The sequence below is a fragment of the Lonsdalea quercina subsp. quercina genome (assembly GCF_000688655.1).
Taxonomy (GTDB): Bacteria; Pseudomonadota; Gammaproteobacteria; order Enterobacterales; family Enterobacteriaceae; genus Lonsdalea; species Lonsdalea quercina.
In genome coordinates, this window is the sequence record NZ_JIBO01000007.1 from 1 (window position 1) to 57,671 (window position 57,671).

The following is a 57,671-nucleotide window of genomic DNA, read 5'->3' on the forward strand; positions in this document are numbered from 1 at the left end:
AAGAAAACCGTCGCGGCGGTTTTCTTTTTTTTATTCAGGCCTAGTGGAATTAACCGACCCAAGTGTCTCGCAAACCCGTCGTTCGGTTGAAGACCAGATGATCAGCGCTGGAGTACACGCGGTCCGCGCAGAAGTACCCTTCACGTTCGAATTGGTACGCCTTCTCCGCCACCGCATCCGCCATGCTGGCTTCAACATAACCGTGCGCAATCTTCAGCGACTCTGGGTTGAGGGTCGACAGGAAATCTTCCGCAGCGCCTGGGTTCGCCACGCTGAATAGGCGGTCATACAGACGGAATTCGGCCGGAATGCCGTGAGCCACGGAAACCCAATGGATGACACCTTTCACCTTGCGCCCATCGGCGGGATCTTTGCTTAGCGTATCCGGATCATAGCTGCAGTAAATTGTAGCGATCTCGCCCTGTTCATCTTTCTCAACGCGGTCGGCTTTAATCACGTAAGCGTTGCGGAGACGGACTTCTTTTCCCAGCACCAAACGCTTGTATTGCTTGTTGGCGGCTTCACGGAAGTCGGCGCGGTCGATGTACAGTTCACGGCTGAAACCTACCTGACGCGTTCCCATCTCCGGCTTGTTGGGATGGTTTGGCATCGTGACCCACTCTTCATGGCCTTCCGGCAGGTTTTCGATAATCACTTTCACCGGGTCCAGTACAGCCATGGCGCGCGGCGCATTTTCATTCAAATCATCGCGAATGCAAGATTCCAACGACGCCATTTCTACCGTGTTATCTTGCTTGGTCACGCCAATACGACGGCAAAATTCACGAATAGAAGCCGCAGTATAGCCACGACGACGCAGCCCGGAGATAGTCGGCATACGCGGATCGTCCCAGCCTTCCACGACGTTTTCCGTCACCAGCTGATTCAGCTTACGCTTGGACATCACGGTGTATTCCAGATTCAGACGAGAAAACTCGTACTGATGCGGATGCGCGGGGATAGAGATATTGTCCAGCACCCAGTCGTACAGGCGGCGGTTATCCTGGAACTCCAGCGTACACAAGGAGTGAGTCACCCCCTCCAGCGCATCGGAGATACAGTGGGTGAAGTCATACATCGGATAGATGCACCACTTGTTGCCAGTCTGGTGGTGGTCGGCGAATTTAATCCGATACAACACCGGATCGCGCATCACCATGAAAGGCGACGCCATATCGATTTTGGCACGCAGACACGCGGTGCCTTCGGCGAATCCGCCGCTGCGCATTTTTTCGAATAGCGCCAGGTTTTCCTGAACGTCGCGATCTCGGTAAGGGCTGTTCTTACCTGGGGAGGTCAACGTGCCGCGGTACTCGCGGATCTGCTCCGGCGTCAGTTCATCGACATACGCCAGTCCTTTATTGATCAATTCAATCGCATACTGATGCAGCTGATCAAAATAGTTGGACGAATAACGCACCTCGCCGCTCCAGGAGAAGCCCAGCCATTGAACGTCTTGTTTGATGGAGTCGACAAATTCAATGTCTTCTTTTACCGGGTTGGTATCGTCAAAGCGCAGATTGCACTGACCCTGATAATCTTCGGCAATACCGAAATTCAGGCAAATTGATTTTGCATGACCGATATGAAGATAGCCGTTAGGCTCCGGCGGGAAGCGCGTTTGAATATGATCATGCTTACCCGATGACAGATCTTCTTCGATGATCTGGCGAATAAAATTCGTTGGGCGGGCTTCTGCCTCACTCATGCTTGATTCCTTAAAAAACGAAAAACACCACATAACCGCTAATGATCCAACAAGCCACGCCGGGAAACAACCGTTTGTTTCACCTAAATTGCATGGAAGTGAACGGCATAAAAAACGGGGTGAAGTTTTATCTTCACCCCGTTACGAATCTTCCAATGACGGGATCAGCCCGGAGGGGTCACCCGTTTTGCACCAGACGAATAAAGTTTAGCCTGTTTTTTGCGAAGCCTGCCGCAAAGCGGACGCAATACTTTCAGCCTGCGTCCCCACCACAATCTGCACGCTTTGCGCGTTCAAACGAATGACGCCAGAAGCACCCAGCTGCTTGGCTAACGCTTCATCCACCCGCCCGGAGTCTTTCACATTTAAGCGCAGACGCGTGATGCAGGCGTCGATGCCAGTCAGGTTCTCTTTTCCCCCGACGGCGCGCAAATAACCCTCGGCCACCATTTCCAGCTTGTCTGGAGACGAAGCCGCCGTATATGGGGTTGCGGACGCTTCGCGTCCCGGCGTCAGGAGATTGAAACGCTGAATGGTAAAGCGGAACACAACGTAGTAGATGACGAAGAATGCCAGCCCCTGCGGGATCAACATATACCATTGCGTCGCCAGCGGGTTACGGGACGAGAGCACCATGTCCACCAGACCCGCGCTGAAACCGAAACCGGCAATCCAATGCATGCTGGCGGCGATGTAGACTGACAGCCCGGTCAGCAGCGCATGCAGAAAATACAGCACCGGCGCTACAAACATAAAGGAGAACTCCAGCGGCTCCGTGATCCCGGTAAAGAACGCGGCAAAAGCGCCGGCGATCATAATTCCGGCCACCCGACTGCGATTCTCAGGGCGGGCACAATGGTAAATCGCCAACGCCGCGCCCGGCACGCCAAACATCATGATAGGGAAGAAGCCCGCCTGATAACGACCGGTGATGCCGGGAATCGCTTTACCCGCATCAATCGCCTGCTGCCCGCTCAGGAAATTAGGAATATCGTTGATCCCCGCGACGTCGAACCAGAAGACGGAGTTCAACGCATGATGCAGACCAACGGGGATTAGCATACGGTTAAAGAAGGCGTAAATACCTGCGCCGACGGAGCCAAGCCGCTGGATGTGTTCGCCGAAGGAGACCAGCCCACCGTAGATCACCGGCCAAACGTACATGAGAATGGCGGCGACGACAATCATCAGCATAGAGGTGAGGATCGGCACCAAACGGCGGCCGCTGAAGAAAGAGAGAGCCCGCGGAAGCTCAACCCCGCTGAAACGGTTATAAAGTTCCGCCGAAATTACCCCGACCAGGATGCCGACGAACTGGTTTTCAATTTTACCGAACGCTGCCGGAACTTGGTCCAGCGGGATTTGCTGAATCATGGCGACCGCAGCTGGCGAGCACAGCGTGGTCAGAACGAGATAGCCCACGAACCCGTTCAACGCCGCGGAGCCATCTTTGTCCTTGGACATTCCATACGCAACGCCGATGGCAAACAGCACCGACATGTGTTCAATGATGGCAGCGCCAGATTTGAGCAACAGCGCGGCCAGCGCGTTCTGGCTGCCCCATCCCGTCGGGTCGATCCAATATCCTGCCCCCATCAAAATGGCGGCGGCAGGCAACGTGGCGACAGGCACCATCAGCGCCCGGCCTATATTCTGTAGATAACCGAGTATACTCACTTTCCTCTCTCCCCTTGCGAACAATGAAACAGCCAGTCGATGCATTCGTTTTAGTCCCATCCTGCGGATAGGTTTTGAGTGTAAGAAAAATAATTTTTATTGCGAAATAACATCACTGATTATGTGATAAACCTCACCTAAAAATCACATATAAAAAGTTTATGGGTAGAGCCATCACCACACTTATTTCAAGATAAAAAAAAACGCGCTAGACTACATTTCGTAGCACGATGGTGGAATATCGCCGTGTCATTCGACTATAGACCTAAATTTCAAGCGCTTGCTGACGCTTCAGGAGAACGCCAATGAGACTGATCCCGCTTAACACCGCCGAGGAAGTCGGCAAATGGGCCGCACGTTATATTGCAGAGCGCATTAACGACTTTCATCCTACGCCCGAAAAACCTTTCGTTCTGGGGCTTCCCACCGGCAGCACGCCGCTGGAAGCCTACAAGGCTTTGATTGCGCTACACAAGGCGGGCGAAGTCAGTTTCCAGCATGTCGTTACCTTTAATATGGACGAATACGTCGGGCTTCCGCCGGATCATCCGGAGAGCTATCGCACCTTCATGTTCCAGAATTTCTTTAATCACATTGATATCCCACATGAAAACATTAATCTGTTGAACGGAAACGCGAAGGATATCACCGCGGAGTGTCAGCGTTATGAGGACAAAATCCGCGCTTACGGCAAAATTCACCTGTTCATGGGCGGCGTAGGCAGCGATGGTCATATCGCTTTCAACGAACCGGCATCATCTCTGGTGTCGCGCACGCGCATCAAAACACTGACCGAAGAAACCCGCGTCGCCAACTCGCGCTTTTTCGGCGGCAACGTCAGCCTGGTTCCCAAATACGCGCTGACCGTAGGGGTCGGCACGCTGCTCGATGCGGAAGAAATCATGATTCTGGTCACCGGTCGGAACAAGGCGCAGGCGCTACAGGCCGCGGTTGAAGGCAACGTCAATCATCTGTGGACCATCAGCTGTCTACAGCTGCATGCCAAATCGATGATGGTCTGCGACGAACCTTCGACGATGGAACTGAAGGTGAAAACCGTTAAATACTTTCGCGAACTGGAAGCTGAGAACCTCACACATTTTTAATCGGTTAGCCGGGAGCTCACGATGTACGCTTTAACTCATGGCCGCATTTTTACCGGCCATCAAATTCTCGACGGTCACGCCGTTGTCATTGCCGACGGCCTGATAGACCGTGTTTGTCCGCTGAACGCATTACCGGCCGATATTGAAACACGCGACCTCAACGGCGCCCTGCTCGCTCCGGGATTTATCGACCTTCAGTTAAATGGCTGCGGCGGCGTGCAGTTTAACGACACGCTGGATAATATCTCGGTCAAAACGCTGGAAATCATGCAGCAGGCCAATGAAAAATCCGGCTGCACCAGTTTCCTGCCGACGCTGATTACCGCTTCTGACGACTTCATCCGGCGCGGAGTGGAAGTCATGCGCGCCTATCTGGCGCAGAACAATCATCAGGCGTTGGGGCTGCACATAGAAGGCCCATGGCTGAATCCCATCAAGAAAGGCACCCATGACATTACGCTGATCCGCCAGCCGGAAGAGGCGTTGGTCGAATTTTTGTGCGCCAATGCGGACGTCATCACCCAAATCACGCTGGCGCCCGAGCAGGTCTCCACCAACGTCATCCAGCGGTTGACCCGCGCCGGCATTATTGTTTCCGCCGGCCACTCCAATGCGACCTGGGAAGAGGCCAAACGCGGTTTCGCCGCCGGCATCCGCTGCGCCACGCACCTTTTTAACGCCATGCCGGTGGTGGCCGGGCGAGAACCGGGGCTGGTCGGCGCGATTTACGACGCGCCGGAAATCTATAGCGGCATTATCGCCGACGGCCATCACGTCAGCTGGGCCAACATCCGCAACAGTAAACGCATCAAGGGCGACCGACTGGTCTTGGTCACCGACGCCACGGCGCCCGCCGGCGCCGAAATTGACCAGTTCATTTTTGCCGGCAAACCCATATACTACCGCGACGGCATCTGTGTGGATGAGAACGGCACCCTCAGCGGGTCGGCGCTCACCATGATCGATGCGGTACGCAATTGCGTAGAACAGGCGGGGATCGCCCTGGATGAAGCGCTCCGAATGGCCACGCTCTACCCTGCCCGCGCCATCGGGGTCGACCACCGACTGGGCAGTATCGAGTGCGGCAAAGTCGCGAATCTGACGGCGTTCACCCGTGATTTCCATGTCATCAATACTTTTGTCAACGGCGAGGAAGTATTGAACTAAGTCGGGCAACTTTTCATGACCACAGGCGAGCAGGCGAAGATAGGCAATATCGATCTGGTAAAGCAGTTAAACAGCGCGGTAGTGTACCGGCTCATCGACCAGCAAGGTCCCATCTCCCGGATACAAGTCGCCGAACAGAGCCAGCTTGCGCCCGCCAGCGTCACGAAAATCACTCGCCAACTGCTGGAGCGTGGGCTGATTAAAGAAGTCGATCAGCAAGCCTCCACCGGGGGTCGCCGGGCAATCTCGATTGTGTCGGAGACCCGCCCTTTCCATACCATCGCTGTCCGCCTCGGACGCCACGACGCGACCATCGCGCTCTATAATCTGGAAGGGCGGCAGCTGGCGGAAATGCACTATACCCTGCCGGAGAAGACGCAGGAGACGGTGGAAACCGCACTCTTCAAGGCGATAGACCATTTCATCTGTCAGCATCAAAACCGCATTCGCGAACTGATCGCTATTTCCGTGGTGCTGCCGGGACTGGTTGACCCTACCGCCGGCCTCGTCCGCTACATGCCGCATATCAACGTCGACAACTGGCCGCTGGTGGAGCATTTGCAGGAGCGCTTCGAGGTCAACTGCTTTATCGGCCATGACATTCGCAGCCTGGCGCTGGCCGAACACTATTTCGGCGCAAGCCGCCAATGTCAGGACTCTATCTTGATTCGGGTGCATCGCGGCACCGGCGCGGGGATCATCGTCAATGGGCAGATTTTTCTCGGCAGCAACGGCAACGTCGGCGAAATCGGTCATATTCAGATCGATCCGCTGGGGGATCACTGTCATTGCGGCAATTTCGGCTGTCTGGAAACGGTGGTATCCAACTCCGCCATTGAGCAGCGCGTTCTGCATCTGCTGAAACAGGGTTACCCCAGCAAGCTCACGGAGGAAACCAGCCAAATCGCGCCGATCTGTCAGGCCGCCAACCGTGGCGATGCGCTCGCGCACGAAGTGATTGAACATGCAGGATTGTATCTGGGCAAGGCCATCGCTCTGACGGTCAACCTATTCAACCCGCAGCAGGTCGTGATCGCCGGGGAAGTGACCGCAGCGGCGAAAATTTTGCTGCCGGCCATCCAGCGCTGCATCAATACGCAGGTATTGAAGGACTTTCGCAATAACCTGCCCATCGTGGTTTCCGAACTGCATCATCTGTCCGCCATCGGCGCTTTCGCGCTGGTCAAACGGGCGATGCTTAACGGTACGTTGCTGATTCGTCTGCTGGAAAAAGAGTAAGCGCCTATTGAGGCCATAAGGCCGAATTATGGAATCACCAAAAAAAGGCGCATCCCGTAAATGCATTTTATTGAATGTTTATTATATTGCGCTAAATATTAAGCATTCCTCATCATGAATGCTTTTTTCATTGAAGGTTATTGAACTCAAGTGCCATTTTGATGCTAAATCTTCGTTACTGACACAGCAGCGGTACATACTCGCGGTCATTCGGCATAGAAACATCGCTCCATCCACTGCTGGCAACACTTCATTTATTTGACTCGCGACCCCTCGCGAGATCGGCGAATCAAGGAGCTTCATTTTATGTGTTCTATTTTTGGTGTGCTTGATCTGAAAACCGACCCGGTCGAACTGCGTAAAAGAGCGCTGGAGCTGTCCCGCCTGATGCGCCACCGCGGCCCGGATTGGTCCGGCATCTATGCCAGCGATAAAGCGATTCTGGCGCATGAGCGTCTTTCAATCGTTGATGTCAACACCGGCGCTCAGCCGCTGTACAACAAGTCACGCACCCACGTTCTGGCCGTCAACGGCGAAATTTACAACCATCAGGAACTGCGTGAGAAATACGCCGACCGTTACGAATTCCAGACCGGTTCCGACTGTGAAGTCATTCTGGCTCTCTATCAGGAAAAAGGACCGGAGTTCCTTGACGAGCTGTACGGCATGTTCGCCTTCGCGCTATACGACAGCGAAAAAGATGTTTACCTGATTGGTCGCGACCATCTGGGCATTATCCCGCTGTATATGGGTTACGACGAACATGGAAACTTCTATGTCGCGTCCGAAATGAAGTCGCTGGTGCCTGTATGCCGCACGATTAAAGAATTTCCGGCTGGCAGCTACCTGTGGAGCCAGGAAGGAGAAGTTCGCGAATACTACCGTCGCGATTGGTTTGACTACGAAAACGTTAAAGACAACGTGACGGATAAAGAACAACTGCGCGACGCGCTGGAAGAGTCTGTTAAAAGTCATTTAATGTCTGATGTTCCTTACGGCGTACTGCTGTCCGGCGGACTGGACTCCTCTATTATTTCCGCCATCACCAAAAAATACGCGGCTCGCCGTGTGGAAGATGATGCGCGCAGCGAAGCCTGGTGGCCGCAGTTGCACTCTTTCGCCGTCGGTCTTAAAGGCGCGCCGGATTTGAAGGCGGCCAAGCAGGTGGCTGACCATCTGGGCACCGTGCACCACGAGATTAACTTTACGGTGCAGGAAGGCCTGGACGCCATCCGCGATGTGATTTACCACATCGAAACTTACGACGTAACGACCATTCGCGCGTCCACGCCGATGTATCTGATGTCCCGTAAAATCAAAGCAATGGGAATCAAAATGGTGTTGTCCGGTGAAGGCGCCGACGAAGTGTTTGGCGGCTACCTTTACTTCCATAAAGCGCCTAACGCCAAAGAGTTCCACGAAGAAACCGTGCGCAAACTGCTGGCGCTGCATCAGTACGACTGCGCTCGCGCCAACAAAGCGATGTCCGCATGGGGGGTTGAAGCCCGCGTTCCTTTCCTGGATAAGGCGTTCCTCGACGTGGCGATGCGCGTTAACCCGAAAGACAAGATGTGCGGCAACGGCAAAATGGAAAAACACATTCTGCGCGAGTGCTTCGAGTCTTATCTGCCGCACGACGTGGCATGGCGCCAGAAAGAGCAGTTCTCCGACGGGGTCGGTTACAGCTGGATTGATTCGCTAAAAGAGATCGCTGCGGAACAAATTTCCGACCAGCAGATGGAAACCGCGCACTTCCGTTTCCCGTACAACACGCCGACGTCTAAAGAAGGCTACCTGTACCGTGAAATCTTTGAAGAGCTGTTCCCGGTTCCCAGCGCTGCGGAATGCGTTCCCGGGGGACCGTCCGTCGCCTGCTCTTCCGCCAAGGCGATTGAGTGGGACGAATCCTTCAAAAAGATGGACGACCCGTCTGGTCGCGCCGTAGGCGTGCACCAGTCAGCCTACTAACCGTCGATTTCACCGTTCTCACACTAAACGGGCCTCCAGAGGCCCGTTTTCCTTATCGATGATGGCAAAAAAAACGGCCTTTTGACGCTTTTCTGTTCATACTGTTCATAAGCCAGACAAACGGCCGCCGACAGGCCATTTTCGGGAAAAAATGTGTTGACGGTTCAAAGTCAACTACGCATAATGCGCCCCGCAACGCCGATGAAGGTGACGCGGAAAAGATGGCTACGTAGCTCAGCTGGTTAGAGCACAGCACTCATAATGCTGGGGTCACAGGTTCGATTCCCGTCGTAGCCACCATCTTTTTGCGGGAGTGGCGAAATTGGTAGACGCACCAGATTTAGGTTCTGGCGCCGCAAGGTGTGCGAGTTCAAGTCTCGCCTCCCGCACCATGTAATCTTCTAGGTCAAGCAACGTTTTATTGGGGTATCGCCAAGCGGTAAGGCACTGGGTTTTGATCCCAGCATTCCCAGGTTCGAATCCTGGTACCCCAGCCAATTTTAGTGAGACACTTCATCGGAAGTGCAACCCGTTGGGGTATCGCCAAGCGGTAAGGCACCGGATTCTGATTCCGGCATTCCCAGGTTCGAATCCTGGTACCCCAGCCAAACATTCGTCACGAAGAAACTTGTCTTCTGACAAATAGCAGTACCAAGGCTACGTAGCTCAGCTGGTTAGAGCACAGCACTCATAATGCTGGGGTCACAGGTTCGAATCCCGTCGTAGCCACCATATTATTGGGGTATCGCCAAGCGGTAAGGCACCGGATTCTGATTCCGGCATTCCCAGGTTCGAATCCTGGTACCCCAGCCACGAATACAAAAAAGCCTGCTTATGCAGGCTTTTTTGTTGCTGGCGAGCCATCCTAAATCGCGTGACTCATTCCAGTCTCAATGCGGTAATTCCCCACCAAACATTGTAACCACATGACCGGCACACCGACCGGCGTCTCGCCAACGCTTATCCTTTTTCATCTTTCGATATTAATGCGCGACGGATTTGGAAAAGACGTTAATCACGATCACGCCGGCAATAATCAGCCCCATGCCCAGCACGGCGGGTAAATCCAGACGCTGACCATAGATCGCCCAGCTAACGGCAGCAATTAATACAATCCCCGCACCGGACCAGATGGCATAGATGACGCCGGTCGGGAGCGTGCGCATCGTAATGGTCAGGCAGTAGAAGGCCACCGCATAAAACACCAGGGTAACAATGCTGGGCACCAAACGGGTAAAGCTATCCGATAGCTTAAGCGCCGTAGTGGCAATCACTTCAGCGACGATCGCTAGAACCAGATACAGATATGTCATCATTCTCTTCACACAGATTTTTGTTGGATAAACACGATGTTCAGCGCAGTACGGCGCACTGTAACGCGCCGTGGTTAAACGCGGCCTAGACCGGCCGCCTGAACTAAAGCCCCAGCGCGTACTTCAGCGCCTGCTGTTTCAGCTTCCCGGCGCGTTGCGCCGCCATCAGCGCCACATTCCTAGCGAACGTCAGTGGAGCGAGGCGGTTGCTGAAAGCCCCGTAGAATAAATCCATCCCGCTTTGCATCAGCAGATTGTCTGTCCTGCGTTGTTGCTGATAACGCTGGAGTACCGACACCTCATACCAGCGCTCACCGCGGTCCCGCGCCTGAGTGACCACCGTCAGCAAAGCTTCGACATCACGGTAGCCGAGATTCACGCCCTGCCCCGCCAGTGGGTTGATAGTGTGCGCCGCATCGCCTAGTAGTGCCAGTCCCGGCGCCACATAGCGCTGGGCATGGCGACGAATCAATGGAAATGCGCCTGCCGCCACGGCATTGACCCGCCCGGTACGCGCAGGAAAGGTCTCTGCGATGGCGTCGTCCAACTGAGTCATCGACAGGCTCTGCAATTGGCGGATGCGCTGCGGGCTGTCGTACCACACCAACGACCCCCACTGGTCGAACAAAGGCAAAAAGGCACGCGGACCATCCGGCGTAAACTGTTGCCAGGTCACATCCTGCTGCGGCCCTTCCGTGCGAACGCTAATTAACATACAGGACTGGCGATACTGCCAACCGCTGACGCCAATTCCGGCCCACTGGCGAACCCGCGACTGCGCACCATCCGCGCCCACCACCAACGTCGTTTCGATAACGGCGTCGTCATCCAGCGTCAATCGCCAGACCGGCGCATCATAGTCCAGCTGTTTAAGGTGCCGCGGGCAGAAAAACGTCACTCCCTGCGTATTTTCCAGCGACTGCCATAGCGCCAGTTGCAATACCCGGTTTTCGACCATGTAACCCAATTCCGGCAAGCTCAGCTCGCTGGCGTCGAACGCGACCCGGGCGCTGTCCCACTCCCAGGTTTCCAGCCGTCGATAGGGCGCGCTGCGCATTTTTTCTACGTTCGCCCATGCTCCTAGCTGGCGCAACAGCGCCACGGAAGCATAGCCGATGGCCGATAGGCGCAAATCCGGCGGGCTTTCGGCATCAAACGCGGGTGGCGCTTCCTGCTCCACCAGCGCCACCTGAAAACCATTTTGCGCCAATCCTAATGCGGCGGCGGCGCCCACCATGCCCCCGCCGACAATGACTGCGTCAAAGTGCATACGTGCCCCACTGTTATCTAAGAGAGTCCCGTGTATGACAGGAAGAGAATTAAGCACAGTTTACTGGATTTCAGCCGTTTTTATCAGAAAAGCGAAGATGGGCGCATGCTGGTCACAGCGGCGCCAAACGATTACAATACGCGCCCGCATCAAGGTAAAGCGTGTTCACCCGAACTGAGTAATGGCAAGTCGATGACAATGACAAAAAAACTGCATATAAAAACCTGGGGCTGTCAGATGAACGAATACGATTCATCCAAGATAGCCGGCTTACTGGAAAGTACTCACGGTTATGAGCTGACCGAAATCGCAGAAGAGGCGGACATTCTGCTGCTGAACACCTGTTCAATCCGTGAAAAGGCGCAGGAAAAAGTCTTTCATCAGCTCGGCCGCTGGAAAGCGCTGAAAGACCGCAATCCAAACCTGATCATTGGCGTCGGCGGCTGCGTCGCTTCCCAGGAAGGCGCGCACATTCGCGAACGCGCCCACTACGTGGACGTCATTTTCGGGCCGCAAACGCTGCACCGCCTGCCGGAAATGATTAATCATGTGANCGGCACGCACAGCCCGATCGTTGACGTGAGCTTCCCCGAAATCGAGAAATTCGACCGCCTGCCGGAACCGCGTGCCGAAGGCCCGACCGCCTTCGTCTCCATCATGGAAGGCTGCAATAAATACTGTACGTTCTGCGTGGTCCCCTATACCCGCGGCGAAGAAGTCAGCCGTCCCTGCGACGATGTGCTGTTTGAAGTCGCGCAGCTGGCCGAACAGGGCGTGCGCGAAGTTAACTTGCTGGGCCAGAACGTCAACGCCTATCGCGGCGAAACCTATGACGGTAACATCTGCACCTTCGCCGAACTGATTCGTTTGGNGGCCGCCATCGACGGCATCGACCGCATCCGATTCACCACCAGCCACCCGATCGAATTCACCGACGATATCATCAGCGTGTATGAAGATACGCCGGAGCTGGTCAGCTTCCTGCATCTGCCGGTGCAGAGCGGCTCCGACCGCGTGCTGACGATGATGAAGCGTCGTCATACCGCGCTGGAGTACAAGGCGATAATCCGCAAGTTGCATAAAGCGCGTCCGGGCATTCAAATCAGTTCCGACTTCATCGTCGGCTTCCCCGGCGAGACTAAAGACGATTTTGAGCAGACCATGAACCTGATTGCCGACGTCAATTTCGACATGAGCTTCAGCTTCATCTATTCACCGCGCCCCGGCACCCCGGCGGCCGATATGGTGGACGACGTCAGCGAAGACGAGAAAAAACAGCGTCTGTATCTCCTGCAGGAACGCATTACCCAGCAGGCAATGCGCTTCAGTCGACAGATGATGGGGACCGTACAGCGCGTGCTGGTCGAAGGGACTTCCCGCAAGAACGTCATGGAGCTTTCCGGCCGCACCGAAAACAACCGTGTCGTCAACTTCGAAGGGGCGCCTGAGATGATCGGCAAGTTTGTGGACGTGGAAATCGTTGACGTTTACCCGAACTCGCTACGCGGCATACTGGTCCGCACCGAAGATCAAATGGGGCTACGCGTGATTGAATCGCCGGCGGCGGTCATCGCCCGTACCCGCAAAGAAAATGAGATTGGCGTTGGCATTTATCAACCCTGATACTCTCGCGAGCAACGGGCAGCCTTCGCTGCCCGAGTTCCCATCCCGATAATCCTGCCTTGTTTTTATGAAACTGCCCCCAATATCGGTAGTGCGACTTGCGCCTTTTCGGGATAGCGATAAATAATCAGGGTTATTCATGCATAGCTGGCAGTCGCCAGTCGACGGGACTCCCGTCTCAATCCGTCCATTTTCCGGTTAAATACCAAGAGGAATAATTTGAACGTAACGACCAAAGAGATCACCCTCGAACCCGCGGACAATAAACGTTTACTCAGCCTGTGCGGCCCGTTTGACGACAATATCAAACAGTTGGAACGACGCCTGGGCATTGAAATCAACCGACGCGATAATCAATTCAAATTAGTCGGTACCGAACTTTGCGTTAAGGCTGCCGCCGATATTCTGCTGCATCTGTATGTTGATACGGCGCCGATGAAAGGCGCGAGCCAGGATATCGACCCAGAACAGATCCATCTGGCGATCAAAGAGTCCGGCGTTTTGGAGCAATCCGCCGACAGCGTGCCTGAATTCGGCAAAGCGGTGAACATTCGCACCAAACGTGGCGTCATCAAACCACGTACGCCCAATCAGGCGCAGTATATCGCCCATATTCTCGATCACGACATTTCATTCGGCGTCGGCCCAGCCGGTACCGGGAAAACCTATCTGGCGGTGGCCGCCGCCGTCGATGCGCTGGAGCGCCAGGAAATTCGCCGAATTCTGCTGACTCGTCCGGCGGTAGAAGCCGGGGAAAAACTGGGCTTCCTGCCGGGTGACTTGAGCCAGAAAGTCGACCCGTATCTGCGCCCGCTGTATGACGCGCTTTTCGAAATGCTGGGCTTCGAAAAAGTCGAGAAACTGATTGAACGTAATGTGATTGAAGTCGCNCCGCTCGCTTACATGCGCGGCCGCACGCTCAATGACGCCTTCATCATTCTGGATGAAAGCCAGAACACCACGATCGAACAGATGAAGATGTTCCTGACGCGCATCGGCTTCAATTCGAAAGCCGTCATCACCGGCGACGTGACGCAGATCGACCTGCCGCGCAACCAGAAATCCGGGCTGCGGCACGCAATTGAAGTGCTGTCAGATGTCGAAGAAATCAGTTTCAACTTTTTCCACAGTGAAGACGTGGTGCGCCACCCGGTGGTCGCTCGTATCGTTAACGCCTATGAAGCTTGGGAAACGGCGGAGCAAAAGCNAAAAGACGCGCTGGCCGAACAGCGTAAACGCGAAGCGCTGCAAGCGGCCGGGCAGGAGCCAAAATGACTCAGGTTATTCTCGATCTGCAGATTGCCTGTGAAAGCGGCGATGGCCTGCCCTCAGAGGCGCACTTTCAGCGCTGGCTGGAGGCGGTGCTGCCGCAGTTTCAGGCGGAGTCAGAAGTGACGATCCGCATCGTCGATGAGGCCGAAAGCCACGAGCTGAACCATACCTACCGCGGGAAGGACAAACCCACCAACGTACTGTCTTTCCCGTTCGAAGCCCCGCCGGAAGTCGAACTGCCGCTGCTGGGCGATCTCATCATTTGCCGTCAGGNGGTAGAGCAAGAAGCGGCCGAGCAGGAGAAAACGCAGGAAGAGCACTGGGCACACATGGTGGTGCACGGCTGCCTGCATCTGCTGGGCTACGACCACATTGAAGACAGCGAGGCCGAAGAGATGGAATCGCTGGAAACCGAGATCATGCAAGGGATGGGATACGCCGATCCTTATCTGGCAGAAAAATAAACGGTTACCGAGTTGCGTTAAATTCGGTATCTTACACAGCTATATGCCAGCGGCGGCTGAACACGACCGTTTCCCCGCTGGTTTTCTTACCCTAAACTGAGAGACGTAAACAGATACGCCATGAGCGACGACCATTCTTCCAACAGCGATAACCCCAGCCCCAAAAAGGGCTTCTTTTCTCTTATTCTCAACCAGCTTTTCCACGGTGAACCCAAAGATCGTAACGACCTGCTCACGCTGATTCGTGATTCGGAACAAAACGATCTGATCGATCCGGAAACCCGCGACATGCTGGAAGGGGTAATGGATATCGCTGAACAGCGAGTGCGGGACATTATGATCCCGCGTTCGCAGATGATTACCCTGAAGCACAACCAAACGCTTGAAGAGTGCCTGGACGTGATTATCGAGTCCGCCCACTCCCGCTTCCCGGTCATCAGCGAAGATAAAGACCACATCGAAGGGATTCTGATGGCCAAGGATTTGCTGCCGTTCATGCGCAGCGATTCCGAACCGTTCAGTATGGACAAAGTCCTGCGCCCTGCGGTCGTCGTACCGGAAAGTAAACGCGTCGACCGCATGCTGAATGAATTCCGCTCATTGCGCTATCACATGGCTATCGTCATCGACGAGTTCGGCGGTGTTTCCGGGCTGGTCACGATTGAAGACATTCTGGAACTCATCGTCGGCGAGATCGAAGACGAATACGATGATGAGGAAGATCGCGACATCCGCCACCTGACCCGCCAGACGTATACCGTCCGGGCGCTGACTCCGATTGAGGACTTCAACGAGTCCTTCTCCACCCAATTCAGCGACGAAGAGGTAGATACCATCGGCGGCCTGATTATGCAGGCATTCGGTCATCTGCCGGCTCGGGGGGAAACCATCGAGCTGGGCGGCTACCAGTTTAAAGTCGCCATGGCAGACAGCCGCCGGATCATTCAAGTCCACGTCAGAATCCCTGACCACGCTCCGCAACCCATATTGGAAAACTAGTCAGCTATGNCTGTTGCTTCCCTGTTACAACGCCAGCAGAGCCGGATTCTGCTGGCGCTTTTATTCGGCGCCAGCGGCACCCTGGCATTCTCCCCTTTTGATATCTGGCCCGCCGCGCTGGTCTCCCTGTTCGGTTTACAGGCGCTGACGCTGGGCCGCAACGTCCGTCAGTCTGCCGCCGTTGGCTTTGCTTGGGGCTTCGGGCTGTTCATCTGCGGCGTACAGTGGGTGTACGTCAGCATCGCCAACTTCGGTGGTATGCCCGGCCCCATCAACGTGGGTCTGGTCATTCTCCTGGCGCTTTATCTGGCGCTATATCCCATGGTGTTTGCCGGGATGCTGGCCCGTCTTTGGCCTAAAACGAGTCTGTTGCGTGTCGCCGTCGCTGCGCCCGCGCTATGGCAGTTGACCGAGTTTTTGCGCGGCTGGGTGCTGACCGGCTTTCCGTGGCTACAGTTCGGCTATAGCCAAATCGATGGCCCGCTCAAAGGTTTGGCGCCGATTCTCGGCGTAGACGCCATCACGTTTGTGCTGATGACCATCAGCGGTTTGCTGACATTCGCCATCGCTTCCCGCCGCTGGTTGCCAGCTGTCGCCGCGGCGGCCATCCTGTTACTGCTGTGGCCATTGCGAGGCATCGCTTGGTTCAAGCTGGAGCCTGAACGCGCGGTAACCGTCGCACTGGTGCAAGGTAATATACCGCAGTCCCTGAAATGGGACCCCGATGAGCTGCTGAACACGCTAAAAATCTATCTGGACAGCAGCCTGCCCGCGATGGGAAAAGCGCCGATCATCATTTGGCCGGAGNCGGCGATCCCCGACATAGAATCCCGCCAGCAGGCGTATTTGCATCTGGTCGATCGCGCACTGCTTGAGCGCCATAGCAGCCTGATCACCGGCATCGTCGACGTCCGTCCCAAAGACAACGACGCAGATTATTACAACAGCATCATCGTTCTGGGTGACCAGCAGCCTTATCGCTACCCCACCGGCAACCGCTACAACAAGCACCACTTGGTGCCTTTCGGCGAGTTTGTACCGCTGGAAACCCTGCTACGCCCGTTGGCGCCGCTGTTCGATCTGCCGATGTCGTCATTCAGCCGCGGTAGCTATGTGCAACCGCAGCTGGAAGTCAGCGGCTACCGGCTCNCCGCCACGATTTGCTACGAAATCATCCTGGGTCAGCAGGTGCGGGACAACTTCCGCGAAAACACCGACATGCTGCTCACCATTTCCAACGATGCGTGGTTCGGTCACTCGATCGGTCCGTGGCAGCACTTCCAGATGGCGAGAATGCGCGCGCTGGAGCTGGGGCGCCCCTTGCTGCGCAGCACGAACAACGGCATTACGGCCGTCGTCACGCCGAATGGCGACGTCAGCGCCTCGCTGCCGCAGTTCACGCGTGATGTGCTGGAAACCTCCGTCACCCCGGCGACCGGCATGACGCCTTACGCGCGTTGGGGATCATGGCCGTTATGGACGCTGACGCTGCTGTTCGGCTTCTGCGCCATTTTCTCTCCCCTTATCCGCCGCCGCTGATCCTCTCCCTCGTTATCGGACATCGTGAATAAGAAAGGGCATGCTTAGCATGCCCTTTTCAACTCCTGGCATATTAATTGCTAAAACCTATGCGACGTGGCCAACCTGGCGTCTTTTAAGCATGTCTGATCCCACGCAGCACGAATTCGGGGCGGCGATAGCACCAAAGTAGTGCCAAGCCGACCAGGCGCTGCAATTTAGTGCAGAACAACGCTCAAAAAAGACACATAACGGCCTCAGATTGTTAACAGTTGGCTTTTTTTAACGATGTAGCTGTTTATTTGCGCTTTCGCGGTGCACCCGCAAAGCGCCACTCATTGATTAGCGCCATCACAACAGCAAAGGAGTTAGCACATGCAATTGCGTAAACTGGCACTTTCACTACTTCTGGCAGGTACGGCGGCAGGCAGTCTGGCTCACGCGGAAGAGCTGACCGGCACATTGAAGAAAGTGAAAGACAACGGGGTCATCGTTATCGGACACCGCGAATCTTCCGTTCCTTTCTCTTATTACGACAACCAGCAGAAAGTCGTAGGCTATTCCGAAGCCTATTCAGACAAGATCGTCGAAGCGGTCAAAAAGAAAATTGGTGCGCCAAACCTTCAGGTCAAACTGCTTCCTATCACCGCGCAAAACCGCATCCCGCTACTGCAAAATGGCACCTACGATCTGGAGTGCGGCTCCACCACCAATAATCTGGAGCGTCAGAAACAGGCCGACTTCTCCAACACTATCTTCATCATCGGCACCCGTCTGATGACCAAAGTGGATTCCGGCATCAAGGATTTCCCGGACTTGGCCGGCAAAACCGTCGTGGTGACCTCAGGAACCACCTCTGAAGTGTTGCTGAACAAGATGAACGACGAGAAGCAAATGAAGATGCGCATCATCAGCGCGAAAGACCACGGCGACGCATTCCGAACTCTGGAAAGCGGCCGAGCGGTCGCCTTTATGATGGATGATGCTCTGCTGGCGGGCGAACGCGCCAAGTCAAAAAATCAAAATCAGTGGGTCATTCTTGGACAACCGCAGTCCAAAGAGGCCTATGGCTGCATGATGCGTAAAGACGATCCGCAATTCAAAGCGCTGGTCGACGAAACCATCGCCCAGATCCAGACGTCGGGTGAAGCCGAAAAATGGTTTGAGACTTGGTTCCAGCAGCCTATTCCGCCGCGCAATCTGAACCTGAACTTCGAACTGTCTGACGATATGAAAGCCTTGTTCAAAGCACCTAACGACAAAGCCTTTTAAGCTGCATGCATCACAAGATAATCGGTTCAGGCATTTCGATTGCTGATTTGCGAACATGCTGGCGGGCTTGGGTCAGTCGCTCCCTGTCCTGAGCTCCAGACCGTTCGCAAGTCTTCGGGTAGCCTAGACGGCTACCCTTTTTACCGGAGTTTTTTATGTCAACAGATTGGAATTGGGGTATTTTCCTGCAATCCGCTCCATTCGGTAATACCACTTACCTTGGATGGATTATTTCCGGCCTACAGGTGACCGTCTCACTGTCCCTTTGCGCCTGGGTCATCGCATTCCTGCTGGGTTCGCTGCTGGGGATTATGCGTACCGCGCCCAACCGTTTCATTTCGGGCATCGGCACTTGTTACGTGGAGCTGTTTCGGAACGTCCCGCTCATCGTCCAGTTCTTTATCTGGTATCTCGTGGTTCCCGAACTGCTGCCGGTTGAACTTGGCATGTGGTTTAAAGCGGAGCTGGACCCGAATATTCAGTTCTTCCTGTCGTCCATGATCTGCCTCGGCATGTTCACGGCCGCACGCGTCTGCGAACAGGTACGCGCCGGCATTCAGTCTCTGCCCCGAGGCCAGAAAGCCGCCGGTCTGGCGATTGGCCTGACGCTGCCGCAGACCTACCGCTACGTGCTCTTGCCCAACGCCTATCGCGTCATTGTTCCACCGTTGACGTCAGAGATGCTTAACCTGGTCAAAAACTCCGCGATAGCCTCGACGATCGGCCTGGTCGACATGGCCGCGCAGGCGGGCAAGCTGCTCGACTATTCCGCGCACGCCTATGAGTCTTTCACGGCGATTACGCTGGCCTATATCGCCATCAACGCCATCATCATGTTGCTGATGCAGATCGTTGAACGAAAAACCCGTTTGACGGGCAATATGGGGAGCAAATAATAATGTATGAATTTGACTGGAGCTCCATCGCTCCCAGCCTGCCTTATCTGCTGCAAGGCCTTGGCGTCACGATTAAAATTACGGTGATTGCCGTTATTTTCGGTATTCTCTGGGGAACCCTTCTCGCCGTCATGCGGCTGTCTTCGTTCAAACCCATCAGCTGGTTCGCCAAACTGTACGTAAACTTGTTCCGCTCCGTACCGTTAGTCATGGTGCTGCTGTGGTTTTACCTGATCGTGCCAAGCTTTTTACAAAATGTGCTTGGGCTGTCGCCGAAAACCGATATTCGGCTAGTTTCGGCTATGGTAGCCTTCTCCCTGTTTGAGGCGGCCTACTACTCTGAAATCATCCGCGCCGGGATTCAGAGTATCGCGCGCGGCCAGGCTTCCGCCGCATTAGCGCTGGGCATGACCCACTGGCAGTCAATGAGATTGGTGATTCTGCCTCAGGCTTTCCGGGCAATGGTTCCGCTACTGCTGACTCAGGGTATTGTCCTGTTTCAGGACACCTCGCTGGTGTACGTGCTCAGTCTGGCCGATTTCTTCCGCACTGCCTCCAGCATCGGCGAGCGCGACGGAACGCAGGTTGAGATGATTCTGTTTGCCGGGTTTGTTTATTTTATTATCAGCATCTGCGCATCAATGCTGGTTAATTATCTGAAGAAAAGGACGGTTTGATGATTTCCCTGAAAAATGTTTCTAAGTGGTACGGTCAATTTCAGGTACTTACCGACTGCTCCACAGAAGTCAAAAAAGGTGAGGTAGTCGTCGTTTGCGGCCCTTCCGGCTCCGGTAAATCGACCCTCATCAAAACCGTTAATGGACTTGAACCCATTCAGGAAGGGCAGATTGAGGTTAATGGCATCGCCGTCAACGACAAACGCACTAATCTGGCCCAGCTTCGCTCCAAAGTCGGCATGGTATTCCAGCATTTTGAGCTGTTTCCGCATCTGTCGATCATCGACAACCTCACCCTGGCGCAGGTCAAGGTGCTCAAGCGTGAGCGTGAACCTGCGCGTGAAAAGGCCAGGAAACTGCTGGATCGCGTCGGTCTCTCCGCGCACGCGGACAAATATCCGGGACAGCTCTCCGGCGGCCAGCAGCAGCGTGTGGCTATCGCCCGTGCGCTGTGCATGGACCCTATCGCGATGCTGTTCGACGAACCGACCTCCGCGCTTGACCCGGAAATGATTAATGAAGTGCTGGACGTGATGGTCGAACTGGCGCAGGAAGGGATGACCATGATGGTCGTGACCCACGAAATGGGCTTTGCCCGCAAAGTGGCGCACCGGGTCATCTTTATGGACGAGGGCAAGATTGTCGAAGACACCCGCAAAGAGGACTTCTTCACCCATCCCAAGTCTGAACGAGCCAAAGACTTTCTGGCGAAAATCCTGCACTAAAACACCAGTACAGCGCCGTACATCACTGCATTACGTCAGCGCTCTGACCCAAAAAATCCCGGCAGCCGATGCCGGGATTTTTTTACATATCTATGGCGACCGTGGGAATGAACGTCGGAAACCTCGTGGGCGTGACGTTCTCGCTAGGGCTGGAAGGGCTGGCGATGAAATTGGTCGTGCGAACATTTCGGGCAGCGTGGCAAGACCTCCGGGGTATAAAAAGTCAGATGGTAGTGGCAGTTTTCGCACACCAGATTGCCCAGCCCCACCACCTCCCCGCTATGATAGACGCCGTGGTGGTTGACGTCCTGAAACATCTCCCGCCACTCCAACTGCGTCTTGTCTGTAATGTCCGCCAGCTCCTGCCACAGGCTTTCCTTGATAACACGCATAAAAACGCTGTCGTTGATCTCGTCCCGGCTCTCCTCATAGCTACGTGCGAACTCAGCGAGATCGCGCCGGATGGCCTGAAGGATCTGTTCGCCTTCCTGCTGCGTCAAGGCGTTATCCTCTGCGATACGGCGGCGCGCATGATCGATAAGCTTCGCCACATCACGTTCTCCCCCGTGCAAGCGCGCGGTGATATCCGACATCAACGTCTGGTAGTAACGGCCTACTTTATTCATTGCGACTCCTCAACAAACCGGGTGGGATGATGCGTGCGCCACGATATTCGTCGCCGGACGGCACCATGCTGACATCAGCACACAGGATAATTTCAGTGTAGATGAATTTTGTGTTCAAACCGCAGGCCGCGTCGCGCTCCCCGCTCCCCTGTCAATTTGCCGCAACCAGAAGTGTGAACGGGCCGTAGCAGACGAGCGTCCTCGGCAGAAATCCTCCCCGGACGGACTCAAGGTGTTGTTGCCCAAGACGCTTATCAGCTATGCTATGCGGATCTTTTAGTATGCACAATGGGCTACAAACGTAGCCATTATCACTACCCAAAGGACCACTGGCAGCCATGCACGAGCAATACCGCCCAGATGAAATAGAAGCGCAAGTCCAGCTTCACTGGCAAGAAAAACAAACCTTCAAAGTGACCGAAGACGCCAGCAAGGAAAAATACTATTGCCTTTCCATGCTGCCCTACCCTTCTGGCCGACTCCATATGGGACACGTCCGTAACTACACCATCGGCGATGTCATCTCGCGCTATCAGCGCATGCTCGGTAAAAACGTGCTGCAGCCTATCGGCTGGGATGCCTTTGGTCTGCCGGCGGAAGGCGCGGCGGTCAAGAATAAAACCGCTCCCGCCCCCTGGACCTACGACAATATCGAATACATGAAGAACCAGCTGAAACTGCTGGGCTTCGGCTACGATTGGGATCGCGAGATCGCCACCTGCAAACCTGACTACTATCGCTGGGAACAGTGGTTCTTCACCAAGCTGTACGAAAAGGGCCTGGTCTACAAGAAAACCTCCGCCGTCAACTGGTGCCCGAACGACCAGACCGTACTGGCCAACGAACAGGTCATCGACGGCTGCTGCTGGCGTTGTGACAGCAAAGTGGAACGCAAAGAAATCCCGCAGTGGTTCATCAAAATCACGGACTACGCGGACCAACTGCTGAACGATCTGGATACGCTGGAAAGCTGGCCCGAGCAGGTCAAAACCATGCAGCGCAACTGGATCGGCCGCTCCGAAGGCGTCGAAATCACCTTCGACATCGCGGACAGCGATCGCCAGATGACGGTTTNCACGACGCGCCCCGATACCTTCATGGGCGTGACCTATGTCGCCGTCGCTGCAGGGCATCCTCTGTCTCTGCTGGCCGCAGAAAAAAATCCTGCGCTGAATGACTTCATCGAAGAGTGCCGCAATACCAAAGTGGCCGAAGCCGACATGGCGACGATGGAGAAAAAAGGCATGCCGACCGGCCTGTACGCTATCCACCCGCTGAACGGCGAAAAAGTACCGGTATGGATCGCAAACTTTGTGCTGATGGAATACGGCACCGGCGCGGTCATGGCCGTACCGGCTCACGACCAACGCGACTGGGAGTTCGCCACCAAATACGGGCTGCCGATCAAACAGGTTATTCAGGCCGCGGAAGGCCAAGACGTCGACCTGTCCGCTCAGGCGCTGACGGAGAAAGGACGCCTGTTCAACTCCGGCGAATTCGACGGTCTTGATTACGAAGAAGCCTTCAACGCCATCGCCGACACGCTGGTTGAGAAAGGCGTTGGTCAGCGCAAGGTCAACTACCGCCTGCGCGACTGGGGCGTTTCCCGTCAGCGTTACTGGGGCGCGCCGATCCCAATGGTCACGCTGGAAGACGGCACAGTCATACCGACGCCGGAAGATCAGCTGCCGGTCAAACTGCCCGAAGATGTGGTTATGGACGGCATCACCAGCCCGATCAAAGCCGATCCTGAATGGGCGAAAACCACGGTCAACGGCCAGCCTGCGCTGCGTGAAACCGATACCTTCGATACCTTCATGGAATCGTCCTGGTNCTATGCGCGCTACACCTGCCCGCAATTCGACGAAGGCATGCTGGATCCCGCCGCGGCCAACTACTGGCTGCCGGTCGATCAGTATGTCGGCGGCATCGAACACGCCATCATGCATCTGATGTACTTCCGCTTCTTCCACAAACTGCTGCGCGACGCCGGTCTGGTCAACTCCGACGAACCTGCGAAACGCCTGCTGTGTCAGGGGATGGTGCTGGCGGACGCGTTCTACTATGTCGGCCAAAACGGCGAGCGCGTGTGGATCTCTCCTGCCGACGTGACCGTTGAGCGCGATGAGAAAGGCCGTATCGTGAAAGCGTTCGACGCCGAAGGCCGCGAGGTGATCTATGCCGGCATGAGCAAAATGTCGAAGTCGAAAAACAACGGCATCGACCCGCAGGTCATGGTGGAAAAATACGGCGCGGATACCGTCCGTTTGTTTATGATGTTCGCCTCCCCGGCGGAAATGACGCTGGAGTGGCAGGAATCCGGCGTGGAAGGAGCCAACCGCTTCCTGAAACGCGTGTGGAAACAGGTGCTGGATCATACCGCCAAAGGCGCCGTACAGCCGCTGGACGTCGCGAAATTGACGGACGATCAGAAAGCGCTGCGCCGCGACCTGCACAAAACCATCGCCAAGGTCACCGACGATATTGGTCGTCGCCAGACGTTCAATACCGCCATTGCCGCTATCATGGAACTGATGAACAAGCTGGCGAAGGCTTCACAGGAAAGTGAGCAGGATCGCGCCCTGACTCAGGAAACGCTGCTGGCCGTCGTCCGTATGCTGTATCCGTTCACCCCGCATATTTGCTTCACGCTGTGGCAAGAGCTGCACGGCGAAAGCGATATCGATAACGCACCGTGGCCGGTTGCGGATGAACAGGCTATGGTTGAAGACTCGAAGCTGATCGTAATTCAGGTCAACGGCAAAGTCCGCAGCAAAATTACCGTTGCGGCCGACGCCAACGAACAGCAAGTTCGTGAACGCGCGGCAGAAGAACCGCTGGTGGCCAAGTACCTTAATGGCGTTACCGTGCGGAAAGTGATCTACGTCCCTGGAAAGCTGCTTAACCTGGTTGTGGGTTAAGACGAGGAGGAACTTGTGCGACACCCACTATTGACGTTGTTGCTGGGACTGGCGGTACTTATCACCGCCGGTTGCGGTTTTCATCTGCGCGGCACGACTCAGGTGCCGCATCAGTTGCATAACCTGATTCTGGATAGCTCAGACCCGTATGGGCCGATGACGCGCGCGGTGCGCGAACAGCTTCGTCTCAACAATGTGAACATCGTTGAGAATTCAAAACGCCAGGACATTCCGTCCCTGCGCGTGCTGAATACGACGCTGGCGCGCAGCACTGCGTCTGTTTTCCAAGATGGTAAGGCTGCCGAATACCAGTTTGTCATGGAGCTGAAAGCGCAGGTGCTGATGCCAGGAGACGATATCTACCCGATAAACGTCAAAGTCTTCCGCACCTTCTTCGATAACCCGCTCACGGCGCTCGCCAAAGATGCCGAGCAGGATATTATTATGCAGGAAATGCGCGAGCAGGCAGCACAACAGCTGGTACGTAGCCTGTTGACCGTGAAGGGAAGCAAAAACATCGAGCAGAACAAAGAAACACCGCCCTCTGCTCCAGCCGCTCCCGCACGTTCATGACACGGATTTATCCTGAGCAACTCGCCGCGNAGCTCCGAGAGGGGCTGCGCGGTTGTTATCTGCTATTCGGCAACGATCCACTGCTGCTGCAGGAAAGTCAGGATCACATCTGCCATACCGCTCAACAGCAAGATTTTCACGAACAATTCCGGTTTACGCTGGATAACACGACTGACTGGGACGCCATTTTCGGCGCCTGTCAGGCGCTGAGCTTATTCTCATCACGACAGATATTGTCGCTGACACTGCCAGACTCCGGTCCCGGCGCGCCGATAGGCGAACAACTGGTGAAACTCGCCGGGCTACTCCATCCTGACGTTCTGCTGATTTTGCGCGGCGCCAAGCTCACCCGCGCTCAGGAGAACAGCGCCTGGTTCAAAGCCTTGTCGCAGAAAAGCATCTACGTGCCCTGCATGACGCCCGAGCAAGAGCAGCTTCCGCGCTGGGTCATGCAACGCGCCAAGAGTATGAAGCTGGAACTGGATGAGCCAGCCTGCCAGCTCCTCTGCTACTGCTATGAAGGCAACCTGCTGGCGCTGTCCCAGGCGCTGGAACGTCTATCTTTACTCTACCCCGACGGCAAACTTCCGCTGCCTCGTGTTGAACAGGCCGTCAGCGATGCCGCGCATTTTTCGCCGTTTCATTGGCTGGACGCGCTCCTGGCGGGAAAAAGCAAACGCGCCTGGCACATCCTGCACCAGCTACGTCTGGAAGAGTGCGAACCCGTCATTCTGCTGCGAACCGTGCAGCGTGAACTGTTGCTGCTGCTGCAACTGAAACGGCAGATGGTCGCCACCCCGCTGCGCACCTTGTTTGACCAACATAAGATTTGGCAAAACCGCCGCCCCCTGATGACGCATGCGTTGCAGCGCCTGTCGTTGGAACAGTTACAACAGGCCATCACCCTGCTTGCCAGGCTGGAAATCACCCTGAAACAGAATTATGGCCAACCTATTTGGGCAGAGCTGGAGACGCTGGCGATGATCTTGTGTGGAAAAGCCCTGCCCAATAGTCTGATTGAGGTCTACTGATTTGCCAATCCCGGATACCACTAGCGAACTGACCGCCTACTTCGGCGGTACGTTCGACCCCATTCACTTCGGTCACCTGCGCCCCGTCGCCGCGCTGGCGGCCGAAGTCGGACTGCGGCAGGTCGTCCTGCTGCCCAATAATGTTCCCCCTCACCGCGAACAACCTGAAGCCAACGCCCGCCAGCGTAAAGAAATGGCCACGCTGGCGATCGCGCATCACCCGCTTTTCCGCATCGATGACCGCGAACTCCAGCGGGAAACGCCTTCATACACGATTGAGACATTGGAAGCGTTAAGACAGGAAGCCGGGCCGACGGCACCTTTGGCGTTTATCATCGGTCAGGATTCGCTGCTCACGCTGCATCACTGGCATCGCTGGCAGGAAATGCTGTCCTATTGCCACCTGCTGGTATGCGCCCGCCCAGGCTATAGCCGCACGCTGGAAACCCCTGAATTGCAGCAATGGCTGACGTCCCGTCACACTACCGAGGTTAGCCAGTTGCATCAGCGTCCGCACGGGTTAATCTATCTGGCGAACACTCCGCTGCTCCCCATTTCTGCGACTGAAATCCGTCAGCGCAGGCAACAGGGGCGCGACTGCAGCGACCTTTTGCCCGCCCCCGTGCTGAATTATATAGACACACACGGGCTGTACCGATAGCGACGGCTTTATACCACTCAACATGACTGCATGGTATACTCCGCCGCTGGTTCGAACGGCAGGCAACCGGCCTGCCGCGGCAGACTCGCCACGCTTTTGCGCGCATGCTGAAAGCGACATCGCTCCGCCCATCAAGCTCAGGCTGATTAACATTACCCCAGGGGGAACATTTGCAAGGCCAAGCACTCCAAGACTTCGTTATTGATAAAATCGACGACCTAAAAGGTCAGGATATCGTGGCGTTGGACGTCACCAATAAGTCCAGCATCACAGACTGCATGATCATCTGTACCGGAACTTCCAGCCGCCACGTCGCGTCCATCGCCGACCACGTCGTGCAGGAATCTCGCGCCGCCGGTCTGCTCCCGCTGGGCGTAGAAGGCGAAGCGCTGGCTGACTGGGTTGTTGTCGACCTGGGCGACGTGATTGTCCATGTCATGCAGGAAGACAGCCGTCAACTGTACGAACTGGAAAAGCTCTGGAGTTGATATGAAACTGCAACTGGTCGCCGTGGGCACCAAAATGCCCGACTGGGTGCAGACCGGATTTAGCGATTATTTGCACCGTTTCCCAAAGGATATGCCACTGGAACTGGNGGAGATCCCTGCCGGGAAACGGGGCAAAAACGCCGATATTCGCCGCATTCTTGAGCGAGAAGGCGAACAAATGCTGGCCGCCGTGGGAAAAGGCAACCTGATTGTGACGCTGGATATTCCCGGCTCACAGTGGGAAACCCCGCAGTTGGCCCAACAGCTGGAACGTTGGAAACGGGACGGACGCAACGTGAGTTTGCTGATTGGCGGGCCGGAAGGCCTGTCGCCGCAGTGCAAGGCGGCGGCCGAACAGAGCTGGTCACTGTCCCCATTGACGCTGCCCCACCCGCTGGTGCGCGTGCTGGTGGCAGAGAGCCTATACCGTGCCTGGAGCATTACGGCTAACCATCCTTACCACCGGGAGTAAGGCGATACCATGAACTATCAGAACTGATCCTGCCGGATGAACATAGAGCGTAAACCTTTTCGTGATTATACGGCTGAGTCGGCCCTGTTTGTACGCCGCGCGCTGGTGGCGTTTTTGGGCATTCTGCTGCTGATCGGCATCCTCGTTGTCAATCTGTACCATCTACAGATTTCACGCTTTGACGACTACCGCACCCGTTCCAACGAAAACCGCATAAAGCTGGTCCCTATCGCGCCCAGCCGTGGCATTATCTATGACCGCAACGGCACGCCGCTGGCCCTGAACCGGACCATTTACCAGCTAGAGCTGATCCCCGAAAAGGTCAATAATCTCGAAGCCACGCTGGACGCACTGAAGCCCATCGCCGATCTTACCGACGAAGACCTGGATGCTTTCCGCAAAGAGCGCAAGCGTTCGCGCCGTTTCACCTCAATCGCGGTGAAAACCGGCCTGTCCGATGTGCAGGTCGCGCGCTTTGCGGTGAACCAATATCGCTTCCCCGGCGTTGAAGTCAAAGGCTACCAGCGCCGCTACTATCCCTACGGATCTGCGCTGACCCACGTCATCGGCTACGTATCCAAAATCAACGACCGGGATCTCGACCGGCTGGCGAAAGAGGACAAGCTGGCGGACTACGCGGCAACGCACGATATCGGCAAACTCGGCATTGAGCGCTACTACGAAGACCTGCTGCACGGCAAACCGGGCTATGAAGAGGTTGAAGTCAATAACCGCGGCCGCGTCATTCGCCAGCTGCATGAGCAGCCGCCGCAGGCCGGCAAAGATATCTATCTGACGCTGGATCTGAATCTACAGATTTACATCGAAAAACTGTTGGAAGGCAGCCGGGCCGCCGTCATCGTCACCGATCCGCGCGACGGCGGTCTTTTGGCGATGGTCTCTACGCCCAGCTACAACCCAAACCTGTTTGTCGACGGCATTTCAGGCAAAGATTATCGCACGCTGCTCAACGACCCCAACCGTCCGCTCATCAACCGTGCCACGCAAGGCGTCTATCCGCCGGCTTCTACCGTAAAACCCTATATCGCAGTTTCCGCGCTGACGGCGGGCGTCATTACGCCCAATACGTCGCTGTTCGACCCGGGTTGGTGGCAGCTTCCGGGTTCGGAAAAACGCTTCCGCGACTGGAAGAAATGGGGACACGGACGGCTTAATCTGACCAAAGCGCTGGAAGAGTCGGCGGATACCTATTTCTACCAGGTCGCCTACGATATGGGCATCGATCGCCTGTCTGAATGGATGACGAAATTCGGTTACGGGGACTATACCGGTATCGATTTGTCTGAAGAGCGCGCCGGGATCATGCCGACGCGCGACTGGAAAATGCGGCGATATAAAAAACCGTGGTATCAGGGCGATACCATCCCAGTCGGTATCGGTCAGGGCTACTGGACCGCAACGCCCATCCAAATGCTGAAAGCGCTGACGACGCTGATCAATGACGGTCAGGTTAAAACGCCGCATCTGCTCGCCAGCACGCAGGAGCATGGCGTCAAAGTGCCTTTCGCACAGCGAGAGCATACGCAGATTGGCGATATTCACTCGGGCTATTGGGAACTGGTCAAAGACGGCATGTATGGCGTAGCCAACCGCGCCAACGGCACTGCGCACAAAAGCTTTGCTGACTCGCCGTACAAAATCGCGGCCAAGTCCGGTACGGCGCAGGTATTCGGCCTGAAGGAAAATGAGACCTATAACGCTCATAAAATTGCTGAACGGCTGCGCGATCACAAGCTCATGGTAGCTTTCGCCCCGTACAATGACCCTAAAGTGGCCATGACCATCATTTTGGAAAACGGCGGCGCCGGACCCGCAGTCGGGACTATCGTGCGTCAGATCCTCGACCATATTATTTTGGGCGACAACAACGTCAATCTCCCGGTCGCGCCCCCCGCGCCTCCCGGCAGTGAAACTGAGTAGGCAAATTCATGACCGACAGCCAACAAAAAGGCTCATTTTGGACCAAGATCCATATTGACCTCCCGTTTCTACTCTGCGTACTGGCACTGCTCTCCTACAGCCTGATTGTCATGTGGAGCGCCAGCGGGCAGAACATTGATATGATGGAGCGCAAAGTCGCTCAATGCGTGCTCGGCCTGATTGTGATGATCATCATGGCGCAGATCCCGCCCCGTGTGTACGAAGGCTGGGCGCCCTACTTATATGTCGTGTGCGTGATCCTGCTGGTATTAGTGGACGTGTTCGGCCAGATTAGTAAAGGCGCGCAGCGCTGGTTGGATCTGGGCGTGGTCCGGTTCCAGCCGTCCGAGATCGCCAAAATTGCGGTTCCATTGATGGTATCGCGCTATATCAACCGCGATATGTGTCCTCCATCCCTGAAAAATACCGCCATTGCGCTGGCCTTGATTTTCGTGCCTACGCTGCTGGTGGCGGCGCAGCCTGATCTGGGAACGTCGATTCTGATCTGCGCGTCAGGCCTGTTCGTTCTCTTTCTCGCGGGGATGAGCTGGCGACTGATTGGCTTCGCCGCACTGCTGCTGGCCGCCTTCATTCCCATTCTTTGGTTCTTCCTGATGCACGACTATCAGCGAGATAGGGTAATGATGCTGCTGGACCCGGAAAGCGATCCTTTGGGGGCGGGTTATCATATTATCCAGTCCAAAATCGCCATCGGTTCTGGCGGCCTTTCCGGCAAAGGCTGGTTGCAGGGCACGCAGTCGCAGCTGGAGTTCCTGCCGGAACGCCATACCGACTTCATCTTCGCCGTTTTGGCGGAAGAGCTTGGCCTGATCGGCGTACTGATCCTGCTGACGCTTTATCTGTTCCTGATTATGCGCGGTCTGGTGATCGCCGCCAACGCGCAAAACTCCTTTGGCCGCGTCATGGTCGGCGGTTTGATGCTAATCTTCTTTGTCTACGTTTTCGTCAACATCGGCATGGTCAGTGGTATTCTGCCCGTGGTCGGTGTACCGCTGCCACTGGTCAGCTATGGCGGATCGGCTCTGGTGGTCTTGATGGCGGGATTCGGTATCGTCATGTCGATACATACTCACCGCAAAATGTTATCCAAAAGCTTATAGAGGTGGGCAATGCGTAAGAATTGGCTAGGAATTTTAGCGCTCGGTCTGCTGTTGTCTGGCTGTAGCGCCGAGACGGAACAGGCGAGGTCCGCGCCCGCCGCGCCGGCGGTTTACAACGGCCCTGTCGAAGAAATCGGCGGNGCGGAGCCGCGCTATGAACCATTTAATCCTTCCACAATGCAGGATTACACCGTTAACGGCCGAAGCTACAAAATCGTCAAAAATCCGCAGAACTTCAGCCAGACCGGTTTGGCGACCTGGTACGGTGAAGAACTCTCGGGTAACCGCACATCCATTGGCGAAGAGTTCGATCCCAATGCGCTGGCCGCCGCGCATCCTACTCTTCCCATTCCCAGCTATGTGCGCGTGACCAACCTCAGCAATGGGCGAAAACTGGTGGTCCGCGTCAACGATCGCGGCCCGTTCACGCCGGGTAGAATCATTGATTTGACGCGCGCCGCGGGTGAGCGACTGAATATATCCAACAATACCCGCGTCAAAGTCGACTTCATTAGCGTGGCGCCCGACGGTACGCTGTCAGGACCGGGCACTGTCGGCACCCGCGTGGCCAAGCAGAGCTTCGCCCTGCCCGAACGCCCTAACCTCAGTGCCAGCGGAATGAGCGCGCCGGTTATGTCCCCGGCAACCGGCAACGTCACCACACCGCCCGTCGCCGATACGGCCACAGACAACGCCGCCTCAGCCGTATCNCCAACCGCCAATTCGACCCCAAGCGGCGGATTCCTTGGCGCGCCTCAGCCGCTGCGCAGCGGCGTTCTGGAAACGCCCCAATCGACTGAGACAACGGCGGCCACGCCCGCAGTCGTGACGACGCCTACAGCTAGCGGCAACGTAGTGGTTCAGGTCGGTGCGCTCAAGGACTCACAACGCGCCGATGCCTGGCTGAGTAGTCTGAAAAGTCGCTTCAATGTCCAAGGTAATGTCACGCAGAACAATGGGCTGTATCGCGTTCAGTTAGGTCCGTTCACCAGCCGACAGCAGGCGCTAGAGCTACAGCAGCGGCTGGCAAGCGAAGCGCAGCAGCAGTCTTTTATCACGACGCTGTAGGCCGATACCCACCGGGGAAGCGAAAGTGACATCGTCTTTCCCCGTCAAGACGTCGCCCGGCGGGACCCTTCGGCAAAATTGCGTAACGTATTATCTGATGCCGCCCAGGATCTTCATCTGCTATAGTGTGACTCGTTTTTAACTCATACCCATGGATGTTGTTGTTCCATCATGAATACAGAAACCGCAACTCGTTTTATGCCACGCATCGTGCTGGGCTCACTACTGGCACTCTGTGCGTCGACCTTCGCCCACGCCGACGACGTCAACCTTAAAACCATGATCCCCGGCGTGCCGCAGATCGACGCCGAAGCTTATATTCTGATTGATTACAACTCGGGTAAAGTCCTGGCGGAAATGAACGCCGACACCCGTCGTAATCCGGCCAGTCTGACTAAAATGATGACCAGTTATGTCATCGGCCAAGCCATCAAGGCGGGGAAAATCACCCCTAACGATGTTGTGACCATCGGTAAAGATGCCTGGGCGACCGGCAACCCGGAGTTTCAGGGATCTTCTCTGATGTTTCTGAAGCCCGGAGACCGCGTCAGCGTCTCTCTGCTTAACAAAGGGATTATTCTGCAGTCGGGCAACGACGCCTGCGTCGCCATGGCGGACTATGTCGCCGGCAGTCAGGACTCGTTCGTCAACCTGATGAACAACTACGTTAACGCGCTGGGCCTGCAAAATACCCAGTTCAAAACCGTACACGGACTGGATGCCGAAGGGCAGTACAGTTCAGCTCGGGATATGGCGCTTATCGGGCAGGCGCTGATCCGCGACGTACCGGACGAGTACGCGACCTATAAAGAAAAAGAGTTCACCTTCAACAACATTCGTCAGACCAACCGTAATGGACTGCTGTGGGATTCCAGCCTGACTGTAGACGGAATCAAAACCGGCCATACCTCTTCCGCTGGTTACAACCTCGTCGCCTCAGCGACCGAAGGTCAGACACGCCTGATTTCCGCCGTGCTTGGCGGTCGGACATTCAAAGGCCGTGAAACGGAAAGTAAAAAACTGCTGACCTGGGGCTTCCGTTTCTTCGAGACCGTGGCGCCGCTGAAATCCGGCAAAGAGTTCGCGTCAGAACCGGTCTGGTTCGGCGACAGCGATCGCGTTGCGCTGAGCGTAGAAAAAGATGTTTACATGACCATCCCGCGCGGTCGAATGAAAGATCTGAAAGCCAGCTATGTGTTGAACAACACTGAGCTGCACGCGCCGCTGAGCAAAAATCAGGTCGTCGGCACCATCAACTTCCAGTTGGATGGCAAGACCATTGAACAGCGCCCGCTGGTGGTGATGAACGAAGTGAAAGAAGGCGGCATTTTCAGCCGACTGATGGACTATGTGAAGCTCATGTTCCACCGCTGGTTCAGCTGATCCCCTCTTGTTTTCGGGCATAAAGCCCCCATATCACACGGATAACCACACTCCCGCCTTGGCGGGAGTTATACTTTTTATCGTCTTACCGTTAGAAAACCACTCTGGAGTATCTTAATGAAAACCAAACTCAACGAACTGCTTGAATTCCCCTGCTCCTTTACCTATAAGGTGATGGGTCTGGCGCAGCCGGAGCTCGTCGATCAGGTGGTTGAAGTCGTACAGCGTCATGCGCCGGGTGACTACACGCCGCAAATCAAACCCAGCGCGAAGGGCAACTNCCATTCGGTTTCCATCACGATTAACGCAACGCACGTCGAGCAGGTTGAGACGTTGTACGAAGAGCTGGGCAAAATCGACATCGTACGTATGGTGCTTTAATTTCGTCGACGATTTCCACCGGAAGACCAGCGCAGACAACAAGCGCTATTCGCCCCCACGGCGGTATCCAGTATACTGACCGCCATTCATTCCCGACTCTGAAGATGACGCCAGTGGAACAAAACAAGATCATCATACGTCAGCTAGGCTTACTCCCTTACGAGCAAGTATCCTTGGCGATGCACCACTTCACCGAACGACGCGATGGCGACAGCGCTGACGAGCTATGGCTGGTTCAGCACTCCCCGGTGTTTACGCAGGGACAGGCGGGCAAGGCGGAACACGTGCTGACGCCGGGAGATATCCCGGTCATCCAGAGCGACCGCGGGGGACAAGTCACCTATCATGGCCCGGGCCAGCAGGTGATGTATGCAATGATTGACATTAAACGCCGCAAAGTCGGTGTCCGTCAGTTGGTCAGCGCGATTGAACAGACTGTCGTCGATACGTTGGCGCATTTCGAGATCGAAGCGCACGCTCGCCCGGACGCCCCTGGTGTGTATGTCGGCGATAAAAAAATCTGCTCGCTTGGCTTGCGCATTCGGCATGGCTGCTCATTTCATGGTCTGGCGCTTAATATTGCGATGGATTTGTCGCCTTTCCAGCGCATCAATCCGTGCGGTTATGAGGGTATGCAAATGACGCAGATCCGCGATCTCATACCCAGCGCGACCATCGAGGAGACGGCCCCCGTCCTGACCGCCGCCTTTATGCGGCTACTCGGGTACACAGAGAGCGAATGGATAGACTGGGCGTGGGAACAGCAGGGAGAACCGCAGCCGACGGCGTATTTTTCGTCCGGCCGCCCGGCATAATCATTACATTCCATTTACACTAATGATGCTTTTTGCCTGTTCGAGGGCTGATTGTCACCGGGCAATGATGATATAATTTTGTGAGTTTTTTAAAAAAAAGTTTAACGACTCACGCGATTCATGAATTAGTCGTTAATTCATGACAGCGATTCAGAACTGGAACTTACGCAAACATGAGTAAACCGATTCAGATCGAACGTGGCGTAAAATACCGCGACGCCGATAAACTGGCCTTGATTCCTGTACGGACCGTTGCCGTTGAACGCCAGGATATGCTGCGCAAACCCGAATGGATGAAGATTAAACTCCCTGCCGACTCAAGCCGGATCAAGGGGATTAAAGATGCCATGCGCCGCAATGGACTGCATTCGGTTTGTGAAGAAGCCTCCTGCCCTAACCTGGCTGAATGTTTTAACCACGGTACGGCCACCTTCATGATCCTCGGCGCAATCTGTACCCGCCGCTGCCCTTTCTGCGATGTTGCGCATGGCCGACCGATAGCGCCCGACGCCAATGAACCGGAAAAGCTGGCGCAGACGATCCACGATATGGGTCTGCGTTATGTCGTTATCACATCGGTAGACCGTGATGATCTGCGTGATGGCGGCGCTCAGCACTTCGCCGACTGCATTAGCGCTATCCGTCGTAAAAGTCCGCAGATTAAGATTGAAACGCTGGTGCCGGACTTCCGCGGCCGGATGGATCGCGCGTTGGAGATTCTTAATGCCAGCCCGCCGGACGTCTTCAACCACAACCTCGAAAACGTACCACGTCTATATCGTCAGGTCCGTCCCGGCGCCAACTATGAGTGGTCGCTTAAACTGCTGGAAAACTTCAAGACCGCGCATCCGGACATCCCGACGAAATCGGGTCTGATGGTAGGACTGGGNGAAACCAATGAAGAGATTGTGGAAGTGATGCGCGATCTGCGTCGTCACGGCGTGACAATGCTCACGTTAGGTCAATATCTGCAACCCAGCCGTCACCATCTTGCAGTGAAACGCTATGTGCCGCCGGAAGAGTTTGATGAGATGAAACAGGAAGCGCTGGCGATGGGGTTCACCCATGCCGCTTGCGGGCCTTTCGTACGTTCGTCCTACCACGCCGACCTGCAGGCGAAAGGCGAAGAGGTCAAATAATCGGTCTATCCGGCAATAACTCATTACAGTTTGCCGGCGAGGAACCAGGACTGAGCGGACGGGTCCCGTCCGCTGCACGCCCGGCATCATCCGAAAATGATTATTCCTTATTGCGCACGTCGTTGAGCGCAGCAGGTTCTTCCGGAGTCGGTGTTTTAGCCGGAGTCTGGTCGTCGTTCATGGCTTTTTTGAAGCCCTTGATCGCCGCGCCCAGGTCGCCGCCCAGGCTACGCAGTTTGTTGGTGCCGAAGAGCAGAACGATCAATGCGCCAATCACCAACAGTTTGGCAATGCTGATACCTTCCATAAATACCTACCTGATTTTATACGCTGGGACAGCCAGCACTTGTGCCTTGTCCCGTTTTAAGACGGCCTTCATCATAATACAACGGTCATCTGTAACAAAATAAGACCGGCACTCCCGTACCTCGGCGCAATCCATTAGCCGAAGTGACCTTTACAGCGTAATACAGGTGATTCGAAGCGGCTATGATTCAGAACAGGTAATTGGCGGCGCGCACGTTGAATTCGCTCCAAACTCAGATCGGCATAGAGCAGCGCGGGTTCTTCCGTTGCCTGTGCAATAACGATCCCCATAGGATCGACCACCATACTATTGCCAATATTCTTGACGCCGCACTCGCCCACGGCGATCAGGTAACAGGTATTTTCCAGCGCACGGGCTCTATTTAATAGCTCCCAATGCATCTCTTTATGCGCGCCTTTCACCCAAGCGGCGGGAAGCACCAGTGCATCGGCACCTTTATACGCCAGCATTCGCGCCATCTCCGGAAAACGCAGATCGTAGCAGACCATCATGCCAACCTTCACCCCGTCAATGTCGATCACAGGTGGAAGTATCCCCCCCGGAGTGACACGTTTAGACTCTTGCCAAGAGAAGGCATCGTAGAGATGGAGCTTGTGGTAATGCGCCAAAACTTCCCCCTGACGCAGAACCAGCAATGTGTTGTACACTCGGTCCTCTTCCGCTGGAGTGTGCAGGGTGAAGACAACGGTAAGAGGTGAAGATTCGCTGGCCGAGAGGAGCTGGCTCACAAAAGGCCCGTTTATCGGCTGGGCGTGATTGATTCCCCACTCAGCATCGGCGTCATCTCGCGCCAGCACCGCCTCCGGCAGCACCAGCAGGCTGGCTCCCGCCGCTGCTGCCTCATTTATCAGCCTGATGCACGTATTCGCGTTATCCTGCCACTGCCGCTGTACGGCAAACTGGCCCAGCGCAACTTTCATAGCATTCCCTCACTTGGTGAGTCACAAACTGCGATAAACCGTCGCCCGATGCTCTTCCCTACAAAAACGCGGCGCTAACGGGTAAACTTCGGCTGTTTGCCATCGAGATGACATTCCTTCATAACCGCTTTTTGGCTATTGATGTCTACGCCTTCTCGAACCCAGGGCCTAGCGAATGCCCATTCTTTCGAGATTAGCCCAACTTGCTTTGGAAATAAAAGATGTCCATGTACGCTAATTTATTTGCTGTTTTTTTCGGTGGTGGCATTGGCTGCGTCGCACGCTGGCTGCTGAGCCTGCGTTTTAACAGCGGCGCGTCGGGAATACCTACCGGAACACTGATGGCCAACCTGATTGGCGCTGCCATCATTGGGGCTGCGGCAAGCTATTTCATTCGTTTGCCGGATTTGCCTTCGCATTGGAAACTGGTGGTGACGACCGGTTTTTGTGGCGGCTTNACGACGTTCTCAACGTTCTCAGTGGAAATGCTTGGAATGATTCAAGAAGGTCAGTGGTTAACGGCGGGATTTTATATGGTGTTGAGTTTTGTTGGTTCGCTGGCGCTGGCCGCGCTCGCTTTTTCTCTCGTTAGCTGGCTCGCGACTCACTGAAAAATAAAAACCCGCCAATAGGCGGGTTTTTTAGAAATCGGTATAATTAAATAGCGATAACGTTAGCAGCAGAAGGACCTTTTGCACCGCTAGTGATTTCAAACTCTACACGCTGACCTTCAGCCAGAGTTTTGAAGCCATTGCTCTGGATGGCAGAGAAGTGTACGAACACGTCTTTGCTACCATCTTCAGGAGTAATGAAACCGAATCCTTTGGACTCATTAAACCACTTAACGCTACCTGTAATCTTAGACATCAAACTTACCTTTAACATGAATGAAAGACACAAACTCTGTGTCATGCACAGTACAGCAATAGATGAAGCATTTGTCCAGCTGAACATCGACGAAATGCAATAAAAAGCGTTAAAAAATTCGACCAGCGCCTTTTATGACCTGCATTCGCCCGCAATATGCTTTTTACAACTAACTAACGCCATTTTTTATTCAATTTTTGGGATAAGAAAAAACAGGTTGGAAAGGACCGTCCGCGGCGATAACGCATTTTTAGCTAAAGGTGAAGCGCAAAATTCATACAACGCTTCCCTGACAAAACCACGACGTCCGAAATGGCAGGCNAAATAAACGGGCCTCAAATAATAGCCTCTTTTATTTACTCAGGTTTCCTCATTTCTTCAGCAACCGCTCAATCCACACCGGTTTTAACGTGGCGAACGACCGCCCGGTTCCTGAGCCGCCCCCAGGTTGACATGAAAAAACGCCCATAGATTGGTATGGTATCGGACCTGAATTAAACGGTATGATCTGCATACTAATTCCTAATAAAAAACAAAGGGTTTATTAGCCATGACGACCATGTACGGTATCAAGAACTGTGACACCATCAAAAAGGCCCGCCGTTGGCTGGAGGCCCACCAGATCGACTATCGTTTTCATGACTACCGGGCGGATGGACTGGACGATACTCTGCTGCAATCGTTTATCGATAGCCTGGGCTGGGAACCGCTGCTGAACAAGCGCGGTACCACCTGGCGCAAACTGGACGAAACCCGACGAGAGGCGATCGATAATTCCGCTGCGGCAAAAGCTGTTATGCTGGAGCAGCCAGCACTCATCAAACGTCCTTTACTGGTTAACGAGGATGGGAAAACGCTGCTCGGCTTCAGCGACGACAGCTACCAGCAATTTTTTGCGGAGGAGAAATAACGTGTCCTGCCCCGTCATCGAACTCGCTCAGCAGTTAATTAAGCGCCCTTCCCTCAGCCCGGACGACGCCGGCTGCCAAACGCTCATGATTGAACGCCTTGAAGCCATCGGCTTTACCGTCGAAAAGATGAATTTCGGTGAAACACAGAACTTCTGGGCCTGGCGCGGGACTGGCGAAACGCTGGCCTTTGCCGGACACACCGACGTGGTTCCGAGCGGAGACGCCAGCCAATGGCAACATCCTCCCTTCGAACCCACGATTAGCGACGGTATGCTGTATGGCCGTGGCGCGGCGGATATGAAAGGATCGCTGGCGGCGATGGTCGTCGCCGCTGAACGCTTCGTCGCCGCGAACCCTCAGCATCAAGGCCGGCTTGCCTTTTTAATCACCTCAGACGAAGAGGCCGACGCGACGCACGGCACCGTCAAGGTGGTGGAAGCGCTGATGGCGCGTCAGGAGCGTCTGGACTACTGTCTGGTCGGCGAACCCTCCAGCACCAGCCGGGCGGGCGATGTCGTCAAGAATGGCCGTCGCGGCTCGATTACCGCCAACCTGCGTATCCACGGTATTCAGGGGCATGTCGCCTATCCTCACCTGGCCGACAATCCGGTCCACCGTGCGCTGCCGGCGTTAAACGAACTGGTCTCCACCGTATGGGATGAAGGCAACGAGTTCTTCCCGCCTACGAGTATGCAGATCGCCAATATCGAAGCCGGCACGGGAAGCAACAACGTGATCCCCGGCGAACTGCAGGTTCAGTTCAATTTCCGTTTTAGTACAGAGCTGACGGACGAAACCATCAAACAGCGCGTCGCCGAGCTGCTGGACCGACATCAGCTGAACTATACTTTGGACTGGTGGTTATCGGGTCAGCCATTTCTGACCGCACGCGGCGCGTTAGTGGATGCCGTCGTCAACGCGGTCGAGCACTACAGCGAAATCACCCCGCAGTTGCTGACCACCGGCGGCACCTCAGATGGCCGCTTTATCTCCCGAATGGGCGCGCAGGTGGTGGAGTTGGGACCTGTGAACGCCACCATTCATAAAGTGGACGAGTGCGTCAACGCAGCCGATTTACAGCTGCTGAGCCGTATGTATCAACGGATTATGGAGCAATTGATCGCATGATCACCCATGCCATGCTGACCGGAAAGAGTGACCAGCATCTGACGACGCTGACGGGTCAGCATCGCCTGCAGCCCGGCGCGGTACACGCCTTTCAGGCGCTACAGCGGGAAGCGCGACAGGCGGGATTTAATCTCCAGCCCGCCAGCACCTTTCGCGACTTTGAACGTCAACGGCTGATATGGAACGGCAAATTTACCGGACAGCGGCCGCTGTTATCGCACGACAGCCAACCGGTGGACGCCCTGTCGATGGACGTCCCGGAACGCTGCGAGACGATCTTAAGGTGGTCCGCTCTGCCCGGGGGAAGCCGACACCATTGGGGCACCGATCTGGATGTGTACGATCCCGATCGGCTGCCGTCGGAACAATCCTTGCAGCTCGAACCCTGGGAATATGAATCCGGCGGTTACTTTTTCGAGCTGAACCACTGGCTGACCGAGCACATGGGGGCGTACGATTTTTATCGCCCCTATGTCCATGACAAAGGTGGCGTCGCCATTGAACCCTGGCACATTAGCTATCTGCCGCTGGCCCGAGAGGCTATGGCGTTGCTGTCGCCGGACATCATTCTTGAGGCCTGGGTAGGTGAAGACGTCGCCGGTTATGACTGGCTGAAACCCCACCTTCCCACGCTGTTTACCCGATTTATACACGCTGTCGATGAGGCATAATATGGCATGGCTGGCTGATTACTGGTGGATCATTCTGCTGATACTGGTGGGAATGTTAATCAACGGGATCAAAGATTTACGTCGAGTAGATTACAAACGGTTCCTGAAAGACAAGCCCGAACTACCGCCTCACCGCGACAATAATGCGCAGTGGGATGAAGAGGATGATTGGCCGAAAGATAAGAAACAAGATAAAAAACAAGACGAAAAATAGTCTGCCCGTCCTGTTTGCCCCTCTTCCGCGTCAACCGTGAAAACGCAGGCGCGGAGCCCGCCGCAATGCGCCTTGTCCCCTTGCCAAGCCCCGCCAACGCGGTATGACTCGCGTTGATGCCGCTCTGCATTTGCCGAATAGCGAATGGTCACAATAAAGCGAGGCAGGACGCGCTGAATGCGTTGGCGAAATAGCGGCCGATTTCGGCCATCGACGCCGGGTTATCCCCTACGCCATGAAAAATGAGGAATAACGGCGGGGAGCGGAAGGCTGTTGTACCCACAACGTATTCACGTTTCATAAGTTCTCTCCGGGCCGTTATTAGCATCACTGTATGCCCGACGCCAATCGCTCGATATTGAGGTTTACTGAACGACTTGTTGGCATCATCCTGCACGGCGCCATGATGGCGCGCAGAGACGTCAACAGCAGAGAGAAACTACGTCAGCCATTGCCGAGCGTGTTGGAGAGCGTCGTTATCGCAATGTGACAGGGCCTGCGCCGTCTCTTCCCGCCAGCGGCGCAGCAAGGCTTTTTTGCCGCTCAGCCCCAACCGCTCAACACATACGCTTTCCGGCACGCCGTCATCCAGCCAAAGCCTTAGCGCAGGCAGCGTCAGCGAAGTATGGGTCAGCAGTCGGCCCAGTGAGGCCAGGCTTGACTGAGGAGGACGATGTGCAAAAGCGAATCCGTACAGATTAAGCCAGTCGGCCTCATCCAGCGTATTCTCGTCGTCCAGATCGATAGGCAGCGTCAGCCCAATGTTCCGTCGCAGCCAGCGCCAATCGCGAGCCAACTGTCGCGTGGCCTCGTGTGCCAGCGCCATACCAGCATCGCTCAGCGGTAATAACGCCATCGCGCTATAGCAGCCGCTGCTGGCTTCAATATGACTGCCTATCCGCGCCAGACAAAAACTGCAGCGCTGCCAGAATTGCCACAGCGCCGGATCATAGCCGAAGCTGACCGACAGAAAGTCCAGGCCCGCTTGCTCGCCTTGCCGCTGCTGTTCCCGCACCAATGCCAGTCCGATGCCTTCTCGTCTCGCAGAAGGCAGGACGGCAATACGGCTAATACGCCGGGAGCGTAGTTGCGGCGCTGTCCACAAATTGCCGTGGGCCGCCAGCGACTGCGCGACCAGATTGCCGCGCGGCCGTCGACGTCCGGCCCATACGTCGCGGGCCAGCTCGGCGTCCAGCCCGCCCTCATCCACCGACCAGATGACGCCGCACAGGTTTTCGCCGCTACGAGCTGCGGTAAGGTGCATACCGGGGGCATCCAGCAGACGACGCAAGTCTAACGGCGAAGTTCGGTAGTGCGCGCTGCACAGCAGGCCGTAGCACTGTTCCAGACGGGCCGGAAAGCGTGTCCAATCGGCGGGTTCGTCGCGGACCAGCGTGACAGGCGATGTTAAACGCTGCCCCTCCAGACGGTTCTCAGCCTGAAACAGCATGACGTGGTCCAGCAAACGCTCCAGCGGATCGTCGGTGGACCAGCGCAGCGGTTCACTCAGTTCCAACATTCGACAATCAGGCAATCCGGCACAAAATTTAATCCAGAAACCGCGTCCGGTGCCTTCGTAGCCCAGCACGGTGGTCGTCATCAGCACATGCGGAAAAAAGGACACTAATTCATTGAGGACTGAAAACGGGAGCGCCGCCGCTTCGTCAATCAACAGCCACTCAGCACCACCGCCGTGCTGGCGACAGTGCGCCAACAGGCTATCTGGGGACCAGAAGGAGGGCGCATCGCCAGACTGGCGCAGCAAGACATCGCTGGCCGCACGGGAAGGCGCAACCACCCAACAGCGTTCGCGACATTGTTGCGCGAACAGCCCTGCCACCGTGGATTTTCCGCGTCCTCTTGGAGCGGTAATGACATAAGCCGCATGTCGAGCGGCCTGTAGCTGTCGCAGAATATCCTGCTGACCTTGCGTGGGTCTGCCGTCCGGCGCATGCCACGCAGGCCGGATGCGAGTCGGCGTCAGGTTAAATGGCATCGACTGCCGCCAAAGCGCGGCTTCGCCGTCAGACACCAGCGCCGCACGCAAACGGCGGATGAACGCGGGCGTCGCGATCGCTTCCGTACTTTCGCTCCAGCGCAAGCTGTCCGCATCCGGGCAGTTTGGCCAGGCCTCCCATTCAGGGACCAATAGCAGCAGCCAGCTTCCGGCCTTGAGGGTGCCCGCCAGGATCGCCAACGCCTCTGCGTCCACTCCATCGTGGGCGTCAAATACGCCGTGCAGGAACTCCTGCCCCAGCTTCCCTTTCAGTTGAGACGGCGCCAGCGCCGTTTTGCCGACCCACGGCCAGTCGCCGGGCAGCGCCTGACGCACGGTCTGGGCCTGCGTTATGCACCACTCGCGATCGCCGCTAATCGTGAGCACACGGCGAATGCCCGCCAGCGACATCGCCGATTGCGCGGCGACAAGCGCGTCAAGAGCAGAGCGCGACATCTCCGACAAAACCTCAGCCGCCCTTACCGACCAGCAACGACAGCAGCCCGGCGGCAATCAGCGGGCCGNCCGGGACGCCGCGGAATAATGCCACCCCCATCACCGTACCCACCAATAATCCAGCCACGACCGAAGGTTGGCTCGACATCAGCGCAACGCCACGGCCCCCCAGCCAGGAAACCATCACGCCGATCAACACCGCCAGCAGCGATTTCCAGTGCAGGAACGAGTGTATGACCTCTCCCGCGCTGATTTTTCCGCTGGCGATGGGCGCCATCACGCCTATCGTCAATACCAGCACGCCAACGGTCAGGCCGTATTTCTCCACCCAGGGAAAATAGTGATTCAACGGCGTGATGCGTACCGCCAGCAGCGCCAGAATGGCCAGCGTCACGGTCATGTTGTGGCTAATGATGCCAAGCGCGGCCAGCGCCAGTAAAATTAATAGCGTCGGGTCTAAATAGGCCATGAAAATTCCTTGCGGGGAAAAACAGAAAATACGGCGGGCAATAATACCACCGATCATGATGGGACCGGCGTTCAATCTCAGGCGGAGTGGCGGTACAGTCGAACAACGGGAGCGCCGTCAGGTTTTGAGTGCCTGACGGCAAAACGAAAACGATTGCTTTTTTAGTCTAAAGAAACGCCGATACGGCGGGCAACTTCCTCATAGGCTTCGATCACTCCCCCCAGGCTCTGGCGGAAACGGTCTTTATCCATCTTATCCAGCGTGTTTTTGTCCCACAGACGGCTGCCATCCGGCGAAAACTCATCACCCAGCACCACTTCGCCCTTGAACAAACCAAATTCCAGCTTGAAGTCCACCAGAATCAGCCCGGCATCATCAAACAGCTTGCTGAGAACATCATTCGCCTGATAGCTCAGCGCCTTCATGCGCGCCAGGTGCTTTGCGCTTACCCAGCCGAAGGTCTCGCAGTAAGACTCGTTGACCATAGGATCGTGCATGGCGTCATTCTTCAGGAACAGATCAAACAGCGGCGGATTTAGAATTTCGCCTTCTTTGATGCCCAGACGTTTCACCAGCGAACCCGCGGCACGGTTACGAATCACGCATTCAACCGGCACCATATCCAGTTTTTTTACCAGCACTTCGGTATCGGACAGCAGACGCTCCATCTGAGTCGGAATACCGGCTTCTTCCAGCTTGCTCATAATGAAGTGATTGAACTTGTTGTTCACCAGCCCTTTACGATCAAACTGCTCAATGCGCTGACCATCTAACGCTGACGTATCATTGCGAAACTGCAGCACCAGCAGATCGGGATCGTCCGTGGTGTAAACCGTTTTTGCTTTTCCGCGATACAACTCAGCTAGCTTTTGCATCTTTATTACTCCACACAGTGAGGGCCATCCGCGCCTGGCCCGTGATAGTTAACGCGTTGACAATAGAATAAAAAAGGGCCGGATCATCCGGCCCTGAACACTTATCGATTAAACGCTGCTTGGAACACCGCCACCAACGCGTCGTTTTGCGACTGGGTGAGCGTATGTCCTTTCGAGTCGATGAACTGCAGGCTGCTGCGGTTGCCGAGATCGCCGACCTGCAACTTATAATCTCCGTTCATCAGCTGCGGATCTTTCGCACCCAGCGAATCCCAATGGTCGCTGCCCGGCGAGCGGTAGGTCACTGAGACCGTACCCTGAGGACGGCTGCGATCGTTCACCGTCATCCCGCTATTTTCCAGCGCCTTCGGCAGGCGGTCCCAGACCTGAACATAGCTTCCGCGCACCACGATCAACGGCAGGCCGGCATCGTCGGCAGCGCTCTGGACATCCAGAGCCTGACTTCCGCGATGAGACTGCGCATTTTCACGGGCAGACACCGCCTTCTCCAGGCCATCGGATAACGAGTTCATCATCTGGCTCGTGTAGCGTTGCGTCAGGAAGGCATCATCCAGCGTTGCGTTGTTCTGCTGCAGGGCGAGGAGTTTCACGCCCAGCGCCAGCTGATAGCCCTGAGGCTTCAACGACACTTCATAACGCGCCTGATAAGGCGGTTCTTTCTCTTCTTCGGAACTCCAGCTGATCCAGCCGGTGGTCAGCGTCTGGCTGGCATCCTGACGATTGTCGATGGTGTAGCCTTTGGACTGCATCACCTGAATGAGCTGGGACCACAGCTGGCTGTTCTGAGCGCTGTTTTCCAGCAGCAGGGTCGCCGTATTTCCACTCACCTGACCGCGTGATCCGTTTAGCAACGCCAGCGATTGCATCGGCGGACGAATATCCAGATTCTTACCCACCAGACCGTTTTGATTAATCGGCGGGACGTCGTAGTCACCGTTCTGCAACGGCAGAATCATGCCGGACGGGACATTCAGCGCACGGTGCTCCGGCGTCTGCAGGTAGGACTCATCACCGTTGACCTGACGCTTGTAGCGTTGATCGTTGGTACAGGCTGTCAGCAGCGTGATCAGCGAAAGGCTGACCACGGTTGCCACCATTGACTTTTGCAATGAAGAACTCATTCAATCTCCCTAACGATTACAGCAAACCAGACTGCTTCAACGCCTGCCCTACCGCCTCACGACCACTGTCGGTCAGAGGCGTCATTGGCAGACGCAGCGTGTCGGTCGCTATCAATCCCAATGCCTTACAGGCCCACTTCACCGGAATCGGATTGGGTTCTACAAACAGTTTCTGATGAAGCGGCATCAGCCGTTGGTTAAGACGACGGGCTTCAACAAAGTTGCCTCGCGCGGCCAGCGAGCACATTTCCGCCATTTCACGAGGGGCGACGTTCGCCGTAACGGAAATCACCCCGTGACCGCCTAGCTGCATGAAGTCCAGACCAACGTCGTCGTTGCCGCTCAGCAACACGAAGCTGTCATCAACCAGTGCTTGGATCTGAGTCACCCGGCTTAAGTTCCCCGTCGCCTCTTTAATTCCAACAATATTTTTGATGGCGGCAAGGCGAGCGACGGTTTCAGGCAGCAGATCGCAGCCGGTACGGGAGGGCACATTATAGAGGATCTGAGGCAGGTCGGTATGTTCGGCAATCGCTTTAAAGTGCTGGAACAGTCCTTCCTGAGTCGGTCGATTGTAATACGGCGTCACCGTCAGACAACCGGCGATGCCGCTGTCGTTGAAACGTTGGGTCAGGGAGATGGCTTCCGCCGTGGAATTGGCGCCAGTACCGGCGATAACAGGGATGCGTCCGTCGCACAGGTCCAGCGTCAACATCACCACGTCCCCATGTTCATCATGGCTTAGCGTGGCGGACTCTCCAGTGGTCCCAACCGAAACAATTGCCGATGTTCCGCTAGCGACATGATAATCGATTAATTTTTTCAAAGCTGCGCGATCGACCGCGCCTTTGGCGTCCATCGGTGTAATCAGAGCAACACTACTTCCCGTAAACATTGGCCATCCCCTCCCAAAACAAGTGCCTCATGGTACTTTTGACATCCATGCAAAAGCAAGCGCGCAAGCGCCGTTGTCTGCGCTTGGCAGCCGGTTTTTTTTATGTGTACCATGTAGATCTCAACACATTGAACAGGAAGCGCCATTTTGCCTAGCCCTCAAGAACACTATCTGGTCGTCACTGCGCTGGGGGCCGATCGCAACGGCATCGTCAATACGATTACGCGTCATGTCAGCAGCAGCGGCTGCAACATTGAAGATAGCCGTCTTGCCATGCTGGGCAAAGAGTTCACCTTTATCATGCTGCTGTCCGGCAGTTGGAACGCCATCGCCCGAATTGAGTCCACGCTGCCGATCATCGGCGCCGAGCTGGAACTGCTGATCGTCATGAAACGCACGGAGTCGCATGCACGTCCGCCGATGCCCGCCACAGTTTGGGTCAAGGTGGAGGTCGTCGATTCCCCGCATATTATCGAGCGGTTTACCGACCTGTTTGACTCTCACCAGATGAACATCGCCGAACTGGTTTCCAAAACTCAGCCGGCCATCGGAGACGCTATGCCGAAACTGTACATTCAGATCACCGCGCACAGTCCGGCCGCGCTGGACGGTTCAATTATCGAGCCAGCCTTTCATCAGCTATGTACAGAACTGCAAGCACAAGGCAGTATTAGCGTGGTGAACTATCCACAGCATGAAAAAAGAGATGGAGAGTAGTGATGAGCACACTGAAAGCCGGCGATATCGCCCCCCAATTCAGCCTGCCCGATCAGGATGGCGAACCCATTAGCTTGACCGACTTCCTGGGACAGAGGGTCTTGATTTACTTCTATCCCAAAGCCATGACGCCGGGTTGCACCGTGCAAGCCTGCGGTCTACGCGACAATATGGACGACCTGAAGCACTATGGCGTTGAAGTTCTCGGCATCAGCACGGATAAACCCGAGAAATTGTCACGCTTCGCGGAAAAAGAGTTGCTGAACTTTACGCTGCTGGCGGATGAAGACCATCAGGTGGCCGCACAATTCGGCGTCTGGGGCGAGAAATCGTTCATGGGGAAAACCTATGACGGCATTCACCGTATCAGCTTCCTGATCGACGCGGAAGGCAAGGTGGAAAAAGTCTTCGATAATTTCAAAACCAGCAATCACCACGACATCGTGCTGAGCTATCTTAAAGGCGAATAATCGTCTTCAAGGCTTGCAAGTTCCGCCGGTACGCACGCTTCGTACCGGCTATCTTCCCTTCTCACACCTTCCACGCTTGCATTCATCCAGCCTTTCAATACTTAGGATTTCCTTTGCAGGCGACCTCTGGCTAAGATGAAGACCATGATAACGATTTCGCCCCGTTCATAAGGTGGTACGCACAATGGCTAACCGACTTCACCAAACGGTGATGGCGATGCTGGCGACAACGCTGCTTGCCAACGGCCCAATCGCCGTCAGCGCCGACGTTCAGGATCGTTTGCCGGATATCGGTACGACGGCAGGCGCTACGCTCAGTATCAATCAGGAACTGGAAATGGGGGATTTTTATCTGCGCAAACTGCGTGCAGGCGCGCCGCTGGTCAACGATCCCCTGCTTTTACAGTACATCAACCAGCTGGGTAACCGGCTGGTCAAATCCGCCGACTCCGTACGGACGCCGTTTCACTTCTTCCTGGTCAACAACGACGAGATCAACGCCTTCGCCTTTTTCGGCGGCAATGTCGTGATCCACTCAGGCCTGTTTCGCTATGTCGAGAACGAAAGCGAGTTGGCCTCGGTGCTGGCGCATGAAATCTCTCACGTCACCCAACGCCATCTGGCGCGCGCTATCGAATCCCAGAGAAGCAGCGCGCCGCTGACCTGGGCGGGCGCGCTGGGGTCGATCCTACTGGCGATGGCGAATCCTCAGATGGGGATGGCGGCGCTCAGCGGAACGCTGGCGGGCGCTCAGCAAGGCGTGATCAGCTTCACGCAGGCAAATGAACAGGAAGCCGACCGCATCGGCATTCAGGTGCTGCAACGCGCGGGGTTCGATCCGCAGGCGATGCCTGATTTCCTTCAGCGTCTGGCCGATCAGACGCGCTATGCCACCACGCCGCCGGAAATGCTGCTCACTCACCCATTGCCGGAAAGCCGGCTGTCCGACTCTCGCAACCGCGCCAACCAGATGCGCTCGACGCCGGTCCATTCGTCGCAGGATTTCCTGTTAGCGCGTATTCGCGTACTGACGATGTACGCGTCGGACGACAACCCGATCGCCGCCACGCTGCTCAGCAACTGGGAAAAAGGCAATGTCCGCGAGCGAGAGGCGGCGCAGTATGGCCGGGCCATTCAGGCATACCAGACCAAGAAATACGATAGCGCTCGCGCGGCTCTCCAGCCCTTGCTCGATAAATCGCCCGCCGATCCGTGGTTTCTGGACCTGATGACCGATATCGACATTGGGCAGCAGCGCGCGTCGCAGGCCATCGCGCGCCTGCAGAAAATACCGGACGCCCAGGTCAACCCGGTGCTGCAGCTCAATCTGGCGAACGCCTATGTGGAAGGCCATCAGGCCGCGGCCGCCAGCCGGCTCCTGCATAAGTACACCTACGCCAATCCCAGCGATCCCAATGGCTGGGAGCTTCTCGCCCATGCGGCGGCAGACCTGGGTAATCGCAGCGAAGAACTGGCGGCCCGCGCAGAAAGTCTGGCGCTGAACGACAAGCTCGATCAGGCTATCCGCCTGCTGAGTAATGCCAGCGCCCAGAGCCAACTCGGCAGCCTGGATCAGGCGCGCTACGATGCCCGCATCGATCAGCTGCGCACGCTGCAAAAACGCTTTCAGCAATACGATAAATCCTGATGACCCAAAGGAATAATGCCATGAACGATCGAGTGGTGATCTATCACAATCCACGCTGCGCCAAGAGCCGGGAAACGCTGGCGCTGCTGCAACAGCAGGGCATCGAGCCGCAGATCCTCCGCTATCTGGATACCCCGCCCGATGCCAAGACGCTAGACTCACTTCTTCAAATGCTTGGTTTTACCCACGCGCGGGATCTCATGCGCCGCCACGAAGCGCTCTACAAGGCGTTGAATCTGGGGGACGAGACGCTGAGCGAAGCGCAGCTGATTGAGGCGATGGCGACCCATCCCAAATTGATCGAGCGCCCTATTGTCGTGGCTGACGGTCAGGCGCGGCTTGGACGGCCGCCGGAGAACGTCCTGGCGATCCTGCCGCAGAAATAGCTGGCGCTAGAGGTCGAGGGCCTCTTTGACGAAAGGGATGGTCAACTTGCGCTGCGCCGCGATCGAGGCGTGGTCGAGCTGATCCAACGTCACGAACAGCGTTCGCATCTCACGGTCCAGCCGTTTCAGCAGGAAGCGGCTGACATCCTCCGGCAGCTCAAATCCGCGCAGTCTGGCCCGCAGTTGCAAGGCTTCGCCTTTTTCATCGTCGGACAGCGGCTGTAAGCGATAAATTTGTCCCCAGTCCAGCCGGGACGCAAGGTCAGGCAACTGCAGATTAAGCTGGCGAGGCGGACGATCGCCGGTGATCAACAACCGCGTGCTTCCGCCTTCCTGAATGCGGTTGTAAAGATTGAACATCGCCATTTCCCACTCTTCGTCGCCTGCGATGGCTTCAATGTTGTCGATGCAGACCAACGCCAGCTGCTCCATCCCATCCAACACCTCAGGCACAAAATAGGCGCGCTTATCCAGCGGCACATAGCCGACGGCTTCGTCTTTACGGGAGAGTTCGGCGCAGGCCGCATGCAGCAGGTGGCTCCGGCCTCCGCCGTGGCGCGACCAGAAATAGATGTAGCTGCCGTGCCGCTGAGTCAATGCCGAATGAAGCGCCGCCAGCAGCGAAGCGTTTTCTCCGGGATAGAAACTGTCGAACGTTTCGTCATCCGGTAAATAGAGCGGTAATGAAAGCTGTGCCGGCGTGTTCAGAAGCACCTCAAACCTAACGGGCAGGAAAACGGGGCAAGNCTATCACAGAAACTTTCCCCTGTTGAACCGGCAGCACACCTGCCGCCGGGGTCAGTCGCCGCCGTCGGCTCGCGACAGCGGCGACATTCGTCACGGCATCATAAGGAACCTTCTTCTTCATCTGCCGGATCAAGCACGACTTCTTCTTTGCGCAGCAGGGAAATCACGCGGAACAGCAGGCTCAGGAAAATCCCCACCACCGTCGCCAGCGCCATCCCTTTTAGTTCGACGGCGCCGAGGTGAACCTTCGCGCCGCTGACCCCGATGATCAGAATCACCGCCGTCAGGATCAGGTTCTGCGCTTTGTCGTAATTCACCTTCGATTCGATCAACACTCGGATGCCTGACGCAGCAATCACTCCATACAGTAACAGCGATACGCCTCCCATCACCGGCACGGGGACCGCTTGGATCGCCGCCGCCAGCTTACCGACGCAGGACAACAGGATAGCCAGCACCGCCGCGCCGCCGATCACCCAAGTGCTGTAGACCTTGGTCAACGCTAATACGCCGATGTTCTCGCCATAAGTCGTATTCGGCGTGGAACCGAAACAGCCGGAGAAAACGGTGGAGATCCCATTGGCGAACAGGGAGCGATGCAGTCCGGGATCACGCATCAAATCTTTCTTGACGATATTGGCTGTCACCACCAGATGTCCGATGTGTTCGGCTATCACCACCAGCGCGGCGGGAAGAATGGACAACACGGCGAACCACTCAAAACGCGGCGTGTAGAATGTCGGCAGAGCAAGCCAGTGGGCCTGCGCGACCGGCGTCAGATCCACCATGCCCATAAAGAAGGATAGCGCGTAACCCGCCAATACGCCGACCAGAATAGGGATGATGGCCAGAAAGCCACGAAACATCACCGATCCCAGAATCGTCACAGCCAGCGTCGTCAGCGAAACAATCACGGCTTTGGTATCGACGCTCGCGCCGTCGGCGGGCAACAGTCCCGCCATCCCGGCCGCTACGCCAGCCAGTTCCAGACCGATCACCGCCACGATAGCGCCCATTGCCGCGGGCGGAAACATGACCGAAAGCCAGGCGGTCCCGGCTTTTTTGACAATCAACGCCACCAAACAGAACAGGACGCCGCAGATAATAAATCCGCCCAAAGCCAGCTCATAACCCAGCGGTAGCAACAGCAGCACCGGAGAAATGAACGCAAAACTGGATCCCAGATAGGCCGGTATTTTTCCTTTACAGATCAGCAAATACATCAGCGTCCCGATACCATTGAACAATAATACGGTGGCGGGATTGATTTTGAACAGGATCGGGACCAGCACCGTCGCGCCGAACATGGCGAACAAGTGCTGGAGGCTCAACGGGAGGGTTTGTAACAACGGTGGCCGTTCACTAACGCCGATGGCGCGACGAGTCATCTTGTTATTCCTTTCTCTAGGTGTTGAAAAAACAATCAGTAAAGCGGTCGTATCCGCTTCAATACGACATCTCCCGGGCGACCCGCCGCGACTTCGTCAGCGCAAACAGCTCAACCCGCAAACTCAACCCCAAAAAAACCGGCTCTTCAGCCGGCTCATCGTATCTGCTTATTTGGTACCGAACAGCTTGTCGCCGGCATCACCCAGGCCCGGCATAATGTAACCGTGTTCGTTCAGCTCTTTATCGATAGATGCGGTATACAGCTCAACATCCGGATGGGCCTTCTCCAGCGCGGCGATCCCTTCCGGGGCCGCGACCAGCACCAGTAGCTTGATACGCTTGCAGCCGGCTTTCTTCAACAGGTCGATGGTGGCGATCATGGAACCGCCGGTCGCCAGCATAGGGTCTACCACTAGCGCCATACGCTCGTCGATATTGGACGCCAGTTTCTGGAAATAAGGTACCGGCTCCAGCGTTTCTTCGTCACGGTACATCCCCACAACGCTAATACGCGCGCTGGGCAGATTTTCCAGCACCCCTTCCATCATGCCCAGACCCGCGCGCAAAATCGGCACAACGGTAATTTTTTTTCCCTTGATTTGATCGATTTCAACCGGTCCGCACCACCCTTCAATAGTGACTTTCTCCATGACCAAATCCGCCGTAGCGACATACGTCAGCAGGCTCCCGATTTCCGACGCCAGCTCACGAAAACGTTTGGTGCTGATATCCTGCTCGCGCAACAGACCCAGTTTGTGTCTAACTAGCGGGTGTTTAACCTCTACGATCTTCATTTTTCTTCTCCCCTTCGGCTACGGACGGCAAAAAAATCNCCGGATTATACCGCTTTTGCAAGCGGGAACATACGGCGGCAGCTGATCCAGATCAAGCCGCTCTGCGAATTAGACGTCCTATTTCCTAAAAGACCGCGCCGGCACTCGCCGCTCGCAAACGTTTGCTTAGGCTGTTAGAATTGCCCCGCTCCATTTTCCAATCACCAAACGTAACCTCCGTGGGGACTCCGCAGTGACCGATAAAACCTCTCTCAGCTATAAAGACGCAGGCGTGGATATTGATGCAGGCAATGCATTGGTTGGACGTATTAAAAGCGTAGTGAAACAAACTCGACGCCCGGAAGTCATGGGAGGTCTGGGAGGATTCGGCNCCCTGTGCGCCCTGCCGCAAAAATATCGTGAGCCGGTGCTGGTTTCCGGCACCGACGGCGTGGGCACCAAACTGCGTCTGGCGATGGATCTGAAGCGTCACGACGCCATCGGCATCGACCTGGTGGCCATGTGCGTCAATGATTTGGTCGTTGCTGGCGCCGAGCCGCTGTTTTTTCTCGACTACTATGCCACCGGCAAGCTGGACGTGGACACGGCGGCGAGCGTCATCACCGGTATCGCCGCAGGCTGCAAACAGTCCGGCTGCGCTCTGGTCGGCGGCGAAACGGCGGAAATGCCGGGGATGTATCACGGAGAAGATTATGACGTCGCCGGTTTCTGCGTCGGCGTGGNCGAAAAATCAGAAATCATCGACGGCAGTAAGGTAAAAGAAGGCGACGCACTGATCGCGTTAGCCTCCAGCGGCCCGCACTCCAACGGCTATTCGCTGGTGCGCAAAATTCTGGAATTCAGCCACACGGACCCAGCTACCGAGCAGCTGGATGGCGTGCCGTTGGCCGATCACCTGCTGGCGCCGACCAAAATCTACGTGAAATCCATCCTGTCGCTGATTGAGAAAATGGACGCGCACGCCATCTGCCACCTGACCGGCGGCGGCTTCTGGGAAAATATTCCGCGCGTACTGCCGGAAGGCATGCAGGCCACCCTCGATGAGTCCAGCTGGCAATGGCCGTCCGTATTCAACTGGCTGCAAAAAGCTGGCAACGTCAGCCGTCATGAAATGTACCGCACCTTCAACTGCGGCGTGGGCATGATCGTCGCCCTGCCGGCCGAACAGGTAGAAGACGCGATTGCCCTGCTGAACGCCAACGGTGAAAAAGCCTGGAAAATCGGTAACATTAACCGCACCGATACCGGAGAAACCGTGGTTATTAACGCATGAAAAATATCGTAGTGCTGATTTCAGGTGAAGGAACTAACCTGCAAACGTTGATCTCTGCCTGTGAGCGCTGCCGCGTCAAAGGCAAGATCGTCGCCGTATTCAGCAACAATCCCGAAGCGGGGGGATTGGCTCGTGCGCAGGACGCTGACATCCCGACGCACGTGTTATCCCCGAGTGAAGAAGTCGAGCGCGTGGCTTATGACGCGGCGCTGGCGGACGAAATAGAGAAATATCAGCCCGACGTCATCGTGCTCGCAGGCTATATGCGCATACTGAGCGCCGAGTTCGTCTCCCGATTCGAGGGAAAAATTCTCAACATTCACCCTTCCCTGCTGCCGAAATACCCCGGTCTGCATACGCACCGTCTGGCGATGAAAAATCGCGACCGGCTGCACGGCGCGTCGGTACATTTCGTCACAGAAGCGCTGGACGGCGGACCGATTGTGCTGCAGGCGCGCGTTCCTATTTTCGACGATGACGAAGAGCAGGATGTGAAGGCGAGAGTGCAGACTCAAGAGCACACCATCTATCCGCTGGCGGTCAATTGGTTTCTGGAAGGCCGTTTGAAAATGAAAGATAACGAAGCCTGGTTGGACGGTATTCGCATCCCGCCGCACGGCTACGCCGCCGACTAAATCATCTTTTGCCCCGGAGGCACTTGCCGCCGGGGCCTATCATGAGTATTCTCCCCCGCTTTTTACCCGTTTACGATCCTGAAGCCGGGGCCGCAAGGTTCGGCGAGTCGTCATTCGGCACGAGTAATAGCTGACAGGACACGCCTGCTATTTATAAGATACTCCTTTTGAGCGTGCTTTTTCCGCTGAGAGCCGCCATTCTGTAAAAGGGATTTTAGAGTTAGCATCCTGATTAATAGGGAAAACAAATGAAAAAACTTTTCACATTGATGATGCTCGGCTTGGCGATATGCGCCGCCAGCATCCCCTCTCAGGCCGGAACTACACTCGACCGGATCAACCAGACCGGCGTTCTGCGCAATGTCTTGTTTAACGACTATCCGCCGTTTAGCTACATCGATGACAATAATCAGCTGGTCGGTTTTGACGTGGATGTCGCTAAGGCCATCGCACAGAAGCTTGGCGTCAAACTGCAGTTGGCGACGCCGGGTTGGGAGGCCATCGTCGGCGGACGCTGGCAGGGGCGTTGGGACCTGTGCGTTTGTTCCATGACGCCGAACCCCGAGCGCTCGAAAGTCCTCGATTTCGCCACGCCGTACTACAGCACCTTCGCCGTGCTGATCGTGCACAAAGACGAAAAACAGATTCAGTCGGCGGCGGACCTCAGCAACAAGCGCGTGGGTTTGGGTCTCGGCTCCAGCTATGAAAGCTACCTGAATAAAAGCCTCGTTATTCCGGGCGGCAAACCGATCAACTTCCCCTTCCAAAACGTTCAGGCGATCCCGACCGACGAGGCCATCGCATTTCAGAATCTGGCGCTCGGTCCCGGCAAACGCTTAGATGCCGTGATCTCTGATCGCATTACCGCCAAGCCGCGTCTGGCGCGCATGACGCAGCTGCGCGTCGTCTCAACGCTTTACTCCGAACCTAACTGGATCGCCACCGACAAAGGCGACCCCGAATGGACCGCCAAGCTGGCGGAAACCCTTAACGCCCTGCGCGCCGACGGGACGATGTCGCGAATCTCCCAGCAGTGGTTTGGCGAAGATATCACCGAGATTGCCCAATAATGACTCAGCACACACCGTCTTCCTCGTCTCGCAATACGATGGGGGCACCGGCGCGGAGCCGGGATAATCGTATGGGGTTCCGCGTCCGGGCCGGACTGACCTGGCTATTGCTGATCGGACTGCTCTTCTGGCTGTTCGCCAGCATGCACCTGGATACTGACCTGATACGTCAGAAACTGCCGTCCATGTTAGGGCTGCATTTGTCGCCAGACGGCTTCATTCAGGGCGCGGTGCTTAGCATTGTCATCACCGTCATCTCCATGCTGTTCTGCATCCTGCTCGCCGTGCTGACCGCTATCGGCCGCCTCTCCTCAAGCGCGCTGGCTTTTGGCTGCGCCACGTTCTACGTGTCGTTATTCCGCGGTACGCCGCTGCTGGTGCAGGTACTCATCATTTACCTCGCTTTGCCGCAGGTCGGTATCGTGATGGGCGCCTTCACCTCAGGCATTATCGCGCTGTCGCTCAACTATGGCGCCTATCTGGCCGAAACCATTCGCAGCGGCGTGCTGTCGGTGCCGCGTGGTCAGAAAGAGGCCGCGATGGCGCTGGGGCTATCGCGCTGGACCATCATCACCCACGTCATCACTCCGCAGGCGTTGCGCATCATTATCCCGCCCGCGGGTTCGCAGTTTATTTCCATGATCAAGGATTCGTCGCTGGTCTCTTTGATGGGGCTGTGGGAGTTGAACTTTTTGGCGCAGTCTTACGGACGAAGCACCTATCACTACATGGAAATGCTGACCTCCGCCGCCGCGATCTATTGGCTGATGTCGATGGTACTGGAACTGTTGCAAACTCGTCTCGAGCGTCATTTCGCACGCGGCTACGAACGCCACGATCGCAAAGACGCCTCCTGACTTCGTTCGCCGAGGGCCGCTCGCTCTTCCATCGGCCCTCGGNGAGCCGCCGCCCTTATCCGATAGCGTTTCGCTTCGCATCACGCGAAACGGACGCTGTCACCTAACCTCTTCCTCCTTTTCGGGTCCCGTTCTCGCGCCTGTGCACATTTTATTTATTTACGAAACACGCTAAATGTCTTTGAGATCGTGGGTTTTTTATTTCTGTCCCGATACCCTTGCATTCTCTGTATTGAAAATCCCAATAATAATTATTATCTTTCGCTGCTTGATTGATACGGATACTTTACATGCGCCCGGTATTTCCTTACATCGCTTTGCTGATTTGCAGCTTGTTCAGTACGCTTTCTCCTGCAAAAACCATCACCGACATCCTGGGACGCCAGGTTAGCATCCCGGACAATCCCCAGCGCATCGTACTGGGCGAAAGCCGCATGCTGTACACGCTCGCGCTGCTGGAACCCGGCAATCCCGCGCAGCGCGTCGTGGGCTGGCCCAACGATCTCGCTCGCTACGATGCCCAGAGCTGGCATCAGTACACTCAGAAATTCCCATCCATCGCCCACATCCCGATTCTGGGCAACGGCAACCTCAACACGATCAATGCCGAAATGTTGCTGCCGCTGAAACCCGATCTGGTGATCCTGCCGCGTCTGGCGAAAGGATCGGATAACGAGCAGCGCTTGCAGCACATTCTAACAGAGGCGGGCATTCCCTATATCTATGTTGATCTGCGCATCGAACTGATCAAAAACACCCTGCCCAGTCTCAAGTTACTGGGAGAGGCCTTGAATCGTCCCGAACGCGCGGCCGCCTTCAGCGCGTTTTATCAGCAGCATATGGACGTTATCCGCGACCGTCTCAGCCGCTATCAGGGCAAAAAAACTACCGTCATGCTGCACCTGCATCTGGGGCGACGCGACACCTGCTGCACCACCGCCGTCAACGGCAATTTAGGCGAGCTGCTGGACTTCGCCGGCGGGGACAACATCGCCAAAGGCACCATCCACAGCGTTTATGGCGAACTCAACCCGGAACAGGCGCTGGCCGCCAGGCCGGACGTGTACATCGCCACCGGGATGGCCGGACCGGAAGGAAAACGCGTCTCCAACCTGATGCTCGGCCCGGAGGTCACGCCGCAAGAGGCGAACGACAGCTTTAACACGCTGCTACAGCAACAGCCGTTGCTGTCTCATCTGGCGGCGGTCCAATCCGGCAGAGCCTGGAGCATGTGGCACAACTTTTACCTCAGCCCTTATCACGTCGTGATGGTGGAAATGTTCGCCAGGGCGCTCTACC

Annotated in this window: 57 protein-coding genes and 6 tRNA genes (1 of these 63 running past the window's edge); 46 read left to right on the forward strand and 17 right to left on the reverse strand. The window is 55.9% G+C overall.

Annotated elements, in window-relative coordinates; all coding sequences use genetic code 11:
* Positions 1-49 precede the first annotated feature (49 nt).
* Together glnS and nagE are read right to left on the reverse strand one after the other, a co-directional pair.
* Entirely contained in the window at positions 50-1,708 is a 1,659-nt protein-coding gene (gene glnS / locus RZ35_RS07535; protein WP_026742752.1) for a glutamine--tRNA ligase, read from the reverse strand.
* 207 nt (positions 1,709-1,915) lie between these two features.
* Positions 1,916-3,385 carry an N-acetylglucosamine-specific PTS transporter subunit IIBC gene (gene nagE / locus RZ35_RS07540; RefSeq protein ID WP_026742753.1) on the reverse strand — a complete coding sequence of 490 codons (1,470 nt, stop codon included), beginning with the start codon at positions 3,383-3,385 and terminating at the stop codon, positions 1,916-1,918.
* Positions 3,386-3,690: 305 nt separating this feature from the next.
* Between nagE and nagB the strand changes: the two genes are divergently transcribed.
* The 10 genes from nagB to RZ35_RS07590 all read left to right on the forward strand — a co-directional run bounded on the left by nagB (position 3,691) and on the right by RZ35_RS07590 (position 9,678).
* Positions 3,691-4,491, forward strand: a complete 801-nt coding sequence (nagB, locus tag RZ35_RS07545) for a glucosamine-6-phosphate deaminase (protein ID WP_026742754.1) — start codon at positions 3,691-3,693, stop codon at positions 4,489-4,491.
* Between the two features lie 21 nt (positions 4,492-4,512).
* Complete coding sequence (gene nagA, locus RZ35_RS07550) at positions 4,513-5,658, forward strand: N-acetylglucosamine-6-phosphate deacetylase (RefSeq protein WP_026742755.1); 1,146 nt, start codon at positions 4,513-4,515, stop codon at positions 5,656-5,658.
* Between the two features lie 15 nt (positions 5,659-5,673).
* Complete coding sequence (gene nagC / locus RZ35_RS07555) at positions 5,674-6,897, forward strand: DNA-binding transcriptional regulator NagC (RefSeq protein ID WP_026742756.1); 1,224 nt, start codon at positions 5,674-5,676, stop codon at positions 6,895-6,897.
* Positions 6,898-7,203: 306 nt separating this feature from the next.
* Positions 7,204-8,865, forward strand: a complete 1,662-nt coding sequence (asnB, locus tag RZ35_RS07560; protein ID WP_026742757.1) for an asparagine synthase B — start codon at positions 7,204-7,206, stop codon at positions 8,863-8,865.
* A gap of 223 nt (positions 8,866-9,088) precedes the next feature.
* Positions 9,089-9,165, forward strand: a tRNA-Met gene (locus RZ35_RS07565).
* A 7-nt stretch (positions 9,166-9,172) separates the two neighbouring features.
* Positions 9,173-9,257 (forward strand) — tRNA-Leu (locus RZ35_RS07570).
* 30 nt (positions 9,258-9,287) lie between these two features.
* Positions 9,288-9,362 (forward strand) — tRNA-Gln (locus RZ35_RS07575).
* Between the two features lie 36 nt (positions 9,363-9,398).
* A tRNA-Gln gene (locus RZ35_RS07580) sits at positions 9,399-9,473 on the forward strand.
* Positions 9,474-9,520: 47 nt separating this feature from the next.
* Positions 9,521-9,597 (forward strand) — tRNA-Met (locus RZ35_RS07585).
* 6 nt (positions 9,598-9,603) lie between these two features.
* Positions 9,604-9,678 (forward strand) — tRNA-Gln (locus RZ35_RS07590).
* Positions 9,679-9,848: 170 nt separating this feature from the next.
* On the opposite strand, the gene RZ35_RS07595 is transcribed toward RZ35_RS07590, so the two are convergent.
* Both RZ35_RS07595 and ubiF read right to left on the reverse strand, forming a co-directional pair.
* Positions 9,849-10,181, reverse strand: a complete 333-nt coding sequence (locus RZ35_RS07595) for an SMR family transporter (protein WP_071999775.1) — start codon at positions 10,179-10,181, stop codon at positions 9,849-9,851.
* 100 nt (positions 10,182-10,281) lie between these two features.
* On the reverse strand, positions 10,282-11,448 hold the full coding sequence (gene ubiF / locus RZ35_RS07600) for a 3-demethoxyubiquinol 3-hydroxylase (protein WP_026742759.1): 1,167 nt from the start codon (positions 11,446-11,448) through the stop codon (positions 10,282-10,284).
* A 198-nt stretch (positions 11,449-11,646) separates the two neighbouring features.
* On the opposite strand from ubiF, the gene miaB reads away from it, so the two are divergent.
* The 9 genes from miaB to RZ35_RS07645 all read left to right on the forward strand — a co-directional run bounded on the left by miaB (position 11,647) and on the right by RZ35_RS07645 (position 20,894).
* A complete protein-coding gene (gene miaB, locus RZ35_RS07605) occupies positions 11,647-13,071 on the forward strand; it encodes a tRNA (N6-isopentenyl adenosine(37)-C2)-methylthiotransferase MiaB (RefSeq protein WP_026742760.1) in 1,425 nt (474 codons plus the stop codon).
* Positions 13,072-13,290: 219 nt separating this feature from the next.
* Positions 13,291-14,346 carry a PhoH family protein gene (locus RZ35_RS07610; RefSeq protein WP_026742761.1) on the forward strand — a complete coding sequence of 352 codons (1,056 nt, stop codon included), beginning with the start codon at positions 13,291-13,293 and terminating at the stop codon, positions 14,344-14,346.
* Positions 14,343-14,807: an rRNA maturation RNase YbeY gene (gene ybeY, locus RZ35_RS07615; protein WP_026742762.1), complete on the forward strand. Its 465-nt coding sequence runs from the start codon at positions 14,343-14,345 to the stop codon at positions 14,805-14,807. Before RZ35_RS07610 ends, ybeY begins: the two co-directional genes overlap by 4 nt.
* Positions 14,808-14,927: 120 nt before the next feature.
* Entirely contained in the window at positions 14,928-15,806 is an 879-nt protein-coding gene (gene corC, locus RZ35_RS07620) for a CNNM family magnesium/cobalt transport protein CorC (protein WP_026742763.1), read from the forward strand.
* Positions 15,807-15,812: 6 nt separating this feature from the next.
* The gene (gene lnt, locus RZ35_RS07625; protein WP_026742764.1) at positions 15,813-17,345 is read left to right on the forward strand and encodes an apolipoprotein N-acyltransferase; all 1,533 of its coding nucleotides are present in this window, start codon (positions 15,813-15,815) and stop codon (positions 17,343-17,345) included.
* A gap of 354 nt (positions 17,346-17,699) precedes the next feature.
* Positions 17,700-18,596 (forward strand): glutamate/aspartate ABC transporter substrate-binding protein, encoded by an 897-nt coding sequence (locus RZ35_RS07630; protein WP_026742765.1) that lies wholly within the window; start codon positions 17,700-17,702, stop codon positions 18,594-18,596.
* 155 nt (positions 18,597-18,751) lie between these two features.
* Entirely contained in the window at positions 18,752-19,492 is a 741-nt protein-coding gene (locus RZ35_RS07635; protein ID WP_026742766.1) for an amino acid ABC transporter permease, read from the forward strand.
* Between the two features lie 2 nt (positions 19,493-19,494).
* The gene (gene gltK / locus RZ35_RS07640) at positions 19,495-20,169 is read left to right on the forward strand and encodes a glutamate/aspartate ABC transporter permease GltK (RefSeq protein ID WP_026738939.1); all 675 of its coding nucleotides are present in this window, start codon (positions 19,495-19,497) and stop codon (positions 20,167-20,169) included.
* The gene (locus tag RZ35_RS07645; protein WP_026742767.1) at positions 20,169-20,894 is read left to right on the forward strand and encodes an amino acid ABC transporter ATP-binding protein; all 726 of its coding nucleotides are present in this window, start codon (positions 20,169-20,171) and stop codon (positions 20,892-20,894) included. The genes gltK and RZ35_RS07645 overlap by 1 nt, the downstream gene beginning before the upstream one ends.
* A gap of 143 nt (positions 20,895-21,037) precedes the next feature.
* Here RZ35_RS07645 and RZ35_RS07650 read toward each other — a convergent pair whose 3' ends face one another.
* Positions 21,038-21,520 carry a zinc ribbon-containing protein gene (locus RZ35_RS07650; RefSeq protein WP_026742768.1) on the reverse strand — a complete coding sequence of 161 codons (483 nt, stop codon included), beginning with the start codon at positions 21,518-21,520 and terminating at the stop codon, positions 21,038-21,040.
* A gap of 338 nt (positions 21,521-21,858) precedes the next feature.
* On the opposite strand from RZ35_RS07650, the gene leuS reads away from it, so the two are divergent.
* The 13 genes from leuS (at position 21,859) to lipA (ending at position 35,514) form a co-directional block, all read left to right on the forward strand.
* Entirely contained in the window at positions 21,859-24,441 is a 2,583-nt protein-coding gene (leuS, locus tag RZ35_RS07655) for a leucine--tRNA ligase (protein ID WP_026742769.1), read from the forward strand.
* Between the two features lie 15 nt (positions 24,442-24,456).
* Positions 24,457-25,014, forward strand: a complete 558-nt coding sequence (lptE, locus tag RZ35_RS07660) for an LPS assembly lipoprotein LptE (RefSeq protein ID WP_026742770.1) — start codon at positions 24,457-24,459, stop codon at positions 25,012-25,014.
* Entirely contained in the window at positions 25,011-26,045 is a 1,035-nt protein-coding gene (gene holA / locus RZ35_RS07665; RefSeq protein ID WP_026742771.1) for a DNA polymerase III subunit delta, read from the forward strand. Before lptE ends, holA begins: the two co-directional genes overlap by 4 nt.
* A 1-nt stretch (position 26,046) precedes the next feature.
* Positions 26,047-26,706: a nicotinate-nucleotide adenylyltransferase gene (gene nadD / locus RZ35_RS07670; protein ID WP_026742772.1), complete on the forward strand. Its 660-nt coding sequence runs from the start codon at positions 26,047-26,049 to the stop codon at positions 26,704-26,706.
* A 170-nt stretch (positions 26,707-26,876) separates the two neighbouring features.
* Positions 26,877-27,194 carry a ribosome silencing factor gene (gene rsfS, locus RZ35_RS07675; protein ID WP_026738931.1) on the forward strand — a complete coding sequence of 106 codons (318 nt, stop codon included), beginning with the start codon at positions 26,877-26,879 and terminating at the stop codon, positions 27,192-27,194.
* Position 27,195: 1 nt separating this feature from the next.
* Positions 27,196-27,666: a 23S rRNA (pseudouridine(1915)-N(3))-methyltransferase RlmH gene (gene rlmH, locus RZ35_RS07680; RefSeq protein WP_026742773.1), complete on the forward strand. Its 471-nt coding sequence runs from the start codon at positions 27,196-27,198 to the stop codon at positions 27,664-27,666.
* Positions 27,667-27,702: 36 nt separating this feature from the next.
* Positions 27,703-29,607 carry a peptidoglycan DD-transpeptidase MrdA gene (gene mrdA, locus RZ35_RS07685; protein ID WP_026742774.1) on the forward strand — a complete coding sequence of 635 codons (1,905 nt, stop codon included), beginning with the start codon at positions 27,703-27,705 and terminating at the stop codon, positions 29,605-29,607.
* Between the two features lie 8 nt (positions 29,608-29,615).
* Complete coding sequence (gene mrdB / locus RZ35_RS07690) at positions 29,616-30,728, forward strand: peptidoglycan glycosyltransferase MrdB (protein WP_026742775.1); 1,113 nt, start codon at positions 29,616-29,618, stop codon at positions 30,726-30,728.
* 9 nt (positions 30,729-30,737) lie between these two features.
* Entirely contained in the window at positions 30,738-31,796 is a 1,059-nt protein-coding gene (gene rlpA / locus RZ35_RS07695; protein ID WP_026742776.1) for an endolytic peptidoglycan transglycosylase RlpA, read from the forward strand.
* 171 nt (positions 31,797-31,967) lie between these two features.
* Positions 31,968-33,179: a D-alanyl-D-alanine carboxypeptidase DacA gene (dacA, locus tag RZ35_RS07700; RefSeq protein ID WP_026742777.1), complete on the forward strand. Its 1,212-nt coding sequence runs from the start codon at positions 31,968-31,970 to the stop codon at positions 33,177-33,179.
* A gap of 117 nt (positions 33,180-33,296) precedes the next feature.
* A complete protein-coding gene (ybeD, locus tag RZ35_RS07705) occupies positions 33,297-33,560 on the forward strand; it encodes a DUF493 family protein YbeD (RefSeq protein ID WP_026742778.1) in 264 nt (87 codons plus the stop codon).
* Between the two features lie 104 nt (positions 33,561-33,664).
* Entirely contained in the window at positions 33,665-34,375 is a 711-nt protein-coding gene (lipB, locus tag RZ35_RS07710) for a lipoyl(octanoyl) transferase LipB (RefSeq protein WP_026742779.1), read from the forward strand.
* Positions 34,376-34,548: 173 nt separating this feature from the next.
* Positions 34,549-35,514, forward strand: a complete 966-nt coding sequence (gene lipA, locus RZ35_RS07715; protein ID WP_026742780.1) for a lipoyl synthase — start codon at positions 34,549-34,551, stop codon at positions 35,512-35,514.
* Positions 35,515-35,614: 100 nt separating this feature from the next.
* Here the strand turns inward: lipA and tatE are convergent, their stop codons facing one another.
* Both tatE and RZ35_RS07725 read right to left on the reverse strand, forming a co-directional pair.
* Complete coding sequence (gene tatE, locus RZ35_RS07720; RefSeq protein WP_026742781.1) at positions 35,615-35,821, reverse strand: twin-arginine translocase subunit TatE; 207 nt, start codon at positions 35,819-35,821, stop codon at positions 35,615-35,617.
* Between the two features lie 134 nt (positions 35,822-35,955).
* Positions 35,956-36,762 carry a deaminated glutathione amidase gene (locus RZ35_RS07725; RefSeq protein WP_026742782.1) on the reverse strand — a complete coding sequence of 269 codons (807 nt, stop codon included), beginning with the start codon at positions 36,760-36,762 and terminating at the stop codon, positions 35,956-35,958.
* A gap of 227 nt (positions 36,763-36,989) precedes the next feature.
* Here RZ35_RS07725 and crcB point away from each other — a divergent pair, with 227 nt between their 5' ends.
* Positions 36,990-37,373 (forward strand): fluoride efflux transporter CrcB, encoded by a 384-nt coding sequence (gene crcB, locus RZ35_RS07730; RefSeq protein WP_026742783.1) that lies wholly within the window; start codon positions 36,990-36,992, stop codon positions 37,371-37,373.
* A gap of 46 nt (positions 37,374-37,419) precedes the next feature.
* Here crcB and cspE read toward each other — a convergent pair whose 3' ends face one another.
* Positions 37,420-37,629 carry a transcription antiterminator/RNA stability regulator CspE gene (cspE, locus tag RZ35_RS07735; RefSeq protein ID WP_026738919.1) on the reverse strand — a complete coding sequence of 70 codons (210 nt, stop codon included), beginning with the start codon at positions 37,627-37,629 and terminating at the stop codon, positions 37,420-37,422.
* Positions 37,630-38,179: 550 nt separating this feature from the next.
* On the opposite strand from cspE, the gene RZ35_RS07740 reads away from it, so the two are divergent.
* Genes RZ35_RS07740 through RZ35_RS07755 form a run of 4 tightly spaced genes read left to right on the forward strand, consistent with a single transcriptional unit; the run spans position 38,180 to position 40,553 of the window.
* On the forward strand, positions 38,180-38,539 hold the full coding sequence (locus RZ35_RS07740; protein ID WP_026742784.1) for an ArsC family reductase: 360 nt from the start codon (positions 38,180-38,182) through the stop codon (positions 38,537-38,539).
* Between the two features lies 1 nt (position 38,540).
* Positions 38,541-39,668 carry a succinyl-diaminopimelate desuccinylase gene (dapE, locus tag RZ35_RS07745; protein ID WP_026742785.1) on the forward strand — a complete coding sequence of 376 codons (1,128 nt, stop codon included), beginning with the start codon at positions 38,541-38,543 and terminating at the stop codon, positions 39,666-39,668.
* The gene (locus RZ35_RS07750; protein WP_026742786.1) at positions 39,665-40,339 is read left to right on the forward strand and encodes a M15 family metallopeptidase; all 675 of its coding nucleotides are present in this window, start codon (positions 39,665-39,667) and stop codon (positions 40,337-40,339) included. The genes dapE and RZ35_RS07750 overlap by 4 nt, the downstream gene beginning before the upstream one ends.
* Before the next feature lies 1 nt (position 40,340).
* Positions 40,341-40,553, forward strand: coding sequence for a YpfN family protein (locus RZ35_RS07755; RefSeq protein ID WP_026738915.1), 213 nt, complete (start codon positions 40,341-40,343; stop codon positions 40,551-40,553).
* A 148-nt stretch (positions 40,554-40,701) separates the two neighbouring features.
* On the opposite strand, the gene RZ35_RS17940 is transcribed toward RZ35_RS07755, so the two are convergent.
* The 6 genes from RZ35_RS17940 to dapA all read right to left on the reverse strand — a co-directional run bounded on the left by RZ35_RS17940 (position 40,702) and on the right by dapA (position 46,386).
* The gene (locus RZ35_RS17940) at positions 40,702-40,854 is read right to left on the reverse strand and encodes a hypothetical protein (RefSeq protein ID WP_157755372.1); all 153 of its coding nucleotides are present in this window, start codon (positions 40,852-40,854) and stop codon (positions 40,702-40,704) included.
* Positions 40,855-40,992: 138 nt separating this feature from the next.
* Positions 40,993-43,005, reverse strand: coding sequence for a tRNA(Met) cytidine acetyltransferase TmcA (locus tag RZ35_RS07760; protein ID WP_051625509.1), 2,013 nt, complete (start codon positions 43,003-43,005; stop codon positions 40,993-40,995).
* Between the two features lie 13 nt (positions 43,006-43,018).
* A complete protein-coding gene (locus RZ35_RS07765; protein WP_026742788.1) occupies positions 43,019-43,474 on the reverse strand; it encodes a DUF441 domain-containing protein in 456 nt (151 codons plus the stop codon).
* Positions 43,475-43,635: 161 nt separating this feature from the next.
* Positions 43,636-44,349 (reverse strand): phosphoribosylaminoimidazolesuccinocarboxamide synthase, encoded by a 714-nt coding sequence (gene purC, locus RZ35_RS07770; RefSeq protein ID WP_026742789.1) that lies wholly within the window; start codon positions 44,347-44,349, stop codon positions 43,636-43,638.
* A 101-nt stretch (positions 44,350-44,450) separates the two neighbouring features.
* Positions 44,451-45,491, reverse strand: a complete 1,041-nt coding sequence (gene bamC, locus RZ35_RS07775; RefSeq protein ID WP_026742790.1) for an outer membrane protein assembly factor BamC — start codon at positions 45,489-45,491, stop codon at positions 44,451-44,453.
* 16 nt (positions 45,492-45,507) lie between these two features.
* The gene (gene dapA / locus RZ35_RS07780; protein ID WP_026742791.1) at positions 45,508-46,386 is read right to left on the reverse strand and encodes a 4-hydroxy-tetrahydrodipicolinate synthase; all 879 of its coding nucleotides are present in this window, start codon (positions 46,384-46,386) and stop codon (positions 45,508-45,510) included.
* A gap of 147 nt (positions 46,387-46,533) precedes the next feature.
* On the opposite strand from dapA, the gene RZ35_RS07785 reads away from it, so the two are divergent.
* The 4 genes from RZ35_RS07785 to arsC all read left to right on the forward strand — a co-directional run bounded on the left by RZ35_RS07785 (position 46,534) and on the right by arsC (position 49,607).
* Positions 46,534-47,103 (forward strand): glycine cleavage system transcriptional repressor, encoded by a 570-nt coding sequence (locus tag RZ35_RS07785; protein ID WP_026742792.1) that lies wholly within the window; start codon positions 46,534-46,536, stop codon positions 47,101-47,103.
* A 2-nt stretch (positions 47,104-47,105) separates the two neighbouring features.
* On the forward strand, positions 47,106-47,573 hold the full coding sequence (gene bcp / locus RZ35_RS07790; protein WP_026742793.1) for a thioredoxin-dependent thiol peroxidase: 468 nt from the start codon (positions 47,106-47,108) through the stop codon (positions 47,571-47,573).
* Between the two features lie 184 nt (positions 47,574-47,757).
* Entirely contained in the window at positions 47,758-49,221 is a 1,464-nt protein-coding gene (gene bepA, locus RZ35_RS07795) for a beta-barrel assembly-enhancing protease (protein ID WP_026742794.1), read from the forward strand.
* Between the two features lie 20 nt (positions 49,222-49,241).
* Positions 49,242-49,607: an arsenate reductase (glutaredoxin) gene (gene arsC / locus RZ35_RS07800; RefSeq protein WP_026742795.1), complete on the forward strand. Its 366-nt coding sequence runs from the start codon at positions 49,242-49,244 to the stop codon at positions 49,605-49,607.
* Positions 49,608-49,613: 6 nt separating this feature from the next.
* Here the strand turns inward: arsC and hda are convergent, their stop codons facing one another.
* The 3 genes from hda to upp all read right to left on the reverse strand — a co-directional run bounded on the left by hda (position 49,614) and on the right by upp (position 52,537).
* Positions 49,614-50,321 (reverse strand): DnaA inactivator Hda, encoded by a 708-nt coding sequence (gene hda / locus RZ35_RS07805; RefSeq protein ID WP_026742796.1) that lies wholly within the window; start codon positions 50,319-50,321, stop codon positions 49,614-49,616.
* A 131-nt stretch (positions 50,322-50,452) separates the two neighbouring features.
* The gene (gene uraA / locus RZ35_RS07810; RefSeq protein WP_026742797.1) at positions 50,453-51,742 is read right to left on the reverse strand and encodes a uracil permease; all 1,290 of its coding nucleotides are present in this window, start codon (positions 51,740-51,742) and stop codon (positions 50,453-50,455) included.
* 168 nt (positions 51,743-51,910) lie between these two features.
* A complete protein-coding gene (upp, locus tag RZ35_RS07815) occupies positions 51,911-52,537 on the reverse strand; it encodes a uracil phosphoribosyltransferase (RefSeq protein WP_026742798.1) in 627 nt (208 codons plus the stop codon).
* Between the two features lie 232 nt (positions 52,538-52,769).
* Between upp and purM the strand changes: the two genes are divergently transcribed.
* The 5 genes from purM to RZ35_RS07840 all read left to right on the forward strand — a co-directional run.
* On the forward strand, positions 52,770-53,810 hold the full coding sequence (gene purM, locus RZ35_RS07820; RefSeq protein WP_026742799.1) for a phosphoribosylformylglycinamidine cyclo-ligase: 1,041 nt from the start codon (positions 52,770-52,772) through the stop codon (positions 53,808-53,810).
* Positions 53,807-54,445, forward strand: coding sequence for a phosphoribosylglycinamide formyltransferase (purN, locus tag RZ35_RS07825; protein ID WP_026742800.1), 639 nt, complete (start codon positions 53,807-53,809; stop codon positions 54,443-54,445). Before purM ends, purN begins: the two co-directional genes overlap by 4 nt.
* Before the next feature lie 248 nt (positions 54,446-54,693).
* Positions 54,694-55,515, forward strand: a complete 822-nt coding sequence (locus tag RZ35_RS07830) for an ABC transporter substrate-binding protein (RefSeq protein ID WP_026742801.1) — start codon at positions 54,694-54,696, stop codon at positions 55,513-55,515.
* A gap of 71 nt (positions 55,516-55,586) precedes the next feature.
* Complete coding sequence (locus RZ35_RS07835) at positions 55,587-56,372, forward strand: amino acid ABC transporter permease (RefSeq protein ID WP_026742802.1); 786 nt, start codon at positions 55,587-55,589, stop codon at positions 56,370-56,372.
* 290 nt (positions 56,373-56,662) lie between these two features.
* Positions 56,663-57,671, forward strand: partial view of an ABC transporter substrate-binding protein gene (locus RZ35_RS07840; protein ID WP_026742803.1) — the 5' portion only. The gene runs 110 nt beyond the window's last position; only the first 1,009 of its 1,119 coding nucleotides appear in the window; it begins with the start codon at positions 56,663-56,665; the stop codon falls past the right edge of the window.

Coding starts and splice junctions, on each gene's coding strand:
- glnS (WP_026742752.1), bottom strand. CDS start 1,708: ATGAGTGAGGCAGAAGCCCGCCCAACGAATTTTATTCGCCAGATCATC.
- nagB (WP_026742754.1), top strand. CDS start 3,691: ATGAGACTGATCCCGCTTAACACCGCCGAGGAAGTCGGCAAATGGGCC.
- nagA (WP_026742755.1), top strand. CDS start 4,513: ATGTACGCTTTAACTCATGGCCGCATTTTTACCGGCCATCAAATTCTC.
- nagC (WP_026742756.1), top strand. CDS start 5,674: ATGACCACAGGCGAGCAGGCGAAGATAGGCAATATCGATCTGGTAAAG.
- asnB (WP_026742757.1), top strand. CDS start 7,204: ATGTGTTCTATTTTTGGTGTGCTTGATCTGAAAACCGACCCGGTCGAA.
- RZ35_RS07595 (WP_071999775.1), bottom strand. CDS start 10,181: ATGATGACATATCTGTATCTGGTTCTAGCGATCGTCGCTGAAGTGATT.
- ubiF (WP_026742759.1), bottom strand. CDS start 11,448: ATGCACTTTGACGCAGTCATTGTCGGCGGGGGCATGGTGGGCGCCGCC.
- corC (WP_026742763.1), top strand. CDS start 14,928: ATGAGCGACGACCATTCTTCCAACAGCGATAACCCCAGCCCCAAAAAG.
- RZ35_RS07630 (WP_026742765.1), top strand. CDS start 17,700: ATGCAATTGCGTAAACTGGCACTTTCACTACTTCTGGCAGGTACGGCG.
- RZ35_RS07635 (WP_026742766.1), top strand. CDS start 18,752: ATGTCAACAGATTGGAATTGGGGTATTTTCCTGCAATCCGCTCCATTC.
- gltK (WP_026738939.1), top strand. CDS start 19,495: ATGTATGAATTTGACTGGAGCTCCATCGCTCCCAGCCTGCCTTATCTG.
- RZ35_RS07645 (WP_026742767.1), top strand. CDS start 20,169: ATGATTTCCCTGAAAAATGTTTCTAAGTGGTACGGTCAATTTCAGGTA.
- RZ35_RS07650 (WP_026742768.1), bottom strand. CDS start 21,520: ATGAATAAAGTAGGCCGTTACTACCAGACGTTGATGTCGGATATCACC.
- mrdA (WP_026742774.1), top strand. CDS start 27,703: ATGAACATAGAGCGTAAACCTTTTCGTGATTATACGGCTGAGTCGGCC.
- mrdB (WP_026742775.1), top strand. CDS start 29,616: ATGACCGACAGCCAACAAAAAGGCTCATTTTGGACCAAGATCCATATT.
- dacA (WP_026742777.1), top strand. CDS start 31,968: ATGAATACAGAAACCGCAACTCGTTTTATGCCACGCATCGTGCTGGGC.
- lipB (WP_026742779.1), top strand. CDS start 33,665: ATGACGCCAGTGGAACAAAACAAGATCATCATACGTCAGCTAGGCTTA.
- tatE (WP_026742781.1), bottom strand. CDS start 35,821: ATGGAAGGTATCAGCATTGCCAAACTGTTGGTGATTGGCGCATTGATC.
- RZ35_RS07725 (WP_026742782.1), bottom strand. CDS start 36,762: ATGAAAGTTGCGCTGGGCCAGTTTGCCGTACAGCGGCAGTGGCAGGAT.
- cspE (WP_026738919.1), bottom strand. CDS start 37,629: ATGTCTAAGATTACAGGTAGCGTTAAGTGGTTTAATGAGTCCAAAGGA.
- RZ35_RS07740 (WP_026742784.1), top strand. CDS start 38,180: ATGACGACCATGTACGGTATCAAGAACTGTGACACCATCAAAAAGGCC.
- RZ35_RS07750 (WP_026742786.1), top strand. CDS start 39,665: ATGATCACCCATGCCATGCTGACCGGAAAGAGTGACCAGCATCTGACG.
- RZ35_RS07755 (WP_026738915.1), top strand. CDS start 40,341: ATGGCATGGCTGGCTGATTACTGGTGGATCATTCTGCTGATACTGGTG.
- RZ35_RS17940 (WP_157755372.1), bottom strand. CDS start 40,854: ATGAAACGTGAATACGTTGTGGGTACAACAGCCTTCCGCTCCCCGCCG.
- RZ35_RS07760 (WP_051625509.1), bottom strand. CDS start 43,005: ATGTCGCGCTCTGCTCTTGACGCGCTTGTCGCCGCGCAATCGGCGATG.
- purC (WP_026742789.1), bottom strand. CDS start 44,349: ATGCAAAAGCTAGCTGAGTTGTATCGCGGAAAAGCAAAAACGGTTTAC.
- bamC (WP_026742790.1), bottom strand. CDS start 45,491: ATGAGTTCTTCATTGCAAAAGTCAATGGTGGCAACCGTGGTCAGCCTT.
- dapA (WP_026742791.1), bottom strand. CDS start 46,386: ATGTTTACGGGAAGTAGTGTTGCTCTGATTACACCGATGGACGCCAAA.
- bcp (WP_026742793.1), top strand. CDS start 47,106: ATGAGCACACTGAAAGCCGGCGATATCGCCCCCCAATTCAGCCTGCCC.
- bepA (WP_026742794.1), top strand. CDS start 47,758: ATGGCTAACCGACTTCACCAAACGGTGATGGCGATGCTGGCGACAACG.
- arsC (WP_026742795.1), top strand. CDS start 49,242: ATGAACGATCGAGTGGTGATCTATCACAATCCACGCTGCGCCAAGAGC.
- uraA (WP_026742797.1), bottom strand. CDS start 51,742: ATGACTCGTCGCGCCATCGGCGTTAGTGAACGGCCACCGTTGTTACAA.
- upp (WP_026742798.1), bottom strand. CDS start 52,537: ATGAAGATCGTAGAGGTTAAACACCCGCTAGTTAGACACAAACTGGGT.
- purN (WP_026742800.1), top strand. CDS start 53,807: ATGAAAAATATCGTAGTGCTGATTTCAGGTGAAGGAACTAACCTGCAA.
- RZ35_RS07830 (WP_026742801.1), top strand. CDS start 54,694: ATGAAAAAACTTTTCACATTGATGATGCTCGGCTTGGCGATATGCGCC.
- RZ35_RS07835 (WP_026742802.1), top strand. CDS start 55,587: ATGGGGTTCCGCGTCCGGGCCGGACTGACCTGGCTATTGCTGATCGGA.